The 55,091-nt window shown below is 50.5% G+C and carries 65 protein-coding genes and 2 pseudogenes (1 of these 67 running past the window's edge); 56 read left to right on the top strand and 11 right to left on the bottom strand.

The features are described from left to right. The 16 genes from UCI88_RS08590 to UCI88_RS08515 form a co-directional block, all read left to right on the top strand. Nucleotides 1–561 carry the 3' portion of a Rha family transcriptional regulator gene (locus tag UCI88_RS08590; RefSeq protein WP_039899501.1) on the top strand. Its footprint begins 102 nt before the window's first position, so the window shows 561 of its 663 coding nt (coding positions 103–663); the start codon falls outside the window, past its left edge; it ends in the stop codon at nucleotides 559–561. A gap of 3 nt (nucleotides 562–564) precedes the next feature. Further along, nucleotides 565–789, top strand: a complete 225-nt coding sequence (locus UCI88_RS08585; protein ID WP_009014568.1) for a hypothetical protein — start codon at nucleotides 565–567, stop codon at nucleotides 787–789. Then, on the top strand, nucleotides 767–1,162 hold the full coding sequence (locus tag UCI88_RS08580) for a DUF4406 domain-containing protein (protein WP_256179330.1): 396 nt from the start codon (nucleotides 767–769) through the stop codon (nucleotides 1,160–1,162). Before UCI88_RS08585 ends, UCI88_RS08580 begins: the two co-directional genes overlap by 23 nt. 5 nt (nucleotides 1,163–1,167) lie before the next feature. After that, the gene (locus UCI88_RS08575; protein ID WP_256179329.1) at nucleotides 1,168–3,411 is read left to right on the top strand and encodes a phage/plasmid primase, P4 family; all 2,244 of its coding nucleotides are present in this window, start codon (nucleotides 1,168–1,170) and stop codon (nucleotides 3,409–3,411) included. Nucleotides 3,412–3,549: 138 nt separating this feature from the next. Next, a complete protein-coding gene (locus UCI88_RS08570) occupies nucleotides 3,550–3,858 on the top strand; it encodes a VRR-NUC domain-containing protein (protein WP_256179328.1) in 309 nt (102 codons plus the stop codon). After that, nucleotides 3,855–5,225 (top strand): DEAD/DEAH box helicase, encoded by a 1,371-nt coding sequence (locus UCI88_RS08565; protein WP_237985561.1) that lies wholly within the window; start codon nucleotides 3,855–3,857, stop codon nucleotides 5,223–5,225. Before UCI88_RS08570 ends, UCI88_RS08565 begins: the two co-directional genes overlap by 4 nt. After that, entirely contained in the window at nucleotides 5,222–5,671 is a 450-nt protein-coding gene (locus UCI88_RS08560; protein WP_227202568.1) for an ArpU family phage packaging/lysis transcriptional regulator, read from the top strand. Before UCI88_RS08565 ends, UCI88_RS08560 begins: the two co-directional genes overlap by 4 nt. Beyond that, entirely contained in the window at nucleotides 5,672–6,154 is a 483-nt protein-coding gene (locus UCI88_RS08555) for an HNH endonuclease (protein ID WP_306662955.1), read from the top strand. Between the two features lie 140 nt (nucleotides 6,155–6,294). Further along, nucleotides 6,295–6,576 (top strand): hypothetical protein, encoded by a 282-nt coding sequence (locus tag UCI88_RS08550; protein ID WP_330024175.1) that lies wholly within the window; start codon nucleotides 6,295–6,297, stop codon nucleotides 6,574–6,576. Next, entirely contained in the window at nucleotides 6,527–7,750 is a 1,224-nt protein-coding gene (locus tag UCI88_RS08545; protein ID WP_256322784.1) for a site-specific DNA-methyltransferase, read from the top strand. The genes UCI88_RS08550 and UCI88_RS08545 overlap by 50 nt, the downstream gene beginning before the upstream one ends. Before the next feature lie 61 nt (nucleotides 7,751–7,811). Further along, nucleotides 7,812–8,669: a hypothetical protein gene (locus UCI88_RS08540; RefSeq protein ID WP_227202566.1), complete on the top strand. Its 858-nt coding sequence runs from the start codon at nucleotides 7,812–7,814 to the stop codon at nucleotides 8,667–8,669. Between the two features lie 107 nt (nucleotides 8,670–8,776). Further along, nucleotides 8,777–9,679 (top strand): amidoligase family protein, encoded by a 903-nt coding sequence (locus tag UCI88_RS08535; RefSeq protein ID WP_227202565.1) that lies wholly within the window; start codon nucleotides 8,777–8,779, stop codon nucleotides 9,677–9,679. Nucleotides 9,680–9,755: 76 nt separating this feature from the next. Further along, nucleotides 9,756–10,367: a DUF4314 domain-containing protein gene (locus UCI88_RS08530; protein ID WP_009014556.1), complete on the top strand. Its 612-nt coding sequence runs from the start codon at nucleotides 9,756–9,758 to the stop codon at nucleotides 10,365–10,367. A 113-nt stretch (nucleotides 10,368–10,480) separates the two neighbouring features. Beyond that, nucleotides 10,481–10,810 carry a hypothetical protein gene (locus UCI88_RS08525; protein WP_227202564.1) on the top strand — a complete coding sequence of 110 codons (330 nt, stop codon included), beginning with the start codon at nucleotides 10,481–10,483 and terminating at the stop codon, nucleotides 10,808–10,810. A 161-nt stretch (nucleotides 10,811–10,971) separates the two neighbouring features. Continuing rightward, nucleotides 10,972–11,442 carry a phage terminase small subunit P27 family gene (locus tag UCI88_RS08520; protein ID WP_009014554.1) on the top strand — a complete coding sequence of 157 codons (471 nt, stop codon included), beginning with the start codon at nucleotides 10,972–10,974 and terminating at the stop codon, nucleotides 11,440–11,442. Between the two features lie 5 nt (nucleotides 11,443–11,447). Further along, nucleotides 11,448–13,040 carry a terminase large subunit gene (locus UCI88_RS08515; RefSeq protein ID WP_009014553.1) on the top strand — a complete coding sequence of 531 codons (1,593 nt, stop codon included), beginning with the start codon at nucleotides 11,448–11,450 and terminating at the stop codon, nucleotides 13,038–13,040. A gap of 6 nt (nucleotides 13,041–13,046) precedes the next feature. On the opposite strand, the gene UCI88_RS08510 is transcribed toward UCI88_RS08515, so the two are convergent. Then, the gene (locus UCI88_RS08510) at nucleotides 13,047–13,877 is read right to left on the bottom strand and encodes a class I SAM-dependent methyltransferase (protein ID WP_009014551.1); all 831 of its coding nucleotides are present in this window, start codon (nucleotides 13,875–13,877) and stop codon (nucleotides 13,047–13,049) included. A 220-nt stretch (nucleotides 13,878–14,097) separates the two neighbouring features. On the opposite strand from UCI88_RS08510, the gene UCI88_RS08505 reads away from it, so the two are divergent. The 13 genes from UCI88_RS08505 to UCI88_RS08445 all read left to right on the top strand — a co-directional run bounded on the left by UCI88_RS08505 (nucleotide 14,098) and on the right by UCI88_RS08445 (nucleotide 23,215). Next, nucleotides 14,098–14,784, top strand: coding sequence for a phage portal protein (locus UCI88_RS08505; protein WP_330024174.1), 687 nt, complete (start codon nucleotides 14,098–14,100; stop codon nucleotides 14,782–14,784). A 531-nt stretch (nucleotides 14,785–15,315) separates the two neighbouring features. Then, the gene (ltrA, locus tag UCI88_RS08500) at nucleotides 15,316–17,112 is read left to right on the top strand and encodes a group II intron reverse transcriptase/maturase (protein WP_156705317.1); all 1,797 of its coding nucleotides are present in this window, start codon (nucleotides 15,316–15,318) and stop codon (nucleotides 17,110–17,112) included. 108 nt (nucleotides 17,113–17,220) lie between these two features. Continuing rightward, nucleotides 17,221–17,706, top strand: a complete 486-nt coding sequence (locus tag UCI88_RS08495; protein ID WP_009014549.1) for a phage portal protein — start codon at nucleotides 17,221–17,223, stop codon at nucleotides 17,704–17,706. After that, nucleotides 17,696–18,403 carry a head maturation protease, ClpP-related gene (locus UCI88_RS08490; protein WP_009014548.1) on the top strand — a complete coding sequence of 236 codons (708 nt, stop codon included), beginning with the start codon at nucleotides 17,696–17,698 and terminating at the stop codon, nucleotides 18,401–18,403. Before UCI88_RS08495 ends, UCI88_RS08490 begins: the two co-directional genes overlap by 11 nt. 11 nt (nucleotides 18,404–18,414) lie before the next feature. Then, nucleotides 18,415–19,605, top strand: a complete 1,191-nt coding sequence (locus UCI88_RS08485; RefSeq protein ID WP_156705319.1) for a phage major capsid protein — start codon at nucleotides 18,415–18,417, stop codon at nucleotides 19,603–19,605. 3 nt (nucleotides 19,606–19,608) lie between these two features. Continuing rightward, nucleotides 19,609–19,890: a head-tail connector protein gene (locus UCI88_RS08480; protein WP_009014546.1), complete on the top strand. Its 282-nt coding sequence runs from the start codon at nucleotides 19,609–19,611 to the stop codon at nucleotides 19,888–19,890. A gap of 16 nt (nucleotides 19,891–19,906) precedes the next feature. Beyond that, entirely contained in the window at nucleotides 19,907–20,254 is a 348-nt protein-coding gene (locus UCI88_RS08475; RefSeq protein WP_330024173.1) for a phage head closure protein, read from the top strand. Then, nucleotides 20,235–20,654 carry an HK97 gp10 family phage protein gene (locus tag UCI88_RS08470; protein ID WP_009014544.1) on the top strand — a complete coding sequence of 140 codons (420 nt, stop codon included), beginning with the start codon at nucleotides 20,235–20,237 and terminating at the stop codon, nucleotides 20,652–20,654. The genes UCI88_RS08475 and UCI88_RS08470 overlap by 20 nt, the downstream gene beginning before the upstream one ends. Then, the gene (locus tag UCI88_RS08465; protein ID WP_009014543.1) at nucleotides 20,651–21,115 is read left to right on the top strand and encodes a phage tail terminator family protein; all 465 of its coding nucleotides are present in this window, start codon (nucleotides 20,651–20,653) and stop codon (nucleotides 21,113–21,115) included. Before UCI88_RS08470 ends, UCI88_RS08465 begins: the two co-directional genes overlap by 4 nt. Further along, on the top strand, nucleotides 21,096–22,178 hold the full coding sequence (locus tag UCI88_RS08460; protein WP_009014542.1) for a phage tail sheath subtilisin-like domain-containing protein: 1,083 nt from the start codon (nucleotides 21,096–21,098) through the stop codon (nucleotides 22,176–22,178). Before UCI88_RS08465 ends, UCI88_RS08460 begins: the two co-directional genes overlap by 20 nt. Before the next feature lie 14 nt (nucleotides 22,179–22,192). Then, nucleotides 22,193–22,621 carry a phage tail tube protein gene (locus UCI88_RS08455; protein WP_009014541.1) on the top strand — a complete coding sequence of 143 codons (429 nt, stop codon included), beginning with the start codon at nucleotides 22,193–22,195 and terminating at the stop codon, nucleotides 22,619–22,621. A gap of 13 nt (nucleotides 22,622–22,634) precedes the next feature. Then, nucleotides 22,635–23,051 carry a phage tail assembly chaperone gene (locus tag UCI88_RS08450; protein ID WP_009014540.1) on the top strand — a complete coding sequence of 139 codons (417 nt, stop codon included), beginning with the start codon at nucleotides 22,635–22,637 and terminating at the stop codon, nucleotides 23,049–23,051. A gap of 26 nt (nucleotides 23,052–23,077) precedes the next feature. Beyond that, on the top strand, nucleotides 23,078–23,215 hold the full coding sequence (locus UCI88_RS08445) for a hypothetical protein (RefSeq protein WP_165477697.1): 138 nt from the start codon (nucleotides 23,078–23,080) through the stop codon (nucleotides 23,213–23,215). 18 nt (nucleotides 23,216–23,233) lie between these two features. On the opposite strand, the gene UCI88_RS08440 is transcribed toward UCI88_RS08445, so the two are convergent. Further along, on the bottom strand, nucleotides 23,234–24,298 hold the full coding sequence (locus UCI88_RS08440; protein WP_009014539.1) for a Fic family protein: 1,065 nt from the start codon (nucleotides 24,296–24,298) through the stop codon (nucleotides 23,234–23,236). Between the two features lie 98 nt (nucleotides 24,299–24,396). On the opposite strand from UCI88_RS08440, the gene UCI88_RS08435 reads away from it, so the two are divergent. Genes UCI88_RS08435 through UCI88_RS08360 form a run of 16 tightly spaced genes read left to right on the top strand, consistent with a single transcriptional unit; the run spans nucleotide 24,397 to nucleotide 35,488 of the window. Next, nucleotides 24,397–26,517 (top strand): phage tail tape measure protein, encoded by a 2,121-nt coding sequence (locus tag UCI88_RS08435; RefSeq protein ID WP_009014538.1) that lies wholly within the window; start codon nucleotides 24,397–24,399, stop codon nucleotides 26,515–26,517. Further along, nucleotides 26,517–27,251, top strand: coding sequence for a hypothetical protein (locus tag UCI88_RS08430; RefSeq protein WP_009014537.1), 735 nt, complete (start codon nucleotides 26,517–26,519; stop codon nucleotides 27,249–27,251). Before UCI88_RS08435 ends, UCI88_RS08430 begins: the two co-directional genes overlap by 1 nt. Continuing rightward, entirely contained in the window at nucleotides 27,226–28,746 is a 1,521-nt protein-coding gene (locus UCI88_RS08425) for an XkdQ/YqbQ family protein (protein ID WP_108911968.1), read from the top strand. The genes UCI88_RS08430 and UCI88_RS08425 overlap by 26 nt, the downstream gene beginning before the upstream one ends. A 4-nt stretch (nucleotides 28,747–28,750) precedes the next feature. Beyond that, complete coding sequence (locus UCI88_RS08420; RefSeq protein WP_009014535.1) at nucleotides 28,751–29,170, top strand: DUF2577 domain-containing protein; 420 nt, start codon at nucleotides 28,751–28,753, stop codon at nucleotides 29,168–29,170. After that, entirely contained in the window at nucleotides 29,163–29,612 is a 450-nt protein-coding gene (locus UCI88_RS08415) for a DUF2634 domain-containing protein (protein ID WP_009014534.1), read from the top strand. Before UCI88_RS08420 ends, UCI88_RS08415 begins: the two co-directional genes overlap by 8 nt. Continuing rightward, complete coding sequence (locus UCI88_RS08410; protein ID WP_009014533.1) at nucleotides 29,609–30,676, top strand: baseplate J/gp47 family protein; 1,068 nt, start codon at nucleotides 29,609–29,611, stop codon at nucleotides 30,674–30,676. The genes UCI88_RS08415 and UCI88_RS08410 overlap by 4 nt, the downstream gene beginning before the upstream one ends. Then, nucleotides 30,663–31,229 carry a putative phage tail protein gene (locus UCI88_RS08405; RefSeq protein WP_227163146.1) on the top strand — a complete coding sequence of 189 codons (567 nt, stop codon included), beginning with the start codon at nucleotides 30,663–30,665 and terminating at the stop codon, nucleotides 31,227–31,229. The genes UCI88_RS08410 and UCI88_RS08405 overlap by 14 nt, the downstream gene beginning before the upstream one ends. Beyond that, entirely contained in the window at nucleotides 31,222–32,205 is a 984-nt protein-coding gene (locus UCI88_RS08400) for a phage baseplate protein (RefSeq protein ID WP_009014531.1), read from the top strand. The genes UCI88_RS08405 and UCI88_RS08400 overlap by 8 nt, the downstream gene beginning before the upstream one ends. A 12-nt stretch (nucleotides 32,206–32,217) precedes the next feature. Continuing rightward, nucleotides 32,218–32,481 carry a hypothetical protein gene (locus UCI88_RS08395; RefSeq protein WP_227079535.1) on the top strand — a complete coding sequence of 88 codons (264 nt, stop codon included), beginning with the start codon at nucleotides 32,218–32,220 and terminating at the stop codon, nucleotides 32,479–32,481. A gap of 5 nt (nucleotides 32,482–32,486) precedes the next feature. Beyond that, nucleotides 32,487–32,855 (top strand): hypothetical protein, encoded by a 369-nt coding sequence (locus UCI88_RS08390; RefSeq protein WP_039899497.1) that lies wholly within the window; start codon nucleotides 32,487–32,489, stop codon nucleotides 32,853–32,855. Further along, on the top strand, nucleotides 32,842–33,093 hold the full coding sequence (locus UCI88_RS08385; RefSeq protein WP_009014528.1) for a hypothetical protein: 252 nt from the start codon (nucleotides 32,842–32,844) through the stop codon (nucleotides 33,091–33,093). The genes UCI88_RS08390 and UCI88_RS08385 overlap by 14 nt, the downstream gene beginning before the upstream one ends. Nucleotides 33,094–33,106: 13 nt before the next feature. Beyond that, a complete protein-coding gene (locus UCI88_RS08380) occupies nucleotides 33,107–33,613 on the top strand; it encodes a hypothetical protein (protein ID WP_009014527.1) in 507 nt (168 codons plus the stop codon). A 12-nt stretch (nucleotides 33,614–33,625) separates the two neighbouring features. Next, entirely contained in the window at nucleotides 33,626–34,483 is an 858-nt protein-coding gene (locus UCI88_RS08375) for a hypothetical protein (RefSeq protein WP_009014526.1), read from the top strand. Beyond that, nucleotides 34,480–34,665, top strand: a complete 186-nt coding sequence (locus UCI88_RS08370; RefSeq protein ID WP_009014525.1) for a hypothetical protein — start codon at nucleotides 34,480–34,482, stop codon at nucleotides 34,663–34,665. Before UCI88_RS08375 ends, UCI88_RS08370 begins: the two co-directional genes overlap by 4 nt. Then, nucleotides 34,662–35,219: an N-acetylmuramoyl-L-alanine amidase family protein gene (locus tag UCI88_RS08365; RefSeq protein ID WP_009014524.1), complete on the top strand. Its 558-nt coding sequence runs from the start codon at nucleotides 34,662–34,664 to the stop codon at nucleotides 35,217–35,219. The genes UCI88_RS08370 and UCI88_RS08365 overlap by 4 nt, the downstream gene beginning before the upstream one ends. A gap of 2 nt (nucleotides 35,220–35,221) precedes the next feature. Continuing rightward, complete coding sequence (locus tag UCI88_RS08360; protein ID WP_227079534.1) at nucleotides 35,222–35,488, top strand: hypothetical protein; 267 nt, start codon at nucleotides 35,222–35,224, stop codon at nucleotides 35,486–35,488. A gap of 49 nt (nucleotides 35,489–35,537) precedes the next feature. Here UCI88_RS08360 and UCI88_RS08355 read toward each other — a convergent pair whose 3' ends face one another. Together UCI88_RS08355 and relB are read right to left on the bottom strand one after the other, a co-directional pair. After that, a complete protein-coding gene (locus UCI88_RS08355) occupies nucleotides 35,538–35,801 on the bottom strand; it encodes a type II toxin-antitoxin system RelE family toxin (protein WP_009014522.1) in 264 nt (87 codons plus the stop codon). 6 nt (nucleotides 35,802–35,807) lie between these two features. Beyond that, nucleotides 35,808–35,987, bottom strand: a complete 180-nt coding sequence (gene relB, locus UCI88_RS08350; RefSeq protein ID WP_009014521.1) for a type II toxin-antitoxin system RelB family antitoxin — start codon at nucleotides 35,985–35,987, stop codon at nucleotides 35,808–35,810. A 413-nt stretch (nucleotides 35,988–36,400) separates the two neighbouring features. On the opposite strand from relB, the gene UCI88_RS08345 reads away from it, so the two are divergent. Genes UCI88_RS08345 through UCI88_RS08335 form a run of 3 tightly spaced genes read left to right on the top strand, consistent with a single transcriptional unit; the run spans nucleotide 36,401 to nucleotide 39,879 of the window. Further along, a complete protein-coding gene (locus UCI88_RS08345) occupies nucleotides 36,401–36,634 on the top strand; it encodes an SHOCT domain-containing protein (RefSeq protein WP_165477694.1) in 234 nt (77 codons plus the stop codon). A gap of 45 nt (nucleotides 36,635–36,679) precedes the next feature. After that, a complete protein-coding gene (locus tag UCI88_RS08340) occupies nucleotides 36,680–38,317 on the top strand; it encodes a recombinase family protein (RefSeq protein ID WP_009014518.1) in 1,638 nt (545 codons plus the stop codon). After that, nucleotides 38,314–39,879 carry a recombinase family protein gene (locus tag UCI88_RS08335; protein WP_009014517.1) on the top strand — a complete coding sequence of 522 codons (1,566 nt, stop codon included), beginning with the start codon at nucleotides 38,314–38,316 and terminating at the stop codon, nucleotides 39,877–39,879. The genes UCI88_RS08340 and UCI88_RS08335 overlap by 4 nt, the downstream gene beginning before the upstream one ends. Nucleotides 39,880–40,080: 201 nt before the next feature. Here the strand turns inward: UCI88_RS08335 and UCI88_RS08330 are convergent, their stop codons facing one another. From UCI88_RS08330 to UCI88_RS08310, 5 genes and pseudogenes are all read right to left on the bottom strand, one after another. After that, nucleotides 40,081–40,935 carry an extended-spectrum class A beta-lactamase ACI-1 gene (locus UCI88_RS08330; RefSeq protein WP_006555379.1) on the bottom strand — a complete coding sequence of 285 codons (855 nt, stop codon included), beginning with the start codon at nucleotides 40,933–40,935 and terminating at the stop codon, nucleotides 40,081–40,083. 275 nt (nucleotides 40,936–41,210) lie between these two features. Beyond that, nucleotides 41,211–42,074, bottom strand: a pseudogene (locus tag UCI88_RS08325) (IS3 family transposase); the annotation flags it as partial. A gap of 118 nt (nucleotides 42,075–42,192) precedes the next feature. Further along, nucleotides 42,193–43,161 (bottom strand): IS3 family transposase, encoded by a 969-nt coding sequence (locus UCI88_RS08320; RefSeq protein WP_009014515.1) that lies wholly within the window; start codon nucleotides 43,159–43,161, stop codon nucleotides 42,193–42,195. After that, a complete protein-coding gene (locus UCI88_RS08315) occupies nucleotides 43,137–43,550 on the bottom strand; it encodes an HTH domain-containing protein (RefSeq protein WP_039899495.1) in 414 nt (137 codons plus the stop codon). Before UCI88_RS08315 ends, UCI88_RS08320 begins: the two co-directional genes overlap by 25 nt. Nucleotides 43,551–43,815: 265 nt before the next feature. Further along, nucleotides 43,816–44,133, bottom strand: a complete 318-nt coding sequence (locus UCI88_RS08310) for a hypothetical protein (RefSeq protein WP_009014513.1) — start codon at nucleotides 44,131–44,133, stop codon at nucleotides 43,816–43,818. A gap of 160 nt (nucleotides 44,134–44,293) precedes the next feature. Here UCI88_RS08310 and UCI88_RS08305 point away from each other — a divergent pair, with 160 nt between their 5' ends. The 4 genes and pseudogenes from UCI88_RS08305 to UCI88_RS08290 all read left to right on the top strand — a co-directional run bounded on the left by UCI88_RS08305 (nucleotide 44,294) and on the right by UCI88_RS08290 (nucleotide 48,391). Next, nucleotides 44,294–45,655, top strand: a complete 1,362-nt coding sequence (locus UCI88_RS08305) for an IS701 family transposase (protein WP_006555382.1) — start codon at nucleotides 44,294–44,296, stop codon at nucleotides 45,653–45,655. After that, nucleotides 45,639–46,934: pseudogene (locus UCI88_RS08300) on the top strand (RtcB family protein). Before UCI88_RS08305 ends, UCI88_RS08300 begins: the two are co-directional and overlap by 17 nt. Nucleotides 46,935–46,977: 43 nt before the next feature. Then, entirely contained in the window at nucleotides 46,978–47,892 is a 915-nt protein-coding gene (locus tag UCI88_RS08295) for a DUF4268 domain-containing protein (RefSeq protein ID WP_226885084.1), read from the top strand. Between the two features lie 292 nt (nucleotides 47,893–48,184). Next, complete coding sequence (locus tag UCI88_RS08290) at nucleotides 48,185–48,391, top strand: terminase TerL endonuclease subunit (protein WP_256179324.1); 207 nt, start codon at nucleotides 48,185–48,187, stop codon at nucleotides 48,389–48,391. A 46-nt stretch (nucleotides 48,392–48,437) separates the two neighbouring features. On the opposite strand, the gene UCI88_RS08285 is transcribed toward UCI88_RS08290, so the two are convergent. Beyond that, nucleotides 48,438–49,130 (bottom strand): hypothetical protein, encoded by a 693-nt coding sequence (locus UCI88_RS08285; RefSeq protein WP_256179323.1) that lies wholly within the window; start codon nucleotides 49,128–49,130, stop codon nucleotides 48,438–48,440. A gap of 242 nt (nucleotides 49,131–49,372) precedes the next feature. Between UCI88_RS08285 and UCI88_RS08280 the strand changes: the two genes are divergently transcribed. Beyond that, entirely contained in the window at nucleotides 49,373–49,954 is a 582-nt protein-coding gene (locus UCI88_RS08280; protein ID WP_256179322.1) for a hypothetical protein, read from the top strand. 591 nt (nucleotides 49,955–50,545) lie between these two features. Here the strand turns inward: UCI88_RS08280 and UCI88_RS08275 are convergent. Continuing rightward, nucleotides 50,546–51,427 carry a LysR family transcriptional regulator gene (locus tag UCI88_RS08275; protein ID WP_256179321.1) on the bottom strand — a complete coding sequence of 294 codons (882 nt, stop codon included), beginning with the start codon at nucleotides 51,425–51,427 and terminating at the stop codon, nucleotides 50,546–50,548. Nucleotides 51,428–51,596: 169 nt separating this feature from the next. Between UCI88_RS08275 and UCI88_RS08270 the strand changes: the two genes are divergently transcribed. From UCI88_RS08270 to UCI88_RS08260, 3 genes are all read left to right on the top strand, one after another. Then, nucleotides 51,597–52,739 carry an MFS transporter gene (locus UCI88_RS08270; protein WP_302357275.1) on the top strand — a complete coding sequence of 381 codons (1,143 nt, stop codon included), beginning with the start codon at nucleotides 51,597–51,599 and terminating at the stop codon, nucleotides 52,737–52,739. A gap of 142 nt (nucleotides 52,740–52,881) precedes the next feature. After that, nucleotides 52,882–54,015: an alpha/beta hydrolase gene (locus tag UCI88_RS08265; RefSeq protein ID WP_256179320.1), complete on the top strand. Its 1,134-nt coding sequence runs from the start codon at nucleotides 52,882–52,884 to the stop codon at nucleotides 54,013–54,015. 356 nt (nucleotides 54,016–54,371) lie between these two features. Further along, the coding region (locus UCI88_RS08260; RefSeq protein ID WP_330024172.1) for a PD-(D/E)XK nuclease family transposase at nucleotides 54,372–55,091 on the top strand (720 nt) is incomplete at its 3' end.

Here is a 55,091-nt window from a genome sequence, read left to right as displayed (position 1 = left end):
CATTACAATGTGCTGCGTGATATCGAACGTATCACTGCACCTGCTTCCGGGTTGAGTCCAGAATTCATTGCCCTCAATTTTGAGTGCAATGCCTATCGGGATGCCAGGGGCCGCAAACTGCCGCGTTACCTGTTGACCCGAGATGGCTTTACCATACTGGTCATGGGGTACACCGGAGCAAAAGCAATGCGCTTCAAAGAACTCTATATCCATCGCTTCAATGAGATGGAGCAGTGCATCCGGTCGCTTCTGTCTGCCCGGCAGGAATTCCCAATGCTGACGGATATGATCTGCCGCCTGCATGAAAGCCCGAAGCCGTACCACTTCAGCAACGAATGTGACATGCTGAACCGTATCGTGCTGGGCATGTCTGCCAAGCAGTTCCGGCTGGCAAACGGCATCGAAAAAGGGCAGAGCATCCGGCCTTATCTGACCGCGCGGCAGATCCATGCCCTGGACCGGCTGCAGCACCTGGATTACGGTCTGCTGTATTCCTGTCCGGGTTTCCAGCAGCGCAAACAGATGCTCATGACCTATTACAAGACAGAACTGGAGGGATGAAGCATGTTTTACGTCAAGGAACCGATTCATGATGCCATGGAAGTCACAATCGAAATCAACGATGAGAATGTATTCTGCCGCTGCCCGGTTTGTGGCAGAGAAATCCTGGTGGATCTGGAGGAAGTTCTGGGCGATGGGAAGGGCGACCTGTTCGGGACAGCGGTCCTGTGTGAAGACTGTGCCCGGGAACTGATGGAGGTGCGCGATGGAGATGAACCCGAAGCGTAACGCCGAACATTATCCCGACCCCACAGCCTATCAGGCCATCCGGAATGCGGAACCGGCAAGGTTCCCGTTCCGGCCAGTGGTATACGTGTGTTCGCCCTATGCCGGGGATGTGGAGGCCAATACGGCCAGGGCGAGGAGGTACTGCCGCTATGTGACAAATCAGGGAGGCATCCCGCTGGCCCCGCATCTGTACCTGCCCCAGTTCCTGGATGAAAAGACGGAGCGGGACCTGGCCCTTTTCATGGATATCGCCCTTTTGTCCAAGTGCGCGGAACTATGGGTATTTGGCGATGCCATCTCGGACGGGATGCAGAAAGAAATCGAGTACGCCCGGCGCAAAAGGAAGCCTGTCCGGTATATCAAGGAGGTTTAAGGATCATGGAATTTACCCTTTATACGGCTGCTCTTACGGGGGCAGAGGCCAATTGCCGTTATCCGGAACAGCAGAAAATCAGCTGCGCCGAAGACCTTGGAGCAGCGGCTGCGTTTGACCATGTCTGTGTGGCATTCAAAAATGATTACCGGAAACGGGAGAATTTTCTCTCATCGGATGTCCTGGTCATGGACTGCGACAATTCGCATACGGAAAATCCTGCTGAATGGATGACCATGGAGAAATTCCTGGCCATAATGCCGGAAGTTTCCATGGCCATCGTCCCATCACGGAATCACATGAAGCCTAAAGACGGGAAGTGTGCCAGGCCGCGCTTCCACGTCTATTTCGGGATTCCCGAAATCACAGAGGAACCGTGCTATACGGAGCTGAAGCGGGCTGTTTATCACGCATATCCTTTTTTCGACGAAGCGGCTCTGGATGCGGCCCGTTTCATCTACGGCTGCCCGGCTGAGAAGGTGCTATGGCAGGATGGGAAAATGACGATTGACCAGGTGCTGAAGGACCGGGAAGCCGGGACACACAGCATTCCCCAGGGACAGCGCAATAATACCATGAGCCGCTTTGCCGGCCGGGTCATCAAACGGTACGGGGCAACCGAGCGGGCCTACTCCATTTTCCTTGAAGAAGCCGAAAAATGCGACCCGCCGCTTGCTGATGCGGAACTCAATAAAATCTGGCAGAGCGCTGTGCGTTTTGGTGAACGCATTGCCAGACAGGAAGGGTACGTCAGCCCGAACCAGTACAATAACGATTTTGCCTGTCAGGGCAGCCTGAAGCCGGAAGACTATTCGGATATCGGCCAGGCTAAAGTGCTGAAACGGGAATATGGCGATGAGCTGCGGTATACGGAAAGTACCGATTTTTTGCGGTACAACGGCATCTATTGGACTGAATCTCATCAGGAAGCCATCGGCGCAGCGGAAGAATTCCTGGAACTGCAGCTAGCAGATGCCAGGGACCAGATGGAAGCTGGCAGGAAGGAACTGCAGGAACTGGGCGTTGCGGCAGAACTCATCGACAAAGGCGGCCGGATGCTGGAGAAAGTCATCGAAGGCAGTCAGCAGAAAGCCTTCCAGTCCTACCAGGCGGCTTTGGCATATTATGCCTTTGTCATGAAGCGGCGGGACATGCGCTATATCATTTCGGCCCTGCAGGCCCTGAAGCCGATGCTGCTCATTCCCATCCAGGCCCTGGATGCGGATGAGTTCCTGCTCAACACGCCTTCGTTTACGTATGATCTGCGGCAGGGGATGGCGGGCAGGCGGAATCACCGTCCGGAAGATTATATTACCAAATGTACCGCTGTCGATCCCGGAGAGGAAGGGGAGACGGTCTGGCAGCAGGCCCTGGGCGAGTTTTTCACGGGCGACCAGGAGCTGATTGATTACGCCCAGGAAATCTGCGGACTCATGGCCATTGGCAAAGTGTATGTGGAAGCCCTGGTCATCGCCTATGGCGATGGACGGAACGGGAAGTCTACGTACTGGAACTCCATTGCCCGGGTGCTGGGAAGCTATTGCGGCGGCATCTCTGCCGATGCCCTGACGGCGAACTGCAAGCGGAACATCAAGCCGGAAATGGCGGAACTCAAGGGCAAGCGCATGGTCATCGCGGCCGAGATGGAAGAAGGTGTCCGGCTTTCCACTTCCGTCCTGAAGCAGCTCTGCTCGACAGATGAAGTCGGCGGCGAAAAGAAATACAAGACGCCGTTTACCTTTGTGCCGACCCATACGCTGGTCCTGTATACCAACCATCTGCCCCGCGTCGGAGCCAGTGATGAAGGGACCTGGCGCCGGCTTATCGTCATCCCCTTCAAGGCACAGTTTGAAGGCCATGGCGAAATCAAGAACTATGCGGATTATCTGGTGGAAACAGCTGGTCCTGCTATCCTGCGCTGGATCATCGAAGGGGCGGAGAAGGTCATTGCCAGCGAGTACCATCTGACCATGCCGAAATGTGTGCAGGATGCTATCCAGGAATACCGCGGACAGAATGACTGGCTCCGTCATTTTCTGGAAGACTGCTGCGATGTGGATCCATCATGCCAGGAAAAGTCCGGGGCGCTTTATACGGCCTACCGCTTGTACTGCCAGCAGATGAACGAATATACCCGCAGCACGACGGATTTTTATGGGGCACTGGAGAAAGCCGGGTTCGACAGGCGCAAGCGGAAAGCCGGATATTTCATTTACGGACTGAAACTGAAAGTCACAGATTTCCTGTGAGAGAAGGGAAGGGTGCAGGTCGGTGCAGGTCTATCCATAAACTCCCTTTAGGGCTGAAAAATAGAAAAAATGCCTTTAAGGAAAGTTTGCGGAACGACCTTCATCGACCTGCACCCCTGTAAAAAAGAGGTGATACCGATGCGGGAAAAAGAGATAGAACATCATCTGGTGATGGAAACCAGGAAGGCAGGCGGTATGGCAGTGAAGCTTGTTTCGCCATCGTTTTCCGGTATGCCGGACCGGTTGGTCCTATTGGGTGATGGGAAGATGGGCTTCGTGGAAGTGAAAGCGCCGGGGCAGAAGCCGAGGCCGCTGCAGCTGAAGCGGCATGCCATGTTGCGGAGACTGGGCTGCCAGGTCTTCGTTCTGGATGACATGGAGGACATCCCTGTTATCCTGAAGACCATCGCTCACACGCCCGATGGGAAAGGAGGCGGAGGTGCATGAAGTTCATGCCGCATGAATATCAGAAATACGCCATTGAATATATCAAGTCCCACCCCGTCACGGCCCTGTTCCTGGACATGGGCCTTGGCAAGACGGTGACAACGCTGACGGCCATCCGGGACCTGATGTATGACACCTTTGAAGTACAGCGGGTGCTGGTTGTCGCTCCGCTGCGGGTGGCGAGAGACACCTGGCCGGATGAAATCAAGAAGTGGGAACACCTGAAATGTCTTGCCTGTTCCGTCGTGGTCGGCAGCGTGCCAGAACGGAGAAGAGCCTTGCAGCAGGATGCGGATATCTATATTGTGAACCGCGAGAACCTGGTTTGGCTCTATGAGAACAGCCGCCTTGATTTCGATATGGTCGTCCTGGACGAGCTGTCGAGTTTCAAGAACCACCAGTCGAAGCGGTTCCGGGCCATGAAGGCCTTGCGCCCCAGAGTGAAACGCATCGTCGGCCTTACGGGAACGCCCAGCGGCAATGGGTTGATGGACCTTTGGGCCGAGTTCCGCATCCTGGATATGGGAAAGCGGCTGGGGAGATATATCAGCCAGTACCGGAACCTGTACTTCCAACCAGATAAGCGCAATGGCATGGTGGTGTATTCCTACAAACCCCTGCCGGGAGCGGAAGAAGCCATCTATCACCAGATTGCCGACATCACCGTGTCCATGAAGGCGACCGATTACTTGAAAATGCCGGAGCTGGTGAGCGTAGCGAAAGAAGTCTGGTTGAGCGGGAAGGAAAAGGAACGGTATGATGAACTGAAGAAATCCCTGGTGCTGGAACTTCCAGGCGGCGAGATCACAGCCGCCAATGTCGCGTCGCTTACCTTGAAACTTTCGCAGATGGCGAACGGCGCCATTTATACAGATGACAAGGCTGTGGTGGCCATCCATGACCGGAAGCTGGATGCCCTGGAAGACCTGGTGGAAAGCGCCAACGGGAAACCGGTCCTGGTAGCCTATTGGTTCAAGCACGATAAAGACCGCATCCGGCAGCGGATGGAAGCCCGGGAACTGAAGGAGCCGCAGGACTTCGCCGACTGGAACGCAGGAAAGATTCCCGTGGCGCTCATCCATCCGGCCTCTGCCGGACACGGCCTGAACCTGCAGCAGGGCGGTTCCATCCTGGTCTGGTTCGGCCTGACCTGGAGCCTGGAACTATACCAGCAGACCAATGCCCGGCTCTGGCGGCAGGGGCAGGCGGACAAGACGGTCATCATACAGCACATCATAGCCAGGGACACGATTGACGAGCGCATCCTGAAAGTCTTGGAACACAAAGACGGAACCCAGGACGCACTGATCGAGGCAGTGAAAGCTGACCTGGGCATGACGAAAACGGGAAATGGGGGCATACTATGAAGCAGGAACCGGAAGGAGAAGGAACACGTATGGAAGCCAAAGCGTACCTGGAACAGGCACGGAACATCAACATACAGATAGACAGCAAGCTGGAGCAGGTATCCGCTTTGCGGCAGCTGGCCATCAAGGCATCATCGACACTCAGCCCGGTGCCGCCGAGCGGGACGCCCAACCCGCACCGGCTGGAAGAAACCATTGCCCGCATGATGGATATGGAGCATGAAGTGGATGAAGCCATCGACGTCCTGGTCGAACTCAAGGCAGACATCATGAAGACCATCAGCCGGGTGCCGGATGCCCGGGAACGGGTCGTCCTGGAACTCCGCTACCTGGCCTTCAAGGACTGGGCGTCCATTGCCGATGCCCTGGGGCTTCATGTCCGCCAGGTGTACCGCCTGCATGACGAAGCCCTGAGACACATCGAGATTCCTGGAGAATGTCACTAAATGTCACTAAAGCAGCACTTGATGTCACTGGCTTCTGTAAGATATACTATAATCAGCAAGAAAAGAATGAAGGGCCGAGGCTTGAACGCCATCGGTCCTTTTTTGATGCCGGAGATGATACGAATGCCAAGAAGACCGCAGACACCGTGCAAGTATCCAGGATGCCCAAAGCTAGTGCCGTATGGAAGAAAGTATTGTGAGGAACATAAACGGCAGTGCCAGGGCGACCGGGTTAATGCAGAAACACGTGGCTACGGACGAGAGTGGCAGAAGGCCAGGAAGTTCTTTCTGAAACGTCATCCATGGTGTGTCCGATGCAAAGAGAAAGGACGGCTCGTCCCGGCAACGGTCGTGGATCATATCAAGCCGCATCGTGGCGACCCGGACTTGTTCTGGGACGAAACGAACTGGCAACCTTTGTGTAAGAGCTGCCATGACCATAAGACGATGACCGAAGACCGGGACATCGAGTACAAGTACTGAAAACAAGCGGGGTGGGGGGCTGTCAATCTCTGCAGCCCTTCCAGCCATGACCGCCGCCCCCTCAAATGGGAAAAACCGCGAAATTCATAAGGGGGGATATAAGGACGGAATTCAATCGAATATCAGGCAGCTCCAGGCTTATGGCCCGGGGCTTTTTTGTTGCCAGGAAGAAGGGAACCTTCATGAATGACTGCCAGCGCAGGCAGATTGAAACCATGCGGAAACAGGGGATGGGATACAAGGCCATCGCCCGGGAAACGAAGCTGTCACGGGACAGCGTACGGAATTATTGCCGCTGGCATCATCTAAATGGATACGGAGCCGCCATCGCCGCGGCATCCAGAAAGGAAACAGCGTATGAAGACATCGGATATGGAATGGAAAGTCCTGCCCATCGGCCAGCTGAAGCCTGCGGCATATAACCCCAGGAAGCAGCTGAAGCCCGGCGACAAGGAATACGAAAAAATCAAGCACTCCATCCAGGAGTTCGGCTATGTGGAACCCATCATCGTCAACTATGATATGACCGTCATCGGCGGGCATCAGCGCCTGACCGTATTGAAGGAAATGGGCTATGAAGAAGTGCAGTGTGTGGTCGTCCATATTGAAGACGAACACAAGGTCAAGGCCCTCAATATCGCGCTCAATAAAATCACCGGCGCCTGGAACGAACAGCTCCTGGCCGACCTCATCGTCGATTTGCAGAGCGTCGATTTCGATGTAAATCTGACAGGCTTTGAGGCGCCGGAAGTGGAGCAGCTCTTTTCTAAAGTCCACAACAAGAAGGTGAAAGAAGATGACTTCGATGTGGACGGAGAACTGGAACAGCCGGCTATGGCCAAGGCAGGGGATATCTGGCTCATGCGGGAACACCGTGTCATCTGCGGCGATGCCACGCTGCCGGAAACCTACACACGGCTGATGGACGGCAAGAAAGCCAATCTGGTGCTGACGGATCCTCCGTACAATGTGGATGTGGAAGAAACGGCCGGGAAAATCAAGAACGACAATATGCCGGACGATAAATTTTATCAGTTCCTGTTCAGCGCCTTCGTCAACATGGAGCAGAACATGGAACGGGATGCATCCATCTATGTGTTCCACGCCGATACGCAGGGGCTGAACTTCCGCAAGGCCTTCAAGGACGCAGGCTTCTACCTGTCCGGCTGCTGCATCTGGAAGAAGAACGCCCTGGTCCTGGGCCGCAGTCCGTACCAGTGGCAGCACGAGCCGTGCCTGTTCGGCTGGAAGCTGAACGGGAAACACCAGTGGTATTCCGACCGCAAGCAGACAACCATCTGGGAATATGACCGTCCGAAAGCCAGTAAGGAACATCCGACCATGAAGCCAGTGGCGCTCATGGCCTATCCCATACAGAACTCGTCCATGAGCCACTGCATCGTCCTGGACCCGTTCCTCGGATCCGGCTCCACGCTCATGGCCTGCCAGCAGACGGACCGCATCTGTTATGGCATCGAGCTGGACGAGAAGTTCGTCGATGTCATCGTGAAGCGGTATATCAGCGAGTGCGGGAGTGAAGGCGTGTTTGTACTGCGTGGGAATGAGAAAATTCCCTATGATAAAGTGCAAGAATGACTTGCTATTATCGGCGTTCAGAGTGATATATGTACTAGCAAAACAAGGAGGTACATAGACCATGACAATCCAGACGAACCTGAACGACCGCAAGGAACTGGCCAGACGGCTGATTCCTTTCAACCATAACGAAAAGCTTCATTACACCGGGACGCCGGCCTTTGCCTACGAAGGGCAGGGCTTCCGCATCCTTCGCAGCGGCGATATCGAATGCGATGATGAAAAGACAGAAGCCGCCATCACGGCTTTCCTGCAGGAAGCCGGAATCCTTCCGCAGCCGAAACCGGAAGAAGGAACGGAAACCGAAGTAACGCAAGAACCGACACAGCAGGATGAAACGCCAGAATCGGAAGCACTGCCGCAGACGGAGCCGGACAAGATGGAAATCAAGGTTCCCAATGATGGCATGGATGGGGCGCAGCTCCGCAACCTGGTCTTCATGCTCCATGCTCAGCAGTACCTGCTCAACCGGGCCGCAGGACATGAAAACATCCATGTGCCGGACAGGCTGGTGGAAGACCTGAAAGAAGAACCCGGTACAGACCGGACTTCCTTCTTTGCCATCTATCAGAACTACGGAAAGGAAGGGCGGGGGTTCCTGATTGCCGCAGACACGGTGACATTCTGCTTCTCCGCGACCGGCAATGCCGTAAAGAACCGCGCCCTGATTGAACTGGCGGCTTTCATGGTCAGTGCGGCGAAAAAGGCGAAACGGGTCCAGCCTGCCACACGGAAGCCGGAAAACGAGAAGTACTACCTGCGGATGTGGCTCCTGCGCATCGGCATGGGAACCAAAGCCAGCCACGAATCGCGCATGGTCCTGCTGAAAGGCCTGAACGGATGGAGTGCTTTCCGCACGGAAGAAGAGGCCATGACCCATGCCAGAAAGCAGAAGGAACGCCGGCATCCGAACCTATAAACCTTCGATTTAATTCATAATTATTCTCAAAATAGCTTGCTATTGTGTGCCTTTAGAGTGATATATAGTGTACCAAAAGAACACACGCACACATAGAAAGGACAGAGATGATTATGAAAACACTGCACTTTGGAATCGAAATGGAAATGACAGGGATTACGAGAAGCCGGGCCGCCAGCCTCATGGCCCGCTTCTTCGGGACGGAAAGCCGGCACGAAGGCGGAGCCTACGATACCTACACTGCAAGGGATGAACAGGGACGGAAATGGAAAGCCATGAACGACTCCAGCCTGGTTCCCCAGAAGAAGGTGAACGGAAACATTACAGATGCTTCCAGCTTCTACCGCACGGAAGTGGTCAGTCCCATCCTTTCCTACGAAGACATCCCGAAGCTGCAGGAACTGGTGCGGACGCTTCGCAAGGCCGGAGCTTTTGCCAACAAGTCCTGCGGCATCCACATCCATGTCGGGGCCGAACAGTTCACGGCAAAGACCCTGCGGAACCTGGTGAACATCATGGCGAGCAAGGAAGACATGATTTACCGCGCTCTCCAGATCAACCCCTCGCGGGAAAGCCGGTACTGCCGGAAGACGAACACCGCTTTCCTGAAGGATCTCAACCGGAAAAAGCCGGTCACCCTGGACGGCATCGCCAACCTCTGGTATCAGGAAGCGCCTTACGGACGGAATCATCATTACAACAGCACCCGCTACCACGGGCTGAACCTGCACGCCACCTTCACCAAGGGAACCGTCGAGTTCCGGCTTTTCAACGGGACGCTTCACGCCGGGGAAATCAAGGCATACATCCAGTTCTGCCTGGCTGTCGCCCATCAGGCTCTCACGCAGAAGAAGGCCTCGGCACGGAAGACCGAGACGGATAATGAGAAATACGCCTTCCGGTGCTGGATGCTCCGGCTCGGACTCATCGGCGACGAATTTAAGGCCTGCCGCCTCCACTTCCTCAAACACCTCACGGGCAATTCCGCATGGCGCAATGCCGCCGCTTGAAGGAGATAGCCTTCCGGGCAGCTTCGGCTGCCCTTGGGGTGGTAGAAGGGCATTCCCTTCAGAAAGGATGAGAGCGATGAAACAAAGAATCTACATTGCCTACGGCAGCAACATGAGTGAAGTACAGATGGCAAGACGGTGCCCTGATGCCGTTCTTGCAGGAACGGGCCGGATCCGGGGCTATGAACTTCTCTTCAAAGGGTCCCTGACAGGATGTTACGCCACTATCGAAAAGAAGGTGGATACCTTCGTGCCGGTTGTTTTCTGGCGCATTTCTTCGGCGGATGAACGGCGGCTCGATGCCTATGAAGGCTTCCCGCGGTTCTACTACAAAAAAGAAGTGGAAATGGAAACAGATGACGGCATCATCAGCGGTCTTGTGTACATCATGCACGAAGACCGGCGGTTCGGCATCCCGGAAGACTGGTACTACCAGAACATGGAGCAGGAGTACCGCAAATTCGGTTTCGACCTGTCCGTCCTGCGGGCCGGTCTGCGGCACAGCCGGGAACGGATGGAAGGGACGCGGGTGCGGCTTATCGCCATGGATGACAGGCAGGCACCGTCCAGGGGAACTGAAGGCACCGTCCAGTTCGTCGATGATGCCGGAACCATCCATGTACAGTGGGATACGGGCAGCAGTCTTGGGCTGGTACCCGGAGCCGATGAATGGGAAGTCATCGAATAAGATGCATAAATATCGGATGAATGACTTGCTATTATGTGCGTTCAGAGTGATATATATACATGACAAAGGGGATAAGCCCTAGAGGAAAAGCACACGAAAGCGAGGATTTTACCATGACAAACATCTATGCACTCCGCAACCATTTCGAACTCCGCGAATACCAAACAGCCATAACAAGGGCTGATTTTGAAGCCCATTTCAAGGCTACCAAGGAAAAAATGACCTTCACTTTTGGCGGATGGGATGGCGAAAGCTACGATGGCGAAAGCCGCACGGCAAGGGTTTACCGGACTGATATAAAAGGCTACGAAGATGCCCGGTTCATCAAAGTCGGCAAGGGGTTTCATTATATCGAGGAAGACCGCCAGGTGCTTGAAAAAGCAACCGGGGCAACCCATCCAAGCGCCGGATGGCTGGTCGATGTCCTGAAAAGCACGAAGTAAGGGAATCCTGAAGACGGGGCTGCAAGGCCCTGTTCTTTGCCATAAAATAAAATGCATAAATTTTCTTTAGAAATGGTAAAAGAAAATCTGGGAAGGCTGCAGCCGCGGCCTTCTCTGCCGTACAGCCCGCAAGGGCTTTTTTTATTGGGAGGTGAGCGCCATTGGCTGTACGAGGAAGAAAACCGAAGCCGACGGCGCTCAAGGTGCTGGAAGGCAATCCCGGCCATCGTCCCCTCAATAAGAAGGAACCCATGCCAAAGGGACGGCTCCCTCGCTGCCCGGACTGGCTGGAGGATGATGCCAAGAAAGAATGGAAGCGGCTGGGGAAAGTCCTCGCTGAGATGGGGATGCTGACCCATCTGGATATGATGGCCTTTGCCGGATACTGCCAGGCGTATGCCCGGTGGAAAGGGGCTGAAGAGTTCATCACCCAGCATGGGGATATGGTGCGGACGCCGAACGGCTACCTGCAGCAAGTGCCGCAGGTGTCCATCGCCCAGACGAACCTCAAGATCATGCTGAAATTCTGCGAGCAGTTCGGCCTGACTCCGTCTGCCCGGAGCCGCATGATCGGGGAAAAAAACGGGGCAGAAACAGAAACGGATGAAATGGAACTGCTGCTAAGGGGGTGACAAGTTTGGCGTTTGTATATAAGCCGTCAGCGTTCATGCTGCCGGATTCCCGTTATGATGAAGAAAAGGCTGACCGTGCCGTCGCTTTCATCGAGCATCTCTGTCATACCAAAGGAAAATGGGCCGGGAAGCCTTTCCTCTTATTGCCCTGGCAGGAACAGATTGTGCGTGACCTGTTCGGCATCGTCAAGAAAAACGGGAAGCGGCAGTTCCTGACGGCCTATATAGAGATTCCAAAGAAGAACGGGAAAAGCGAGCTGGCTGCAGCCATCGCCCTGTACCTTCTTTATGCCGATAATGAACCGAGTGCCGAAGTGTATGGTGCGGCTTGTGACCGCAATCAGGCATCCATCGTCTTTGATGTGGCACGGCAGATGGTCGAGATGAGTCCGGCCCTGATGCGCCGTTCCAAGATACGGTCGGCCGGGAAGCGGATCATCAACTACCGCAATGCCGGGTTCTATCAGGTATTGTCAGCGGAAACAGGAACCAAGCACGGACTCAATGTGTCCGGCCTGGTCTTTGATGAAATCCATGCCCAGCCGAACCGGAAACTCTACGATGTCCTGACCAAAGGCTCTGGTGATGCAAGGGAGCAGCCGCTCTTTTTCATCATCACTACGGCGGGCAATGACAAGAACAGCATCTGTTACGAACTGCATACCAAGGCCCTGGACCTGATGGCGGGCCGGAAGAAGGATGCCACCTTTTACCCGGTGGTCTATGGGCTGAAACCTGAGGAAGACTGGACGGACGAAGCGAACTGGTACAAGGCGAACCCGTCCCTGGGCCATACCATACAAATCGACCGCGTCCGGGAAGCGTATCGGACTGCCGTCGAAAATCCGGCGGAAGAGAATGTCTTCAAGCAGCTCCGGCTCAATATCTGGACTTCGGCCAGCATCCGCTGGATACCGGAACAGGTCTACGACAAGGGGAATCTTCCCATTGACCGGGATTCTCTGCGGGGACGGATGTGCTGCGGCGGGCTGGATTTGTCCAGCACGTCGGATATCACGGCCCTGGTCCTGGCTTTCCCGCCACGAAGCGAGGATGAGAAATACATCCTGCTTCCTTTCTTCTGGCTGCCGGAAGACACGCTGGAAGTGCGGTGCCGCCGGGATCATGTCCTTTACGATGTCTGGAAAAAACAGGGATTCATCCAGACGACAGAAGGGAACGTCATCCATTATGGTTTCATCGAGAAGTTCATCGAAAAGCTGGGTGAAACATACCATATACGGGAAATCGCTTACGACAGGTGGAACGCCACCCAGATGGTGCAGAACCTGGAAGACATGGGCTTTACCATGGTGCCTTTCGGCCAGGGATTCAAGGATATGTCACCGCCGTCGAAGGAGCTGTTCAAGCTCCTGATGGAAGGGAACATCGTCCATGGCGGCAATCCTGTTCTCAAATGGATGGCTGGCAACGTGGTCATGCGGCAGGACCCGGCGGGAAACATCAAGCCGGATAAAGAAAAATCCGTCGAAAAAATCGACGGAATCGTGGCGTCTATCATGGCACTGGACCGCTGCATCCGCAACGGGATAGGCAGCGGCAGTGTCTATGACGAACGGGGTGTTATTGCTTTTTGATTTTTATTACCAGGTAATTTGGCAGATGTTCATTCTGAACACCCAATCGAAAAGATACGCCATTCCCCTTAAAAGTGGAGAGATGCCTTCCTTTTTCAGGTCTACATAGCCTGTCAGGTATTTTCGTACAGATACCTTAATGTCGTCGTCCAATCTTAGGTCATGAAGTGGGTTATTGCAGTAGAACATTCCCTTTATGCCATGTATTCCCATTGTTTTCAATGTTCTCTTCATCAGTACTTTTATACCGAAGCTGCCGATAGTATCAAATACGAGGCAACCGTGGGAAAAGGCACCCTTTAGCCTCAGAATAAGTTGATGTACCTCTTTTTCTCTGAGATATATAAACACTCCGGCTGCAAACAGGAAAACTCCTTGAAATACATCAATGTATTGAGTCCAAGTATCATCATTTAAATCAGCCGCGATATTGATTTCTCGGCCAATAGGGGGAAGAAGCGAATTTCGTATGGAAATAATGTCTTTCCTGTCGATATTGTATAGATTCATTCTTCCGTTATCTCCTAAGCGAGGGGTCTGATCTAATCCGCATCCCATATTCACAACAGCCGCATCTGGATGGGAAGATAGATAGTCTTGCATCTCATAAAGAATAGCTTTGCTTCGAAGAATACCTTCTAAGGCACCAAACTTCCAAACAAAAGAACCTTTCTTTTTATCAAGCGTAGAAAAATCGTAATTCAGATGTCTGATTACGTCATCCGCATAAGGGTCTAGGAGAATGTGAGGGAAGAGCTCATTGCCAAGTTTCCTGGCATAGAGGGGAATGATTAATGTTTCTTGCACCGTATTTTTTTCAATAGTTATTCTGCTCATGAGTGCTCATTTCCTTTCTGAGATTTACTATTATAAAGATAGTTTACCACTAATAAAACGTGTTTGTAAACTATCAATTACTAGGTTAAGTATCCCTTTTCAGGAGGTTTTCATGCATATCCCATTTTTATCCAGCCTGTTCCGTACTCGGGACAAGCCTCAGAACTATTACATCGGCACGGATTTCCGTTATCTGTTCGGCCCTTCCACCAGCGGCAAGATGGTGAACGAGTTCACGGCCATGCAGACAACGGCGGTGTATGCCTGTGTCCGCATCCTGGCGGAAACCTTGGCAGCTCTGCCGCTACAGCTGTACCGTTACACGCCGGGCGGTAAGGAGCGGGTCTATGACCATCCGCTGTATCATCTGCTCCATGATGAGCCGAACCCGGAGATGACCTCGTTCATCTTCCGGGAAACGCTTATGAGCCATCTGCTCATCTGGGGCAATGCCTACGCCCAGATCATCCGGGACCGCCTGGGACGGGTGCAGGGACTCTATCCGCTGCGTCCAGACAAGATGACCGTCTGCCGGGATGACCGGGGACAGATTTTCTATCTGTATACCAAGACGGGTAATGAGAATCCGAATGTCAAACCATACGGGCAGGTGGTCCTGCAGAAGGAAGATGTACTGCATATCCCCGGCCTTGGTTTTGACGGCCTGGTCGGCTATTCGCCCATTGCCATGGCCCGCAATGCCGTGGGCATGACCATGGCCTGCGAGGAATACGGTGCGTCTTTCTTTGCCAACGGAGCCAGTCCCAGCGGGGTGCTGGAACATCCCGGCGTTCTGAAGGACCCGGCCAAAGTCCGGGATTCGTGGAATGCTGTCTACCGGGGGACGGGCAATGCCCACAAGGTAGCTGTGCTGGAAGAAGGCGTGCGCCCAGACGGGCGTCATTGATAGTAGTGTTTGGTACTACCACCCACAATCATGGGTGAGTTGACCTGCTTTACCGCAATGCGAAAGCTGATACGGGAACATAGCACGGCAGGAAAGCGGTAAGTTACCCAAAGGCTATAAGGTACGACTGAACCGCAACAACAATCGGATATGAGGTTTAAGTTATCTACTGAACGTGAGACCTGAGTGTCCATTTCCGAGGGGAATTGGGAAATTAGCCTATTACCCATTCCGTGACCGGCTGTCTTTACATCCTTCAAAGACAGCATGATTGCAAATGTCACGGCACGAGCAGGAGAACCTGTGTTAAAGGGTCTAAAGCGGAACCGACAATCCGAGCATACCAAGCAATGACGCTAACTGGGGATACCCTAAAGACGGATGCCGAAAGGCTATAGTCTATAGGACTTGAATACCGCCTATGGGTACGGAGCGTTCGTAGTAGTCTGAGAGAGTTAATGGCTCTTACATGGCGAAGGAACGCAGTTTATGCAACTCTAAAAGGAAAGATGAAAGGGAGGAGAAACCTCGATGAAGCCAACATCTGAAATTTTAAAGCGAATGTACGGAAATTCTGAAGAGCATTCAGACGGTATCTACACGCGGCTCTATAGGTATCTTTTGCGAGAGGATATCTACATGACCGCATACAAGAACCTTTACGGAAACAAGGGCGCAGGAACTGAGGGTGTGGATAATGATACGGCTGATGGTTTTGGAAAGGAATATGTGAATCAGATTATTGATGAACTGAAAAACCTGACCTATGAGCCAAAAACAGTAAAACGTGTCTACATTCCTAAGCGCAACGGGAAAATGCGTCCATTGGGCATTCCGTCATTCAGAGATAAACTGGTACAGGATGCGATACGGCAGATACTTGAAGCAATCTATGAGCCTGTTTTCAGTGCCCATTCGCACGGATTCAGACCAAATAGAAGCTGTCATACGGCGCTGAAAGAAATCAGTCGTTCGTTCCGCAGTACGAAGTGGTTTATCGAGGGTGATATTAAAGGGTGCTTTGACAACATTGACCATGCGGTTCTGCTGAATCTGCTTTCCGAGAAGATCAAGGATAGCAAGTTCATAAATCTGATAGGAAAGTTTCTGAAAGCAGGCTACATGGAAAATTGGGAATACCACAAGACATACAGCGGAACACCGCAGGGCGGCATACTTTCCCCGATTCTTGCGAATATATATCTGCATGAGTTGGATAAGAAAGTAGAAGCCATGCAACAGGAATTCAATGCGTCTGCTGAATATGCCTATACACCTGCATACGGTAAAAAGGTAAGAGAGATTGTCAAGCTGAGAAAGCGTTACGGTGATTGCGATGATGAAGCAGAAAAGAAAGAACTGCTAAAACAGATTCATAAGCTTGAAGTGGAAAAGCGCAGATTGCCATACAAGGACGCTTCCGACAAGAAAATTGCCTATGTACGCTATGCCGATGACTTTATTATTGGTGTCAGCGGAAGCCGTGAAGATGCGGAGAGCATAAAGCAGGAGCTTACGTTGTTTGTCGCAACAAAATTAAAACTGGAACTGTCTGACGAGAAAACAAAAATCACGCACAGTTCCGACAACGCTCATTTTCTCGGATATGACATCAACGTGCGCAGATGTCAGGAATCCAAAAGGAAAACCAACGGGGTTGTACAAAGGACGCTTAATAACTCTGTAGAATTGCTTATTCCTATGGAGCGGATTGAGAAGTTTATGTATGACCGTGAGATTGTCATCCAAGGTAAAGACGGCAGTCTCATTCCATGGCAAAGAAACTCGATGGCAGGTCTTACAGACCTTGAAATTGTAGATACCTATAACTCGCAGACTCGTGGAATCTGTAATTATTACAGCATTGCCAGTAATTTCTCAAAGCTGACGTATTTCGTTTATCTAATGGAATACAGTTGCCTGAAAACACTTGCTAAGAAGCATAAAACCAGAATATCAGGCATAAAGAGAATGTTCAAGTGCGGTAAATCATGGGGCGTTCCCTATGAAACGATGAAAGAGAAAAAGCGCATGATGATTGTGAAATTCTCTAACTTCAAACGGGGAAAAGTCTTTGAAGAACCAAACATTGATACGGTAAAGAACCATATTCATTTAAACACAAGAAATTCTCTTGAAGCCAGGTTGAAGGCTTGTAAATGCGAATTATGCGGTGCGGAAGGTGACGGAATTTCCTTTGAAATCCATCACATCAACAGAATGAAAAATCTTAAAGGGAAAGAGCAATGGGAAATGGCGATGATTGCAAGAAAAAGGAAAACACTTGTCGTTTGTAGAGAATGCCATAAGAAAATCCATCATTCGTAAGAGCGTAAATGGAAAGCCGTGTACATCGAGAGGTGTAAGCACGGTTTGGGGAGAGGCATGTGCAAACCGACATTGGAAACAATGCACGGCGGCACTTGCCTACTCTACATGAAGTACCAGCAGATCGGCATCCCGCCGGAAGAAGCACAGTTCCTGGAGACGCGGAAGTTCCAGCTCGATGAGATTGCCCGGCTTTACCGCATCCCGCCGCACATGATCGGCGACCTGGAGAAAAGTTCCTTCAATAACATCGAGCAGCAGTCCATGGAATTTGTGAAATACACCCTTGACCCGTGGGTCATCCGCTGGGAGCAGGCCATGCAGAAAGCCCTGTTCCTGCCGGAAGAGAAGAAGCAGTATTTCCTGAAGTTCAACGTGAACGGCCTCATGCGCGGCGATTACGAGAGCCGCATGACCGGGTACAGCATCGGCCGGCAGAACGGCTGGCTGTCCGCCAATGATATCCGGGAGATGGAAGACATGAATCCCGTGCCGGATGAAGAAGGCGGTAATCTATACCTTGTCAATGGCAGCATGACGAAGCTCAAGGACGCCGGGGCCTTTGCCCAGAAGGGAGAAACGAATGAAACATAAATTTTGGAAGTGGGTGACCAACGAAGCACCGGATTCTTTCGGCAGTAATCGCACGCTCTACCTGGACGGCCAGATTTCCGACGAAACCTGGTGGGGTGATGAAGTGACGCCGAAGGCGTTCAAAGATGAACTGAACGCAGGCAGCGGTGACATCACGCTCTGGATCAACAGCCCGGGTGGGGACTGCTTTGCCGCCGCACAAATCTATAACCTGCTCATGGATTATCCGGGGAACGTCACCGTCAAGATTGACGGCCTAGCTGCTTCGGCAGCTTCCGTCATCGCTATGGCCGGGACCAAGGTCTGTATGTCGCCAGTGGCCATGCTGATGATCCATAATCCGGCGACCCTGGCCTATGGCGACCAGGCAGAGATGGAAAAGACCATCGGCATGCTGAGCGAAGTCAAAGAGAGCATCATCAATGCCTACGAAATCAAGAGCGGCCTGGCCCGCACGAAGATTTCCCACATGATGGATGACGAGACCTGGCTCAACGCGAAGAAGGCTGTGGAACTGGGCTTTGCCGATGAAATCCTGTTCGACCAGAAGAAGGGAAATGAAGAACAGCCGGAAGCCATGCTCTACAGCCCGGTCACGGTGACGAATTCCTTTGTACAGAAACTGAAACCAAAGAAACCCTTGCAGAAAGTGCCAGCCGCTTTCCTGGAGAACCGGCTGGCATTGCTCATTCATTAAGGAGGACAATAATGGATACGATTTTAGCACTGCGTGAGAAACGCAAGAATCTGTGGGATGCGGCGAAAGCCTTCCTGGATACGGCCCGTGATGAGAACGGCATGGTGTCTGCGGAAGACGCGGCCCGGTACGACAAGATGGAAGCGGATGTAGTAAATCTCGGCAAGGAAATCGACCGCCTGGAACGCCAGCAGCAGCTTGATGCCCAGCTGTCCCAGCCGACAACGATGCCGATTACTGAACTCCCTGGCGCAGGCCAGAATGGAGCAGAAAAGAAAGGCTGTGCGTCCGATGCCTATCGTAAGGCTTTCTGGGACAGCATCCGCCATAAGAACTTCATTGATGTACAGAACGCCCTGAGCGTTGGCACGGATGCCGATGGCGGCTATCTGGTGCCGGATGAATTCGAGCATCAGCTCATCGACAAGCTCCAGGAAGAGAACTTCTTCCGCGGCCTGGCCACCGTCATTCATACCAGCGGCGACCGCAAGATTCCCGTCGTGACGGGACATGGCGAAGCGTCCTGGATGGAAGAGAATGGGCTCTATCCGGACAGCCAGGATACCTTCGGCCAGCAGTCCATCGGGGCATACAAGCTGGGGACGGCTATCCGTGTGTCGGAAGAACTGCTGAATGACAGCGCTTTCGACCTGGAAAGCTATATCGCTGGCGAATTTGCCCGCCGTATCGGTACGAAGGAAGAAGAAGCCTTCCTCATCGGTGACGGGAAGAACAAGCCGACTGGCGTGTTCCCGTCCGCGGAGCTGGGCGTGACAGCCAATGGCGCATCCATCACCTTTGATGATGTCATCGACCTGTATCACTCCCTGCGCATCCCGTACCGCCGCAAGGCTGTCTGGCTCTTGAACGATGCGACCATCAAGGCCCTGCGCAAAATCAAAGACAACAACGGCAACTACATCTGGCAGCCGTCTGTCACGGCCGGGACACCGGATACCATCCTGAACCGTCCCTGCTACAGCACATCCTTTGCCCCGGAACTGGCGGCCGGCAGCCGTCCCATGCTCTTCGGCGATTTCAGCTACTACTGGATTGCCGACCGGGAATACCGCTCCTTCAAGCGGCTCAACGAACTGTATGCCGCCAACGGCCAGATCGGCTTCCTCGCCAGCCAGCGCGTCGATGGCATGCTGATGCTGAAGGAAGCGGTCCAGGCCCTGGAGATGAAAGCGAAGGGATAAGCCATGATTGTGACGCTGGAAGAAGCCAGGGAATACCTGCGGATTGATGAAGATGACACGAGTAATGATGACGTCATCCAGTCTTCCCTGGAAACGGCCCAGGCCCTGTGCCTGGATCTGGCCCGCTGCGAGGAAGCGGATGCCGAAGAGAATCCCGTCGTGTTCCATGAAGCCATCCTCTATGCCGCTGCCTTTTTGTACGAGCATCGGGAAGAAGCCGATTATTCCGGCCTTCTGAAGCGGCTGCGCTGGCTTCTTTTCGGGGTCCGGAGGAGCTGTTTTTGAAAAGGGGGGGATGCCCATGAAGACGGGGCTTTTGAATAAACGGATTGAGATTCTGGGAAAGCAGGCCGTGACGGATGAATATGGTTTCGATACCCAGGCTGACGTCGTAGTGTACCGCTGTTGGGCATCCATCGAGTCTGCCAGGGGAAAAGTGTTCTATGAGATGGAACGCAAGGCGGACACGGAGTACAGCAAGATCACCATCCGCTGGCGTCCGGGCGTCACCCACGACATGAAAGTGAAATACCAAAATCACCTCTACGATATCGACACCATCGTCGACCCGTATATGCGCCATGAAGCCCTGGAGCTGTACTGTACGGAAGAAGTGAGGGGGACGGACTATGAGCAAAGCGGACTTTGACATGACCGGCCTGGAAGAATTGTCTTCCAAGTTGATGGCTGCCGTTGAAGATTTCCCAGGGACTGCCGAGAAAGGCCTGATCACTATCGGCAACAAGCTCAAAAAGGAGTGCGTAAAAAACACACCGGAAGGCAGCACGGGCAAGCTGAAGAAAGGCTGGAAGCATAAGGTGGAAGGGTATAACGGCTCGGAGCTGACCTATGAACTGGTCAACAGGCATCCGGTCCATCACCTGCTCAATAACGGCCATGTCAAGAAAACGCCGGGCGGCAGGACCATTGGCTATTATGAAGGCCAGCACTATACGGAGAAATCCGTCAAGGCATTCGAAGCCCGGGAACTGCAGCCGGGCCTGGAGAAACTGGCGAAGAAGCTCCTGAAGAAAGCAGGCAGCGCATGATCCATGACATCGACATCCTGCAGGCCGTACAGCAGAAGCTGAAGGAACGGTTCCCGTATCCCGTGTACTTGCAGGAAGTGAAGGAAGGGTTCCGTCCGCCAGCGTTTTTCCTGAAGACGATGACGGTGGCTTCGCCTCAGGGCCGCAAGGAAGTGTACCGGGATACAGATATGTACATCACCTATATACCGCAGAAGCAGACGGCCAGCGCATCCATCTATGAAGTGCTGGCTGCTGCAGAAGACCTGTTCCGTGACGGGATTGCCGTCCAGGACAGGTTTTTTGCTGTCCGCTCGATGAACGAGGAACTCATCGGTGCCGACAACGATGGCGGCCGGCTGACGCTGACCGTCCAGTACTACGATTCCGCAGATGAAACGGAAGCAGTCGAACGGATGAAAGTGTTGCATCAGCGGTATCGGGGAAAGGAGACAACGAAATATGAAAATGCCATCCATTAATGTCGTGTTCAAGGAAAAAGGCATCAGTGCTATCGAACGCAGTGAACGCGGCATTGTTCTGATGATTCTGAAGGAAGAGACCCTGCCTTCAGAGACGGAAGTGAACCTGTACACAGCAGATGACATTCCCAAGGAACTGTCCGACAGCAACCGGGAACAGCTGGAACTGGCGCTCCGGGGCTATGTGAACAGTCCGAAGAAAGTCATTGCTGAGATCATCAGCAGTGAAGCCGAGGACTATACGGATATCCTGAAGGTCATCGAGAACAAGCGCTTCGATTACCTGGTCATCCCGGATATCGGAACGTCGCACATCGATACCATCGCCACCTGGGTCAAGGGGATGCGTACCAATAAAGATAAGATGATCAAGGCTGTGCTGCCGGACTGTACGGCAGATACGGAAGGTGTCATCAACTTCGTCAACAAGACCATCCGCACGAAGAGCAGGACCTATACGACGGCCCAGTACTGTGGGCGCATCGCCGGCATCATCGCCGGGACGCCCATGACGATTTCCTGTACCTACGCGCCGCTGCCGGAAGTCATTGGCTGCGATGTCTGGACGAAAGAGGAAATGGATACCATGGCCGGAGCGGGGAAGTTGTTCTTCTTCTTTGATGGTGAGAAGGTGAAATTGGCCCGGGGCATCAATTCCCTGGTGACCACCGTCCAGGATAAGGGGACGAGCTTCCAGAAAATCAAGCTCGTGGACCTGATGGATATGATGCACGACGACATCCGCACGACGGCCCAGGACCATTACCTCGGGAAATATGCTAACAGCTATGCGAACCGCTGCCTCCTGGTGACGGCCATCCAGGGGTATCTTGACCAGCTGGCCCAGGAAGGGCTGCTGGAACAGGACCAGAACACAGCGTATATCGATGTGGAATCCACGAAGATATGGCTGGAATCCAACGGCAAATACACCAAGGCGGAACTGGCAGACATGTCCGATATGGACATCAAGCTGGCCAATATCGGCAGCAATGTATTCATCGCCGTCAAGGCGTCGCTGCTGGATGCTATGGAAGATGTCACGATTACCATCAATATCTGAGGAGGTGAAGCCGGATGAACAGTATGGAAGCCAAACGGGTCATGAACGGAAAATATGCCGACCTCTATATCGACGGCGACCTCATGGCAGAAGCAACGGCGTTCAAGGCCGAGGTCACGCTGACCAAGGAAGAAGTAAAGATGCTCCGCCATGTAGGCAAGGGCTATAAGGTCACGGGATATGACTGCAAAGGGCAGCTGAAGCTCCATAAAGTCTCGAGCTACATGATCAAGAAGATGAACGACAACATCAAGGCGGGCAAGCAGACCGTCGTGACCATCGTCTCCGTCCTTGACGATAAGGACGCCATTGGCAGCGAACGCATCGTCATCAAGGATGCGACCTTTGACAGCCTGATCCTGGCCGACTGGGAAGTGGACAAGATGGGCGAAGAAAGTTACAGCTTCACCTTCTCGGATTGGGACCTCTTGGATTTAGCATAAGGAGAACAAGCACATGAATATGGTAGACCGACTGCTGAAAGCAGATGTAGTGAACAAGCTGGCCGAACGGCCTCAGAAGAAAGTGAAGATGGAACGGCTCTCGAAGCTGTTCGGATTCGATTTTGTCATCACGCTCCGGGCCATCGACCCGGAACGCTATGCGGATATTCAGAAGATGGCCGTGGACTTCACCAACGGTAGCGCCGACAACATCGACATTTATCAGATGCAGACCCAGACGCTCCTGGCGGGGATTGCCGACCCGGACCTCAAGAACAAGGAGCTGCTGGAAAAATTCGGGGCCGTACTCCCGGGTGACATCATCCGCAAGCTCTTCCTGGCAGGCGAGATTGCCGACCTTACGGCACAGATCACAGAACTTAACGGCTATACGACCCAGGAAAAGGCGGACAAAGCCGTAAAAAACTGATCCGGACCGATGGCGAAGTGCAGGCGATGTATCTCCTGTTCCGGGAGCATCACCTGCTGCCGTCAGCGGTCATGAAACTGGGATACGGTGAACGGCAGGTGCTGTATGCCTTCATCCGCTATGAAATGGAAGAAAGGGAAAAGAAAAAGCAGGCCACAAAATAGTGTAGGCTGCTTGTCTTTTTATCGCTTGCGGATATATGCTGTGGCCGGACCAGAGCCAACTTTGATGATATAGCCCTCTTTTACCAGACTGGACAAAGTGCGTTCTATAGTTCCCTGGCTGATATCCGGGCAGCGTTCCATAAGATCCTTTTTGCTGATTTTCCCTAGTGTTTGGGAGATGATGGTTTTGATACGGTCTGGCTTGGAAATCTTTTTGGTTACCAAGTATTGAATCCGGTCTTCGAATTCATCATATGCTTTTATGATGATGCCCAAATAATATTTCACAAAAGGAGCATAGGTGTTTTGATTTTCGTGCCAGCCGAAAGAACTGGCCTGAAGAGCTTCATAGTAAGTGGTTTTCGTTTTTTCAATCAGCATTTCCAGGCTGATGTATTTCCCGACGATGTAGCCGGCACGATATAAAAGAAGGAGTGTCAGAAGCCGGCTCATCCGTCCATTTCCGTCATTGAATGGATGAATGCAGAGAAAATCCAGGATGAACATGGGAGTCAGCAGCAATTTATCCATTACGTTTTCCTGCCAGGCATTCTGGAACGATTGACATAAAGAATCCATAGCGTCAGCTGTCTGAAAAGCAGGAACGGGGATGAATCTTGCCTTTTGATGCCCTTGTGCGTCCGTTTCTGCAATGACGTTATCTGCGTTTTTGTAATCTCCGCCTATGGCTCCTGTTGAGTAAGAGTACAGGTCTCGGTGGAGCTGCCTGATGACATTAGGGGCAGGGGAAATATAGTCGTGATTTTCATGAATCAAGGCGAGTACTTCACGATATCCGGCAATTTCCTGTTCAGACCGATTGTGCGGTTCAGCTTTTTTGCTGACCAGCGCTTCTAATCGTTTGTCACTGGTGAAGATTCCCTCGATACGGTTGGAAGCCCCTGTACTCTGGATCATGGCAACGTCTACCAGTGTTTTCAGTTCGTCTGTATTCGCCTCCAGAAATAAATCCTGTCGTCCCTTGTGTTCATGGATACAGGTGAGAAGCTGGACGATTTCAGGTGTCAGTAAATTTTGTATTTCCTGCGAGTAGTTAAATATCCGCATAAAAATCTCCCTCATCTTTCTATTATCTGCAACATTTTAGCATGAAATGTGGCAGATAGCAAGAGAATGAGGCAGATAAATAAGGCAGATGATGGAAAGAGAGGTGAAACCGCATGGCCAATAATGTCATCGATGCCGCCATCCGGCTGCGGGATTTGTTCACGCCGACGGTGCGTAGCGTCAATGCCAGCCTGGGGACCATGAAGACCCAGATGGGGGCGGCGAAACAATCGGTCAGTGGTCTGTCGGACAAGCTGACGGAGCATGAGCGCATCCAAAAACGGACAGCAAAGAGCATCGAGCAGACGGGAAGCAGGATTTCCGGCCTGTCAGACAAGATGGCCCTGCTGTCGGCACCCATCCTGGCGGCTGCGACAGCAGGCTTCAAGTTGCACAGCGACTTTGCGGGCGGCATCGCCAAGATTTCGACCCTGGTGGATACGACAGTCGTTTCCATGCAGAAGGTCAGTGATGAGATCCGTGCTGTCAGCGATGAGACCGGGGCAGGCGTCGCCGACCTTTCGGAATCGGTCTACCAGGCCATCTCGGCAGGTGTCGATGCCGGCCATGCCGTAGGCTTTGTCAAGGATATGACCATCGCCGCCAAGGCCGGGTTCACGGATACGACGACTGCCGTAAACGGCGTCACGACCGTCCTCAATGCCTATGGGAAATCGGCAGAGGAAGCCACGGCGGTGACGGACCAGATGCTCCTGGCACAGAACTTCGGCAAGACATCCTTTGGCGAGATGGCCCAGTCCATGGGCAACGTCATCCCCATTGCGGCACAGCTTAATGTCAGCACGCAGGAACTGTTTGGTTCCATTGCCGTCCTGACCAAGAACGGTATCCGGACCAGTGAAGCCATCACAGGACTCAAGGCGGCCTACAGCAACATTCTGAAGCCGTCTTCTGAAGCGGCGAAACTGGCTCAGTCCCTTGGTCTTGAATTCAATGCGGCCCATCTGCAGAGCGTAGGCTGGGTGAAGTTCCTGGGCGAAGTGAAGCGGGCCACGGGCGGTGATGCCCAGCAGATGGCCCAGCTCTTTGGCTCCGTCGAAGGATTGAACAGCATCCTGGTCCTGACAGGCAAGGGAGCCGGGGATTTCGACAAGGTCATGAATCAGATGGCCCAGTCTGCCGGCATGACCCGGGAAGCTTATGAGAAGATGCTGACCCCGTCGGAGCAGATGCAGATTGCCATGAACCAGCTGAAGAATGCCGGCATGGATTTAGCGGTGTCGTTTACGCCGTACTTCAAGGCCATGTCGATGCGCGTCAAGGAACTGGCGGCCTGGTTCCGTGCGCTTACACCGGAACAGAAAACGCTGATTGGCCAGGTGGCTTTCGGCATCGTGACCTTCCAGCTCTTCGGCTCGACTTTGGGCCGTATCCTGACGGTCGGCGGCAGGGCCTTTGGTACTTTTAACTCTATCGCTACCGGCATCAGCAAAGCCGGCAGTGTCTCGAAATACCTCTCGACCCAGTTCAAAGGACTCATTCCGGTCTGCCGGGGCATTGCCATCGTGGCCAGGGGCATGGGCAGTACCTTTCTGACTGCCGGACGCATGATGATCACCATTATCCGTGCCGTAGGCGCCGCAGCCATGGCCAATCCCATCATTATCGTCATTGCTGCGATTATTGCTGCCTTGTACCTTCTGTGGAGGAACTGGGATACCGTGTCGCATTATATCGAACAGGCTATACAGGCTGTATCGGACGCCGTCGGTGCGGGGATGAACTGGATCAGTTCTGCCTGGGACGGGGCCATGAACGGTATCAGCGAGACGGCTTCCAGTATCTGGGAGAGCATCAAGGATACCTTCCGGAGCGGTGTGAACTGGGTCATCGACCAGGTGAACGGACTCATTGCCAGCGTCAACGGCCTGTCCATCGACATTCCGTCCCTGACGGGCGGGGCGCCGACCCATGTGGGATTTGATATCCCAAGCATCAGCCACTTTGAAAGCGGCGTCGAGAACTTTCGTGGCGGCTTTGCCGTCATCAATGAAGATCGCCGGGGCGAACTGGTACACCTGCCCAACGGCAGTACGGTCGTACCCCATGATGAAAGTCTCCGCCAGGCCATGAACGCAGGCAGCGGCGGCATCACCATCCGCATCGATACCATGAACGTCCGCAGCGAGCAGGACATCGACGCCGTCGCTGAAAGGCTCGTCGAAAAAATCCGGCTGTACGGCATGAACCGCATGAAAGGAGCGACCCTCTGATGAGTTCTTTCTTAGCATCCCTGTTGAACGCCATCGGTCAGGCTCCATCTTCCCTCACGATTTCTCTCTCTTCTGAATCGGCAGCGGTGGTCTTTCCCGTCCTGCCTTCGGAGCTGATGGTATCTGTCAATACGAATCATGGTACGGTGAACATCAATAACTTCGGCGACTACCTTATGATGGGAAAGACGGGACTCAAGACACTGACCCTTTCCGGCTTTTTCCCGGCCCAGGATTATCCCTTTGCCATGATGGGCCTTGCGCCTTATACATACATCGCCCAACTGGAAACGATACGTACCGGTGACAGCGTCTGTCAGCTGACCGTGTCAGATACGCCGCTTTCCATGCCCTGCCTGATTTCGTCCTTCAAGTTTGGTGAAAAGGACGGCAGCGGCGATGTCTATTACGAGCTGGGCCTGACAGAGTACCGCTACGTCACAGCACCGGAGACGGGAAAGACCGATGCTGCGACAGGGCTGAAGAAGCGGCCGGAGTCGTTCTGGTCGAAGATGAAGAAGAACATCACCTATTATCCCGGGGACAGCATCGGCAACGTCATCGGCCGGGCCGTGGGGAAATCGGTGACGCTCAACAATGAGCAGTTCTCGAAGTTCCAGATCTATCGCAGTATCGTCCGTAACGGCGGTCTTTCGCCCGGGGATATCATCCGCCTGACGACGATGAACCTCAAGAGGAATGATGAAAATGTTCCAGTTGCAAAGAATCAATAAGAAAACCAATACCGAGGATGCTCAGACGGAAGGCCAGAAAAAGCCCGAGAACGCAGACCTTACGGGCTGGCTGATTTGTGCAACTTGGTCCGGGGACGTCGAGCAGGCCGGACGCAGGCTGGAATTCGACCTGTCCTATACGACGCGGGATAAATCTTGGCAGAATCCGGAACTGGAACTGGGGGACGAGGTGCTGTTTATCCACATTGACGATAAGACGCAGCAGACTGTCCACCTGTTCCAGGGACGTATTTTTGGCCGCAGCCGGGAGAGCGGCTCTTCCGTGATGCGTTTTACAGCCTTTGACAATATCGTCTATCTGGCCAAGTCCCGCATAACCAAGAAGTACACGAACGTCACAGTGGCCGACGCCATCCGCCAGACCATCAATGACTTTTCTATTCCGGCCGGGACTATTCCCGACCTGTCCGTCACCTGCAATTTCATTGCCGATGATATCTCGGCTACGGAGGCTATCAAGCAGGCATTATCCTATCAATCCGCACAAGATGGCAAGGGATACCATATCTACATGACCGAAGGGAAGCTCAACGTGGTCTGCATGAACGACCAGGTGGCGGAAGATTTCCTGATCAGCGATGTGACAAATCTGACCGGCGCTTCCGTGTCGGAGTCGGTCGAAGACATGGTTTCTAAGGTCATCGTCGTCGACAGTGCCGGGCAGACGAAAGGCGAACTGCCCAATCAGACGGATATCGACCGATTCGGTCTCATCCAGGCCATTTGCAAGGCCGACCCCAAGCAGGACGATGCCTCGCAGGCAAGGGCCATGCTGAAGACCGTCGCCCATGACATGTCCATCCGGGCCATCGGTCATATCCAGTGTATCGCCGGGTTTTCTGTCTCAGTCCAGGAAGAACAGCTCAAGGGCCAGTTCTTCATCAAGTCAGACAGCCATAAAATTGAAGGGAACAAGCACCTGATGGAGCTGCATCTGGTATTCCACAAACTGCTGGATGAGCAGAAACAGGAACTGGACAGCGCATCGTACAATGCTAACCCGGATTATGTGCCGCCAGCGGAAACGGAATCGACATCTTCTGTTCCTGCAGGTGGCGCTATGGCTGGCAGCAGTGTGGTCGATGCGTGCATGGCCAACTTCGACGGTACTGTGTCTCCCTATGGCTCAGAAGGCTGTGTCGACCGGGCGACCATCGCCGCGGCGGGCTATTCCCCTTTTGCAGCGCAGGAATATAACAATGGCGTGAAAGGCTGCGACCAGCTCCGGGCCGATGCCGAAGCCCAGGGACTGGCGATCCCCTACGACCCGGCACAGCTGGAGAAAGGCGACATCATCATGTACAACCGCTACAGCAAGCCGGATCCGAACTGGCATGTCGTGGTCTATGACGGAAACGGCGGCTGCTGGGGCAACAGTTCCCATGTCTATGGCTGTTTTCATCACTACGAAGGCAGCATCGATATGGGAAGCGACTATTATCCGGCAACGATTATCAAGACCTCAAGGGGGTGAGCGTGTGCAGAAAAATCCGTATATCAGCCTGCTGAATCTGATGGAGCAGGTCAGCCGTAGCAGCAACAGCCCGGACATTCAAATCGGGCAGATCCTTGCTTCGCCGCCAGATATCAAGGTCCGCTACAATGGCATCATTTTGACCAAAGAGGAGCTGTGGATTTCCCATTATCTCCTGGCAGGTTATGGCCGCACAGCTAAAGGGCATCTGGTATCGGCGACACAGAATCGTGCCGGCGGCAGCGGTGATGCGGCTTACCAGTCCCATAATCATGATATCGATAATGACTACACCGATTCCGTCATCTATACGGATACACTAAAGCCCGGCATGTACGTGGCCATCATGCCCATGCTCATCAATGGCCGGATCCAGCAGTACATCATTTTGGACGAGATTGTGAGGATTGATGGCCATGGCTGATCCTTTTGTAGCAATGAACAGCATCCAGGCAGCGAACCGGAATGAGTCGCTGCCTCTTTTTGTAGAATACGGCTATGACTTTGATAAGCAGTGCTTCCGCTACGATGAAAAAGGCCAGAACCTGATGGTGACGGAAAATGAAGCCCTCAAGGTCTGGATTTATAAGGCAATCCTCACCGAGCGGTATCGCTACTTGGCCTATGATGACAGCTATGGCATTACCATCGAGCCGTATCAGGGGAGAACGTCAAACAGCCGGTATACGGCAGACCAGATCTGCCGGAATATCCGCGAGGGATTGATGGTGAATCCGTACATTGCCCGCATTAACCATGTCGAGGTGGAGAAGCGGGAACGGGATGATTTGGTCATTACGGTTGACGTCACTTCTATTTACAGTGACGAATCATTGACCGTGACGACAGGAAGGAGCAAGGCATGAGCAATTTATTTGATGCACAGACTAAAGATGTGATTGAAAGCCGCATGACCCAGACCCTGCACACCATCACGGAAAAAGAGCAAAGTACCATGGAAGGTACCTTTGCCCGCGACCTGATCGACGCCAATGCTGTGGAATTTGAGAGCAGCTATGCCGAGATGGCCATGCTGCGCGACGCGGCCTTTGCCAAAACGTCCTGGGGAGATTACCTGACGCTGCGGGCAGCGGAATTTGGCGTCGATCGCAAGAAAGCCGTCAAGGCCAAAGGAGAAGTCACGGTGACGGGGATGGCAGGAGCCTACATCATTCGCAGCAGTCTCTTCCAGACAAAAGACGGCCGACGCTTTTACACCCTGGAGTCGGCCACCATTCCTGCCGATGCCGCTGAGGTTACGATTCCTGTGGAAGCCGCCGATGCCGGAGCGACTGGCAATGTGGCCGAAGGAACGATTACGGAAATCCCCTATTCCATCCCGAATATCTCGGCGGTCGTTAACCATAAGAAATGCACCGATGGGGCGGATGAAGAAACGGATGCCGCACTCCTTGCCCGGTTACTTTTCCGGGTTCGCCAGCCCATTACTTCGGGCAATGCCAATCATTATCGTGACTGGGCCATGTCCGTCGATGGCGTCGGGAATTGCAAAGTCATCCCGCTCTGGCAGGGCAATGGTACAGTGAAGGTCATTATCGTCACGGCAGAGAACGAATCGGCATCGGCGGAACTGATACAGGAAGTCTACGACTACATCGAAAGCCAGCGGCCCATTGGAGCGACCGTGACCGTCGTTTCACCAGCTCCTTTGACCATTGACCTGACGGCAGATATCTACGGAACCGCGAGTCCCGATGCCGTAAAGGCAGCCATGACAGCCTATCTCAAGCAGACGGGTTTTACGCTTTCCTATGTCAGCCTGGCCCAGATGGGGAAACTCCTCCTTTCCATCAGCGGCATTACGGATTATAAGAATTTGAAGCTTAATGGAAACGCGGCCAATGTGGAACTGACGAACGAGCAGATTCCGGTAGCCGGAAAGGTGGTGCTGAACCTTGTCAGCCAATAACTGGATGCGGCAGAGGCGGATGGATATCCTGAAGTATTTGCCGCATTTTTTATCGAAGGCCCCGATGTTCCGCCGGGCGGCAGAAACCTGCAATGAGGAGCATGACCGCCTGCGCCTGGCTCTGCAGGACCTGGCGGACAACTTCTTCGTGAACACAGCCACCTGGGCGCTGTCTCTTTATGAATCGTTCCTTGGCATCAAGCCCGGCGACGGGGATACCGACGAATTCCGCAGGCAGCGGATCCTCTTTAAGCTGCAGCATGTGGATGTGTCTACGGTGGATTTCATGAACTCCATCGTGAACCTGTACAGTGTTGGCCACATCGAGGAAGTGAATGAAGAATATTATTTCAAGGTGTACTGCATTATGAACGACAAGGATACCGGAACGCTTTCGAAGCTGATTGCCCAGCTCGACATCTACAAGCCGGCCCATCTGGGCTATGCCATCTACTTGGGTTATTCCTGGAATGGCAAGATTCACTGGAACGGAGAAGCCACCTTCTCGACGGCGACCATCGTATCCAAGAAAGGAGTGATGACAAATGGATGATTACAGCAAAGAGAAATGGTCGGCGGATTTTCCGGACCGGGCCGGGCAGGAAGTCCGGCCCACAGAAGCTGTGGAGAATACGCTGGATTATGATGTGCTTTTCCCTCAGTATCTTTCGGAAGACCCGGTCGTCTTCAATCAGCAGAACAGGACCGTGTCCCAGCTGGTCAGTAATGATGCCCGGCTCTATGAGCGGATTTCTGCTACGGCCGCTGACATTAATGCCCACCTGACCGATGCCAAGGCCCATGCCAGCGGCATCAGCGGCAATGCGGCCAGTGCGTCGAAGCTGCAGACGGGACGGAAGATTCACCGGGTGCTGTTTGACGGCACGAGGGATATCACCCTGCCGGATTTCAGCGGCTGCGGCGAAAAGACAGCAGGCCAGAGCGGCATGGTCCCGTCACCTTCTGCAGGGAAGCTGAATACCGTCCTGCACAGCAATGGCAGCTGGGGCAAGGTCACCTATGCCGATATGGACGAGGAAGCCGTGGCCAAGATCCAGGCATGCCCGTTCCCTGTCAATGCCATCTACATTTCTGCGGACGGGAAGAATCCGGCAACGTACTGGCCGGGGACGACCTGGGTGGCCTTTGCCATGGGCCGTTGCCTGATTGGGGCCGGGGCGGCAGACAGCGGAACCATGTACAAGGCCGGGGACAAACTGGGCGAAGAAAAGCACAACCTTACGATTCCAGAAACTCCGGCTCATGGCCATACGGTTGGAGACAGCGGAAATCATCGTCATTGGTCCTGCGGGGCATTGCCGCGCAACTTCCAGTGGGATGCCTGTGAAGGCAATGATGCACCTGTGGCCGTAGGCTATGGCGACGGCTGCTGGCATGGCAATCAGGTAGACGGGCATACGTCCTGGGATGGAAATCATTCCCACAGCCTTTCCCGGACGGGCGGCGGCCAGCCGCACAACAATATGCAGCCGTCCATTGTCGTGTATATGTTCCAGCGGACAGGATAGGGGGTGAGGAATATGGCTGAATGGTTACAGATGGCCGCGTCTCTGGTATCGGTCCTGATGCTCTGCGGCGTCATCTTCAACTTCAGCGTCATTAAGCCGCTGAATGAATCGGTGCGGAGCCTTCGGGACTGTGTCGTCGAACTGCGCCGGCAGCTGACGGATACGGAAGCCAAACGGCAGCAGATGGCCGAGCGGCTGTCCCGGGTGGAAGAATCGACAGAGCATGCCCATCACCGCCTGGATGTGATGGAACAGCGCCAGCATGAACAGGGGTGAGGGAGATGAGCTTTTTTGTAGTGAAGAACCGGATCCATCTGACGCGGGGCGATTCAGCAGAATTCGACCTGACCATCCGCGACCGGGTAACGGGCAGTGTCTTTATCCCGGGGGACGGCGACCGCCTGACCTTTACACTGAAACGCTTCATTACGGATAAGGACCCTGTCCTCACGAAAACGCTGGGCCAGGGCATCCGTCAGGAGCAGGACAGCTGTGTTCTGGTATTCCTGCCGGAAGATACACGGCATTTATCCTGTGGCCGGTATATCTATGAAGTGAAGCTCGTGCGGGGAACTGGCTATACCGATACCATCATCCCGGCCAGGGATTTTTTCCTGGAAAGGAGCGTGACGGAGCGTGGCACAGAATGAAAGTACTTTAGCAGGCTTTGTTTCCCTACCTCTTAAAAGAAATTCTCTGGTCGGCATTCTTTCCATGCCACAGGCGCCGTCTGAAGCGTACCAGGAAAAGCGAGTCACTCCAACGGCTCAGGAGCAGGTCATCACCGCAGACGGCGGGTATACTGCTCTTTCCAAAGTGACGGTGGCTGCCATTCCGTCGAATTATGGCAGGATCAGTTTCAATGGCTATGAATTAAAAGTCGAGTAAAGGAGCAATCAACATGGCGAAGAACGTAAAAATCAATTCCGTTATCTATGCAGAAGTGCCGCAGGTATCGATTCCCCTGGCAGAAGGGGAGGGCAGCGCGGTCTTTTATGATACCTCTGGCGCTACGGCCTCTTCCGGCGATATCCTGAACGGCAAGTCAGTTTTCCTGGGCAGCGGGTCTGTTATCGGGACGATGACTGACAACGGCGCGGTCAGCGGCAGCATTGCCAAAGCTGATGGCGCCTATACCATCCCGGCCGGCTTCCATAATGGCAGCGGCTCTGTGCGTATCAGCAAAGAAGAACAGGCCAAGCTCGTCAGCGGCAACATCAAGTCCGGGGTGACGGTCCTCGGCATCAGCGGCAAGTCCAGCGTAGTCGATACCAGTGATGCCACCGCCGCCGCGGGGACGATTGTCAGCGGTAAGACGGCCTACATCAATGGTACCAAGGTGACGGGCAGTCTGACGACCGTTTCCGTTTCCCAGGACAGCCTGACGAAAATCCTGACTGTCGAGTAAGGAGGGAAGGCCATGAAGGTAAATGTGACGATAGCCGGAGCCAGTTACAGCGAAGTGCCATCCATCCTGATTCCCCTAAAAAACGGCGGCAGGGCACGGTTCTGCGAAGTGTCTGACACAACGGCGAAAGCTGCCGATGTGGCTAAGGGGAAAAAGTTTTATACCTCAGAGGGTGAACTGGTGACGGGGACGGCTGACCTGTCACAGGCAGATGCACGAAAGACGATAACCCTGATTCAAAAAGAGCATCAGACCATTACGCTTACCTGCAACCATCCGGAGTTATCCTCACAAACAGACTCAGATGGAAATACCGTATATGCTACAACGTATCAGGATACCTTGAGCATCAACTTGAAAGCAGATACCGATTATTATGCGGGGAAAATCACTATCAACGGGGAAGAGCAGGAAAACAGCAGTACCAATCCTCAACTTGCTTATATATCGGCACCCATCAGTAATGGCATGATTGTCAGTGCAACCGACGCCGCCCCGATTCCCACTGTTCCTTTTACAGATGTAAGCCTTACGATGACGGGACAGGGCACGCAGTGGCTGACTGGCCATATGCTTATGACGACGAAGCAATCCCCGGAAAGCCCTAAGATAGTCGGCGTGGGGGCTCTGGAAAATGGAAGCCGTAAAGGGCTGCTGTTCCTGTTGGATGAAGAAAAACGATATGCAGGTTGCAAAGTTGAACTTACGACAGGGACAGGAATATCGGATACCACAGAATTGTTCTATGAGAAAGATGATGATCTGGGGGTCATAATGATTGGGGAAATATCGGATGCTTTGTATTCCTATCTGGCAGAAGCCTCAGCAACAAAGGCAGAAGTGGTATTAACCATTAAGGTGGTGGGATGAGTTTGTTTGAAAAAGTGAATATCCCCGATTGTTTGGTCATCATTGGGCTGGTCACAGCCCTGATCATGGCCATTTTTTATAATCTTAACGAGCTGGCCATGTCCATCGCATCCGGCCTGCTTGGCTATATCGGCGGTACCGTAAAGTCCGCCGCCAACCAGAAAGGAGAAGATAAATCATGAAAGTATTCCTGAATCCCGGCCATGCGCCGAACGGCAATCCTGACCCCGGTGCCGTGAACGGAGAAACGGGGCTGCGCGAATGTGATGTGGCACTGGCTGTAGGTGAATCTGCGGAAAGCTATCTGAATGCCGCTGGTGTTGAAACCGAACTGCTCCAGTCCGACAGCCTGTACGATATCTGCGAAGCGGCGAACAGCAGTGACGCCGACATCTTCGTATCCATCCACTGCAATGCCGCTGAAGCCGAAGAAGCCAACGGCACAGAAACCTGGGCCTGTGCCGGCAGTTACCGTGGCAGCGTGCTGGCCAGCTGCATCCAGAGCCAGTTGGTAGATGCCCTTGATATCACCGACCGTGGCGTGAAAATCGCTACGCCCGGCGTCAACGGCCTGTATGTTCTCACAAACACGGATATGCCCGCCGTCCTGGTCGAGCTGGCCTTTATCACCAATCCTGGCGATGAAGAAATCCTTGCAAACGCCCAGGATGCCATGGCCAGAGCAGTTGCCAGGGGAGTGACAGATTATGAACAACTGATTCTAGGAGGTAAATGACTATGAACCGTGAAGAAATCAAGAAAGCCGTCGCCAATGTCGTCGTAGACTTTGCCAGAAGCGAAGCCGAAGCGGCCATCAAGTCCATTGACCTGGATGATGTCCAAAAACTAGTGGAAGCGCAGATGAAGAACCTCACAGATCCGTTGGAAGCAGAAATCCAGACCACCACCAGCTGGTGGGTGAAGATTCGGAACAGGCTGTATATTACTTTGCTGCAGCAAGCGGTCAAAGCTATTGTGGCTGATGCAAAGCAGAAGATTGCATGAGAAAAGCCGATACGGAACATCGGGAAGGATGTTCCGTATCGGCTTATTTCTATTTATCCAGATAAATATTCTTTCTATGCCCAATTTCAAGAACCAAAACAATCACCTTGGTGTCTTCTATTTCTACAATGATTCGGTAATCACCTACTCGATATCTCCACTGCCCGCTTCTGTTTGCGGTTAATCCTTTGTCATGTTGTCTAGGATCTGAACACCCATTTATGTTTTTCCTCAACCAACTTGTAATCAGGAATGCTGTATATTTATCTAATTTTTTTAATTGTTTTAACGCTCTTTTGGAAAAAAACAACACTGTAATTCATTTCAGATCCAACTCTTTTTCCACTTCATCAAGAGAATAGACTACGGGGTCGGCTTCAAATTCTGCCAAGGCTTCTTTGTAAGCTTTTACATCATGCTCGTCTTCAATTCGTTCTATAACAGAACGTCTCACTAATTCTGATACAGTGATCCCATTGAGTTCAGCATACTTTTCCAATCAAGTTGGGAAAAACTGAAAATTGTTTTCTAGGGTACTTGAAATCATTTCTTTTGTCCTATTACTCCTGAGAGCCAATTTTCAGGAGGTGTTCATTATGACGGATGAACAGAAACAACAGATTACTACTATGCGCCGAGACGGAGCAGGGTATGGGAAGATAGCAGTGATACTCGGTATTTCTATCAATACAGTGAAATCTTTCTGCAGACGGCACAACCTGGTTACCAAGAAGACAACATCAGTCTGTGAGCAATGTGGAAAGCCCATTGAACAGAATCCGGGACGCAAGCGGAAACGATTCTGCTGCGATGCCTGTCGTAACAAATGGTGGAACGCTCATCCCGAGCTGGTGAAGCGGAAGGCGGTCTATACATTCACTTGCCTAAATTGCGGCAAAAAGTTCAGTGTCTATGGCAACAGCCATCGGAAGTTCTGTTCCCATGCCTGCTATGTCGAGTATCGCTTCAGAGATGGTCGCCATGGATAAAAGGTTATTTCGTAATGAAGCAACCTTCCAGGTGACGATGTATCTGGCGAGAGTGATGCTGGCGGAAAAGCTTATCACCGAGAAGGAGTACCAGACTTTCGAGCAGGAGATGCTCCATAAATATCAGCCCTTTTCTGGCGATTTATATACTTGCTAATTGGTTAAAAAAGAGGGATATATAGTGTTGAAAGGAGCTGATTCTATGCGGACTATCCGTAAAATCGAACAAAAAATATCCGGACTGAAACAACGAAAGAAAGTTGCAGCCTATGCCCGTGTCTCCATGGAATCGGAGCGGATGCACCATTCCCTTTCGGCACAGGTCAGTTATTATAGCAAGCTGATACAGAAAAATCCGAATTGGGAATACGCCGGGGTCTATGCGGACTACGGCATCTCTGGGACGGGGATAAAGAAGAGGCAGGAATTCCGGCGGATGCTGGAAGATGCCGAGGCCGGGAAAATAGACATCATCCTGACCAAATCCATCCAGCGGTTTGCCCGAAACACGGTTGACCTTCTGCAGACGGTACGTCACCTGAAAGAACTGGGTATTGAAGTCTGGTTTGAGAAAGAAAATATCCATACCATGAGCGGAGATGGAGAGTTGATGCTGACCATCCTTGCCTCTTTTGCCCAGGAAGAAAGCCGATCCATCAGTGATAATATCAAGTGGCGGTTTCGTAAAAAGTTTGAACAGGGGATTCCTCATGCAAAGTTCTTCGTTTACGGCTATTGCTGGGAGAAAGATAATCTGGTCATCCAACCAGAAGAAGCCGCGATTGTCAGAGAAATTTTTGATGCCTATCTGCAGGGCAGAACCAGAAAAGATATATTACGGGAACTAAAGCGGCGGGAGATCCGCACCATGTATGGGAACTATTTCAAAGATGCCAGTATCAGGCAGATTCTTACGAATCGGATTTATACGGGCGTTCTTGAGATGCAGAAAACCTTTGTGACGGACCCTATTACCAAACGCCAGGCCGTTAATCATGGAGAAAGGAATAGGTATGTAGTGGAATGGCATCATGAAGCCATAATTTCTTCTGATATGTTTGAATGGGTTCAGCAGGAATTAAAAAATCGCAAGGAAATGGGAATGCAGCGGGGCGGATATGCCAGGGATTTTTTGAACACCTCTTGCTTTACGGGGATCATCAAATGTGGCATCTGCGGGAAAAGCTATGTCCATGTTGTTCGGAAATACAAGGGAAGGATACGGGAATACTGGACCTGTGATTCGCATAAGGGCAAGGGGACAAACTGCGGAGCCTATGGCTCCATCCCGCAGCCCGCTTTGAAAAAAGCATGCGCAGCCGTTCTGGGTACAGATGAATTTGATGAAGAACTGTTTGTTCAGCGGGTAAAGAAGATTGTTGTTCCTTCTTATCACACGCTGGTATTTCATTTCAAAGATGGAAACGTTATCACACAGGAATGGAAATCGACAGCCTTAAAGGATATGTGGACGGATGAGCAGAAGAAAAAGCAGAGGCAATGGATGGAAACGTATCATCAGCGTGATACGTCCGGCCGTTATACCGCTTTTTCGGAATGCATTGTATGTCCTGCGTGCCAGACGAAATTCATACGTTGTCTAGAGAAACGTATGAATGGAAAAGTGGCTTATTGGCGGTGCCGGGGAGAACATAGATGCATCCATGTAAGAAGCATCAAAGAAGAATGGCTGCAGCGTATGGCAGCAGAAACAATGGGAAAATTGGAATTTGATGATACAGCATTTAGAGCACAAGTGCAGCGTATTGAAGTACAGGATAACGAAACATTGCTGTTTCAATTTAACGATGGTCATACGAAGGAGGTGAAGTTGCCATGAAAAAAGTGCAGGTAATTCCAGCTACACTGCGGAGTTATACGAAAAAGCTGATGGACAGTCAAAAAAAGAGAAGGGTGGCAGGCTATGCACGGGTTTCAACGGATCACGATGAGCAACTTACCAGCTATGAAGCACAGGTGGATTATTATACGCGTTATATCCAGAGCAGAAATGATTGGGAATTTGTCGGGATGTATACGGATGAAGGCATTTCAGCTACGAATACCAAACACCGGAAAGGATTTAAACGGATGATTGATGATGCCATGGACGGCAAAATTGACCTTATCATCACAAAATCTGTCAGCCGGTTTGCCAGGAATACGGTCGACAGCCTGACCACCGTGCGAAAGCTGAAAGATAAAGGAATCGAAATCTATTTTGAAAAAGAAAATATTTGGACACTGGACGCCAAAGGAGAACTCCTGATTACCATTATGAGTTCCCTGGCACAGGAAGAGAGCCGCAGCATCTCTGAGAATGTAACCTGGGGACACCGGAAACGGTTTGCTGATGGGAAGGTCAGTCTGGCATTTAGTCATTTTCTTGGCTATGATAGGGGAATGGACGGAAACCTGATAGTGAATAAAAAGCAGGCAGAAATCGTAAAGTTGATTTACCGTTTGTATCTTAGCGGATACACGTTTCATTCTATTGCAAAAGAACTGACGGAACGTAAGATTCCCACTCCAGCTGGCTGCAAAATCTGGAGAGCTAACACGATCCGAAGTATTCTCATGAATGAAAAGTATAAAGGGGATGCCCTGCTTCAGAAAAAAATCACGGTTGATTTTCTGACAAAAGAGACAAAGAAAAATGAAGGGGAAGTGCCACAGTATTATGTGGAACATAACCATGAAGCTATCATCAGCCCGCAGGTATTCGATTGGGTACAGGAGGAAATCAAGAGGCGGCGTAAAGGGAAAAAACGTTACAGCGGCGTATCCATCTTCTCCAGTAAAATCAAGTGCGGCCAGTGCGGCGGCTGGTATGGGGCCAAGGTCTGGCATTCGACTGACAAGTACCGGAGAACTATATACCGCTGCAACGATAAATTTAAGAGACACTGCCAGACGCCGCACCTGACAGAAGATGATATCAAGGAAGCCTTCGTCCGGGCTGCCAATCGACTCATTGAAAACAAAGCGGAAATCATAGATAACGTTACCTTGCTGAAAGAACGGCTTACCGATACAGAAGCCCTGGAAGAGGAACGGGATAAGCTCAGTACAGACTTGAACCTGCTGGCCGACAAGATACAGCAGCTCATAGCCGAGAACGCCAGGGTCGCGCAGAACCAGGATGATTATGACCGGAACTACAACGAACTGGTCAGTCGGTATGAAGCAGCGAAGACGCAGTACGACAAGACCTGTGAAGCCATCCAGTATCGCAAGGCCCGGAGCCGTCAGATGGACAGCTTCATCAAGGAGCTTAGGAATCAGGATCTCATTAAGGAGTTCGATGCCCGGCTGTGGGGCAGCCTGGTGGATTTCATCACAGTGTACAGCAAAGACGATATCCGGGTGACCTTCAAGGACGGGACGGAAATCAGAGCATAAGCAGGAAAAAAGGATTACGGCAGAGAATCCAAGAGGAAACGCAGGATTCTCTGCCGTATTTTTGATGAAGAAAATCGGAATATGATATAATAGTAAGGGTTTCAGGTGTGCGAAGTTTGAGTGAGATATAAATGTTTGGCGAAATATTTTTGCGTGATGGCCCTCTCTGCCCATCGGCAATACCGATGCTATCAAGCCCCTTTAAAATACTAAATTATCAAAAATTCGTTTTGCCGCCTCCGCAATCATAGCGTCGTCAGATTTTGCATTTTTTTCCGTGCGGCGCGACATTATCGCCATGACAATGGGTTTGCGATTGGGCGGATAAATCACGGCAATATCATTCCGCGCCCCATAATCGCCTGAACCGCTCTTGTCGATAACTTTCCAACCTTGCGGAGTTTCTGCCTTGATAAGCGTGTCGGTTATGGAATTGTCGCTCATCCAATCAATCAGCAGTTTTTTCTTGTCGTCGCTCAAAATATCGCCGAATATATAGACTTGCAAATTTTTTACCATCTGTCTCGGCGTGCTAGTATCACGATTATCTTTTGGATTGAAAAGATTAAGTTCAGGTTCATTTCGCGCAGGTTTGGTAGTTTTGTCGCCAATATTTTTAAGTGCCACCTTGAAATTTTCCACGCCGCCGATCTCCTGCAAAATTAAATTTGCCGCCGTGTTGTCACTCCACCTGAGCGATGCCGAACAAATTTCCGCCAGCGTCATGCCATCAGCAACATGGTCTTTGGTGATTGGCGCGTAGGACAAAATATCTTCCGCCGAAAACTTACGAATTTCATTCAAATCGGAGGTATTTTTTTGTCTTAGCAATTCTGCAGCCGTAAAAACTTTGTGTGTCGAGCAGTAGGAAAAACGCGTATCAGGTTTGTAGCAAATTTTTTTTCCATTCTCCATGTCAACGGCGTAAACACCAATCACGGCGTTATATTTATTTTCCAGATCAGCAAGATTTAATTTCTGCCGCGCTTGACAATCCTGAAGGCAGAAAACCATCAAGCCACAGATTATCAAAAACAAAAAACAAAATTTCTTCATAATAACCTCCTACTATCTGTTGAACGACCCGCCAAATTCAACGGGTCGTATTGGCTCAATAGAGCGTGATCATCAGCAATTAGCACTCTTATTGCCATTACTAATACATCACTTCATACAATCAAAGATGCAGTCACTTGCACTTGTCAACAAAAATTGGACACAAAACTAAAAAAATCAGGCATAAAAAACGAATCGATGTACAAGATTCATCAACTTTTCTGACATCCTTCAAGCTTGTTAGACAAACCATGCCATCGATAATGCAGACGAGATCAGCAGATGGGCGTGTGACGTTCCCGATACTGCTTCGGCGTCAGGTAGCCTAAGGAATAGGCTGGCCTCTGTTCATTGAAGAAAAGAATGTAGTCATCCACCTCCTCCTTGACCGGTTTCTCGCCGGTCACATGCAAGTCCATGAACAGCTCCGCCTTGATCCATCCATTGATGGACTCCATAGCGGCATTGTCTGTGGGGGTCCCGGCACGTGACATGGATCGGGTGATGCCGTACATGGGCAATAGCTCGTTGTAGGCTTTGGAGGCGTAGACCGATCCCTGGTCAGAATGGAGAACCATTTGGTGCTCCGGATGCCGTTTTTGCCACTCAATCAGATTTTCCAGTCCGCTGATGTAAGTCATGCGATCACCGCGTTTTGCAGAGAGGGAATGACTGACAATCTCATTGTTCCATAGATCCATATAAAGAGTCAGTTCATGGTAGATGCCTTTCACATAAAAAGCGGTCATATCACTCACGATGCACTGCATTGGCCCATCGATCTGCATTTCAGACATGAGCAGGTTGGGAAATATCCGCGCTGGATCGCCAGCCTTCTTGTACCTGTAGTGCTTGGATTTGCTCTTGATTCCCGCAATCCTACAGCATTTGTGGGCATAGGGATCGGACAGGACAATCTCTTTGTCCAACCGTATCTTGGCGTTCAGCCAGCGATAGCCGTGCGATGGATACTTCCAATGGTACTCCTGGAACAGCAGGACGTTGCTCAAAAGGCGCTTTTCTTTGCCCGACGGCTGAGAAAGATGTTTTTTCCAAGCGTAGAAACTGCTCCTCTGGATGCCCATTGTCTTGCAAAGAAGCTTCACCGGAATTTCTCCGGATAGTTCCATGATTACTTGATAATCTTGTTGCCGTACAGAATTACAGTACCATTAAACCGTACCCTTTGTCAAGGACATTTTCAAAAGAAAGAGAGAAGCAGCGACCCCTTTTGGAATCGCTGCTTCTTATTTTTTATTAAATTATCTTCAATGGGTAAATACCCGTTTTTATATACTCATAATACTCGTTTGGGGATAGCTTTGCTAACTTCCATTGGTATCTGTAGTTGTTGTAATAATCCATCCACCTATCTATTTCTAAACGCAGAGACTCAAAATCTTTGCACTCAGATATATGGATTTCATCCTTCATGTGCCCGTAAAAGCTCTCCTGAGGTGCATTATCCCAACAATTACCTCTTCTCGACATAGATTGCCTTAAATTAGCATCGTTAACAAACTGTATAAATTTATAACTCGTATAGTGTGAACTCTGGTCCGAATGAATAATAGTCTCACTAGAAAGTTCGCTTCCATGCCTAGCAAGCACCATATTAACACTTTCCAACACGAAATCTATTGCCAATGAATCACTAAGACAATATCCAAGTACTTGCATCGTATAGGAGTCTAGAATTGTAGATAAATAACAGTATTTATCATTCAATGGTATGTAAGTTATATCTGTTAACAATACTTTTCTAGGTCCATGTGCTTTAAATTCCCGGTTCAAAAGATTAGGTGCTACCTTGTTGGTCCTCAAAGCTCTTGCTATTTGCCGATAGGGATTAGGCTTTCTAATAGGGCATCTCAGATTATATTTCACCATTAATCGTCTTATCTTTTTTAGGTTCATAAGTACCGGCTTCTCTAAATGCAATAGCCTCATATGTATGCCCCGGATGCACTTATCATACCCCTTAAATTTATATGCCTCTAGAATAATACTAAAGTCTTCCCTATCTTTTTGCTCCTTGGCATTACGAAATTCCATGTTGCTTAACCAATTATAGTATCCAGATCTAGTAACATGAGCAAGTTTACATAAATGGACTATTTTCAATCGATTATCTGGCCTAGATACCAAATTATGAATTAATTGAAACTTTCTATTTGCTAGCCCCAAAGCTATTTCACGCGCTAATCTGATTTGTCCAAGCAACACATTTTTTTTAAGAATTCAACCTCCTGTCTAAGATAAGACAATTCATACTGCATGGATGCTATTGTTGCCTCTATTGGTAACTCGCTGTAATCTTTATTCTTCGGCGGAGTTTTTATCTCTCCACCAACACCTTGAGTAAGAGACTTTCCGGATTCTATCGCTTTTTTTAGCTTAAAAGCAAAATTATTAATTCTGTATTGTCCCAAAAGATCAGGATCATACCCTAACTCCCTAAAAATAGACACTGGTGAAAAGCCCTGAATATATAGTTTCCAAAATGTCTCCTTAAACTCTACCGTCAACAATATCATATTATCAGTGACCCTGTATGTATAGGGGTTTTTACGCAACAATAGTTTCTCCTGTTCCGTAAAGCGCTTAACAGTCATTTTGAGCACCTCCGCTTGGTATTCATAGTATAACATTCAGTTTGGAAAAAAGTTGCTCAAAAACGATTTTAGACAATCAAAAAGAAAAAAATGTCCATTTTTTAGGATTTACCAAGAGAAAGCTGTCCAATACTTGTTTTTTTCTTGCTAAATGTCCCAAAATAGTAATTTTACAAATATAAAATCTATTCATATAGAATATACTCTTTTCATGTCCATATCACTTTCTATACTCTCTCTCAAACTGTCTATGACTATGGGTACATTATACATCCCCCTTCACCTCGTAGCCTTTTTTTAGCCGTGCCTCGGTTATCTTGGCCTTGATTAGTTCCTGGATAAGTTCTTCCTTTGTCATCGCCTTCAGTTCATCCAGCTCTGCCGGAGCTTTCTTGAACGAGGGCGCACAGATGCTTCTTCGTCCCTGCTTGGGCGGCAACTGGTTGGCATCCCGGTACATTCTCATGTAATTCCGTGCCGTCTGCTCATTGATAACGTATTCCTCTGCAGCTTCATACCGGCTGATTTCGCCGTCGTAAATGCGGCGGCCAATGTCCAATCTCTGTTCTTTTGTGTACTTCACGGCAAACCTCCTGTCCTGTGAGGGAGAATTTCTGTCCGATAATTAATTTCGTACTATCCGTACAGTATACACCGTATGTCCAAAAATTACCCCCTCCGTGTCCAATTTTAGTTTACCACTTCAAGATTCACCACAAACCAAACACGAGAGGTGCTACGTGATGTCTCAATTATACACCAGTCAGCCGACAGTTAACAGACTCCTGACGACTTTTTCTTCCTTGTTCCCATCTGCGACGAGACGGACGCGCCATCTGCTGGCGTGGTTACTCATTGCTCAACTGGCTCTGGAGTCGGCGCCGTCGGTGCGCTGCCTGTTCCGGCAGTTCCTATCGAAGCAGACGGACGCATCGCTCAACAGCTATTACCGCGCCCTTGGCAACGGCCTCGTCACGGATGCATCCATTCGCCAGGCCTTGGCGCTGCAGGCGCTTGCCATAGTGCCAGAGGCACTGCGGCAGGAGCCTATCCTGCTCAGCGTGGACGACACGTCCATTGCCAAGTGGGGCAAGCACTTCGACGGTGTAGGCATCCTGTACGACCACGCCAAACACGATGGCAAGTCCTATTTCAATGGGCATGCCTTCGTCAGCCTGACGATGAGCGTGCCGGTCCTCCATGAGACCGCAGGCAAGCAGCAGATCCGTTATATCGCGGTGCCGATTGGCTACGTCATGAGCAACGGCGAAGCCTCGAAGCTGACACTTGCCTGCCAGCTTCTCGATGAAGTCATGCCAATCCTTGAAAAACGCCAGGTCATCCTGCTCTTCGATAGCTGGTACGCCAAGCGCGAGTTGCTCGCACATGCTCTCAGCTATCCGAATCTCAATGTGACCTGCAATGCACGCCACGATACGGCCATGTTCGAGTTGCCGGATTCGACGGCAGGCCGTCGCGGCCGTCCACCAAAGTACGGTAAACGCTTGATGCTGGACGAGATTGCCAATGATCTCACGAATTACCTTTGCCGGATGGACAACTATTTTGTTGCTCACCGTCTGGTGAAAACGCGCATCTTTGGCGACCATACCGTCCATGCCTATGTGACGCTGAGCAAGAGTGGCTCGTACCGTCTCTTTTTCAGCACCATAGATCCGATGGCGCTGCACATGAGCATTGCTTGGCAGGAGAACAAAGGGCTCCGCAACACCAGCTCCAAGCATATGGCGATTTACCCGCTCAAGCTCTACAAGCTCCGCTGGGGCATTGAGACGAACTACTACGAGCAGAAGATGTTCTGGGAGCTCGGCAGCTACAAAGTTCGCACAAAGACTGCGATTGAGCATCTGCTGAACCTAACGAATTCCGGGCACGCTCTCATGAAGATCCTGCCGTATGAGGACGAGCGGCTGAACACCTACCGGGACAAGAGCCCGCAAGAGCTGCGGCACGCGCTAAGCCAGCAGATCCACAAGGAAGTATTTTTCGCCACTTTGGTGTCCAAAGCCCAAAGTAGCATAAATTCAAGCACATTGCTCAAGGCTTTGCAAGCATTGGCTTGGGGCGATGAGCAAGCGGCTTAAAAGCTGTAAACTGTTGTATAATAGTAGAAAATTATGGAACTCAGGGACGGCAGGTGAAGCGACAATGGAACGGATTGAAGGAACAGTTACAACGGCAATATCGTATGCCAAGAGTATCGATGAGAAAGCGAGGGAACAAATCCGCCGCATGTGCAGCTATGAGCTGACGAAGGGGAGCCGGGTGCGGATTATGCCGGACGTCCATGCCGGGAAAGGCTGTACGATTGGTACGACGATGACAATCACAGACAAGGCAGTACCGAACATCGTCGGCGTGGACATCGGCTGTGGCATGTATACGATTGCTCTTGACAAGCAGCCGATTGATTTTGCCAGACTCGATGAAGCGGCTTACATCGTGCCTTCCGGGATGAATGTCTGGCTCGAGAAGCAGGCTGACTTTGATTTGCAGCAACTCTACTGCTATGACAAGCTGAAGAATCTGTCCTGGATTGCCTGCAGTATCGGCACTCTGGGCGGCGGGAATCATTTCATCGAGGTCGATAAAACCCATGATGGCCGACATTATCTCGTCATCCATACAGGAAGCCGGAACCTGGGAAAACAGGTGGCGGAGATTTATCAGCGCATGGCCGTTGAGCTGAATGCCCATGATGAAACACTGGAAGAACGGCTCTAGCATATCATAGCAGAATACAAGGCGGCAGGACGGCAAAAAGAGATCCAGGAGGCCATCCAGCAGGCGAAGTCAGAACAACGCAGGGAAAAGCTGCCGGAAGATCTTTGCTTTGTCTCCGGAAAATACCTGAGGCAGTATCTGCATGATGTGGCTCTTTGCCAGCAGTTTGCTAGACTGAACCGGGAGCAGATTGCCAAAAAACTGCTGGAAAGAGCTGGCCTTCAGCCCGGCGAAGCCTTCCATACCATCCACAACTACATCGATGTCGATGAGATGATCCTCAGAAAAGGAGCCATCGCCGCACATAAGGGTGAAAAGGTCCTTATTCCCATCAACATGCGTGACGGAAGCATCCTGGCCATTGGCAAAGGCAATGCTGAATGGAATTACTCTGCCCCGCACGGCGCAGGCCGCATCATGTCCCGTACACAGGCAATCAAAGAGCTTTCCCTCAAGGAATACCAGCAGGAGATGGCAGGCATATATACGACATCGGTAAACGAAGGCACCATCGACGAAGCTCCTATGGCCTATAAATCCCTTGATGATATCTTGGATGTCATCGGTGACACCGTGGACGTTATCGACGTGATGAAACCAGTCTATAATTTCAAGGCGGCAGAGGAGAAGCATTTCTAAAGCATCGGGAAGCAAAGTGACATATATGGAAAAACTAGGGTGCATGAAACGGATTGATGACTTGCGGTCTATCTGGCCGCATGAGGAACAGGATTTTTCAAAATGGCTTGCCCAAAAAGAAAATCTGGAACAGCTGAGTGATGCCATTGAAATTGACCTGGAGCTTGAGAAAACGGAATCTCCAGTAGGAAGTTTCAGTGTAGACATCTACGCCCGCGAAAGCGGGAGTTCCCGTGGGATTATCATCGAGAATCAGCTGGAAGATACCGACCATGATCATTTGGGAAAAATCATTATGTATGCGGCAGGGAAAGACGCTGAAATTATAGTCTGGATTGTCAAAAGGGCTCGTGATGAGCATGAACAGGCTATCGGATGGCTGAATCAGCATACGGATGAAAATATTGGTTTTTTCCTGATTGAAATTGAACTCTGGCGCATTGGGGATTCATTGCCGGCACCACGGTTTAATGTTGTAGAACGTCCCAACGAATGGGCAAAAACGGTAAAAGCTGCAGAAACCTTGACGCCACTGCGGAAATTCCAATTGAACTTTTGGCAGCAGTTCTGTGATTATGCCTTCGATAAAGACAGTAAGTTCAGCAAGAGCTTCTCATGCAGAAAGGCTTTCGCGACCAATTGGTACAACCTAAGTACCGGCGTATCATCTGTGGTGGTAGAATTTACAATCAACACATCCCGCCATCGGGCGACAGCGGGCTTGTATGTTGCCAAGGGGAAGGATTGGTATAGGCAGCTGAAAGATAATCAAGATACGATAGAAAAGGAATTAGGCGCTTCCATTGAGTGGTCAGAAGGTGAAAAAGATGGACGTATGCTTTTGACCAAGGAGCTTGATGCGGCGTTTGATAGAAAAGAATATAAAACTTACTTTGACTGGTTCATGGAAAAAGCACTTCTGCTCAAGAAGATAGCCAATCAGTACAACAACGATTGAAGTGAACACGGGGGTGTTCAAAATCCCTGCTATCGTTCGATTGTATCAAATACAGACACCTTTGAGACGACATCTTCACCACCGGTGCGACCCTTGAAGCCTGCGCCAAAGCCTTGAAGCGAAACGGGGCAGCAGAGGTGATCGGTTTGGTCATGGCCAGCGGGGCGCCGTAATATGGAATTATAATAATATAAGCTAGATATCTGCATGGATTTTCGTAATAAATTGACCTCCTAATCGTTTGCTTTTGAGCTGACGTTAGGAGGTCCTTTTCGTATGGAGGTTACAGGGCTTGAAGGATATGTCTCCTCCGGCAAAGGAAATGTTTAAGTTACTGATGGAGGGAAACATCATTCATGGTGGAAATCCTGTACTTCGATGGATGGCAGGGAACGTTGTCATGCGTCAGGATCCATCAGGAAACATCAAGCCGGACAAAGAAAAATCCGTCGAAAAAATCGACGGATTTGTGGCGTCTATTATGGCTCTGGATCGCTGAATCCGTAATGGAGCGATTGGCGGGAGCGTCTATGATGAACGGGGCGTTATTTCGTTTTAAAGACAAGGTTTTTTACCGTGTTATACCATAGTTCGTTTTCGGAATTTGCAACGATAGGTGTGCGGGAAACGACCCTCGTACTTAAGTCCGACAGAGATTTGTCTGTAAAGAAGAAGCGGTATTTATGTGTTCGTATTCCCTGCATTGGCCATTTAATAACTTGTTTCACCCATATATCGCAGCTGTTTTCTTCTTTGTTGTAATTTAAAAAATCGGGAAGAATATAAGTATCGCCATATTTTGCAGTGTTAATTTTTACCCAGTTATAGGGGCTTGCAGTGTAAAGAGGGGGCCTTCCAAGATGAATCGCGATGATGTTCGCTGTGTTGTCCATCCAGCCTTCAGGCGGAATCGGGGATTTTCTAGGCGGTGCTGGGGAGTTTTTAAATGATGGACTGATCTCTCCCGTTTTCGAATCTTTCATGGTGAGCAATAACATGGTTTTATCTTTGTAATTTACCTCGTATTGCATAAGGGTCTCGTCGCCAGTTGGAAAACTGCTTTTAGTCCAGAAACGCGCGGTATCTGTTCCCTGTTCGTAGATAATTTGTTGTGTATTCACGAATACATTTACAGAGGGGCTAGAGCTGAGCAAATGCCATTGTGAATCATTAGCGGAGACTTGAGAAATAAAGCTAAACAATATCAGCACAAAAAAGTGAAAAAACTTTTTATTCATGACAAATCACCTTTTTTCATCGAGATTTTTCATATAGGCACTTTTCGCTTTTTTTCATTATACCGTTTTTTATGTTTTTCTAATAGAGAGAATTCGGAAGTTTCAATGAATATCCCCATTGCATAATATGTATGTGCCTTATATAATATATGGAGCTAATTACTTTTGTTATAGGAGAAAAACTCTATTCTTCATACGGGATGAAATTGGGGTACCATCGTGATTTTTTGGGGTGACTGCTGATGATAAAAAAAGTGCTTATTACAACTATGATGATGACAATACTTTCAATGCCTATTTTGGCTTTTCAGACGTCTTATGAACCAGAAAGTGAGGACGCTGTTTCGTATACCACTTTTGATGACTTAAAGAGTTGGCAAACTGGATTTATAAATTATGCTAAATCCGATGGATCCAATGAATATTGGATAAGGGTATCGGTAAAGATAAAAAAGGAAAAGGTTCTTCATTATTGCACCCTTAATATTGACGGACAAAAATATACCTTATATGCGTTAAATCCACAATATAAACATTTGCGTGCGGGTTCTGCTCCTTTTTATGATATTCATACAGACAGCTTTGCTGATGATTTTCGTGTTTTCGCCAGTGATAGTGTATATTTCCCCTTAAGTTCGGAGTTAGTAAATAAATTGCTGACGGCTAAGGATGTGCGCTTTGAATTTAATCGCATAAGACGATTACATAATCACGCTAAAGTACCTGATGATATGCTAGCGGCATTGCAGAAAAACTATCAGTTAAAATATTCGGATTTTAATAAATACTGGGATCCGAAAAACCAAGATGGAAGTCAAGATTGATTAGCTAATGCTATTCGCCTCTTGAGAAAATGCCGCCAAGCATTCCTTCGAAGATATTTGTATGGGTATCGATTCGGTGGGCGAAATAAATTTTTATTGAAATTCAAAAGCATCTGCGAGAAATTGTAGGTGCTTTTTTGCACCCTTTTTTAGGAGGTAATTTATGAAAATCCCATCCTTTTCCAGATTGTTCCGAACGCGGGATAAACCGCAGGACTATTACATCGGTACGTAAGGAAATAAGACATTTGACTATGCACTCGGGAGCAAAATTTCTTCTATCATTTCACTGTATTAAAGTTAGCGTAGATTGAGACGACATCTTCACCACCGGTGCGACCCTCGAGGCTTGCGCCAAAGTCTTGAAGCGAAACGGGGCAGAAGAGGTAATCGCTCTGGTCATGGCCAGCGGGGCACCGTAATATGGAATTATAATAATATTGGCCGCGAGAGGCGTATATTCGCATAAATTAACCGACCTCCTGAGGTTAGATCTTTGGTCTGACTTTAGGAGGTCGGTTTTGTTTTGCTGCAATGATGATATTGTAGTTGGGGGCTTAGATCTTGATGGAAGTGGCCTTTTAGGGCAGACTATGTTTTGGACAATTCCATCACTTTTTCTTTTAATAATCGGGCGGCCTCTGAAAAGAGTTGATTCTTTTTCCAGATAAAGAAGATGCGGCAGCTGTTTTGGGGTTCTAACGGCCGGAATACGAGCTTTCCGTCTTTCGGGAGGTGGACGAGTCGATCAAGGCAGAGTACGTAGCCGACACCTTCCTCGGCCAAGAGAGAGGCGTTGTAAATCAAGGTGTACGTGGCAATGATATTGAGTTCGCTTTCATCCTTGTCAAACCATACGCCAAGTTCTTTGGCGGTAAGGGCCTGTCGGGAAGCGATTAAGGGGAGCCCCTCAAGGTCAGCGGCCCGAATGGTCGTGTGTGCGGCTAGCGGGCTGTCTTTTCGCATCAGGACGCCCCAGATGTCTTCGTGGGCCAGCTCGATATGGGGATAATCCTGTGGGGGTTCAGGCTGTATCAATACGCCAAAATCCAAGGTGCCTCTCTTTAGCTGCTCTTTTACGACCATACCGTCCATGCTTTGAAACTGATAGTGGATGTTGGGATACTCTTTTCGCAAATCTTGGATTGCGCGGGCTACGACCCTCATGCCGGCCGTTTCGCCGCAGCCGATGCGAACGCTGCCGCTTACGCCTTCCTGGGCGTGGGACAGTTCATCTACGGTTTTATCGACGAGTTGGGCAATTTCTTCAGCTCGTTTTTTGAGCAGGAAACCGGCCTCTGTCAGCGTAGTATTCCGATTGCCTCGGATTAGGAGCTTCACGCCGAGCTCTTCTTCTAAATCCATGAGCTGCCGGGACAATGCCGGTTGGGACACATGCATGGCTTCTGCGGCGTGGGAGATATTTTCCGTTCTGGCGACTGCCAAAAAGTATTTCAGGACACGAAATTCCATTTCCATCACCTCTATCACCATTATAACAGAATCAGGTATGTAATCCAATTATAACCAGATAAATATTATAGGTATTAGTTATTTGTGATGGTCTGTGATATCCTTAATCCATCAACAAGAAAGGAGTGATGCTTTGCAGGTGAACAAGCGTCTTTTGATCTTTATTCTAATGACAGGGGTGTTCGGCATCCTCAATACGGAGATGGGCTTTATCGGGATTTTGCCCTATATTGCCCAGCGTTACGATGTGACCATCGTCCACGCCGGGTTGCTTATCAGTCTCTTTGCCTTGGGTGTTGCTCTTTCCGGTCCCGTTATGCCCCTTGTTTTCTCCCGGTTCAACCGTAAGTATGTCATGCTGTTGGTGCTGGGACTCTTTACGATATGCAATACCATTTCTGTTTTTGCTTCGAATTTCAATCTGCTTTTGGTCGTGCGGATCATTCCGGCCTTTTTCCATCCGGTCTACTGCTCCCTGGCGTTTACGATGGCAGCGGAGGTAGCCGGTGTGAAAGCGGCGCCGAAGGCGGTGGCAAAAATAAACATCGGAGTGTCGGCGGGCATGGTCGTCGGGGTTCCGATCAGTAATTTTCTGGCGGAACATATTTCTCTATCCGTTTCCATGTCTTTCTTTGCCCTTACGACGTTTTTCGTCATGATGGCGACGGCCTTCTTTGTGCCTTCTATGCCGGCAGTCGGGCGTTTGTCTTATGGCGAACAATTGGCTGTGTTGAAAAAGCCCATGGTTTGGGCCTCTATCTTTGCCATTCTGTTCTTGAACGGCTCTGTCTTTGGTGTTTTCAATTATTGGGCCGCCTATCTGGCAAGTGTAGTCGGGCTGGCGCCGAACCTTGTCAGTCTGCTCTTGTTTGGCTACGGCCTTTGCAATATCTTTGGCAGCATGGCGGCCGGACACCTGCTTTCCAGCCGGGCCGAACAGACGGTGAAAGTATTTCCCTTCTTGCTGGGAGCTGTGTATCTCCTGTTTCTTACGGGAGGGGACAGCGGCGTGATGGTGGCCGCCCTTACGATTTTTTGGGGAGTCCTGGCCGGTATCAATGCCAACATCAACCAATTCTGGCTCTCCCACGCGGCGCCGGAGGCTCCTGATTTTGCTAACGGCCTCTTCCTCACAGCCGTCAATATCGGAACCATGGCTGCTACGACCGTAAGCGGCATGTTTATTGATTCTTTTGGTGAAAAATTCGTCGTTTACGGTGGATTATTGTTCCTGGTGGCAGCGGCCGTTCTTTTTTGGGGGCAATGTCGGAAACGCAACATGAATCCGGTCCTAGGAATCGATGTATCATAAGTAATAGATATAATTATAAAACATATCAAAATATAAGATAGAGGTATTTGTTATACTTTGAGGCTTCCGTTTATAATGGAGTCAAGATATCTTATTTGAATAATACATGAAGCTAATTTTTGATGATAAAGGAGACAATACTATGTTGAAAAAAGTAATTCAAACGACTTCGATGGCAGCTCTGTTGGCTGCTGCTATTACGGCTACTTCTTTGGCAGCCTTACCTGAAAATGCAACGACCGTATCTGTACCGGGGCAAACGATCCAGTTGGAACAGAAATGGGATAAGATATTCCCTCAGTCGGATAAGGTGGATCACCGTAAAGTAACCTTTCAAAACCGTTATGGATTTACCCTGGTAGGGGATCTGTATGTGCCGAAAAACGCCCAGGGAAAATTAGCCGCCATTGCCGTAAGCGGTCCTTTCGGTGCCGTAAAAGAACAGGTCAGCGGTCTCTATGCACAGACCTTGGCCGAACGTGGTTTTGTGACCTTGGCTTTTGACCCTTCCTTCACCGGTGAAAGCTCCGGCAATCCGCGCAATACGGCGTCTTCCGATATTAACACGGAAGATTTCAGCGCCGCTGTCGACTACCTGGGATCCTTGGATATGGTAGACCGCGACAAGATCGGTATCTTGGGCGTTTGCGGCTGGGGCGGTTTTGCTTTGAATGATGCCATCCAGGATACCCGCGTCAAAGCCGTGGCTACCAGCACGATGTATAATATGACCCAGGTCATGGCCAATGGCTATGAAATTACCATGGATCCCCAGGGGCAATACGATCGTGTAGCCCCGCAGAGTGCAGACGCACGGTACCAGATGAAGGAACAGTTGAATAATGCTCGCTGGGAAAGCTCGAAACACGGCTATACCGACTTAGCTCCGGCCAATAATCTGGATCCGGAAAAAGATATTACATCGGAAACGCCGAAGTTTGTCGCCGAATATGCTAATTTCTATCGGACCAGCCGCGGCTATCATCCGCGTTCGGTAAACTCCAATCCCAATGGTTCCTGGGCGACGATCATGCCCCTTGGCCTTATCAATATGCCCATCATGGAATACGCCAAGGAAATGCGTACACCGACGCTGATTGTGGCCGGTGAAAAAGCCCATTCCCGTTATTTCAGCGAAGATGCTTATAACGCCATCGGTTCCAAGGATAAGGAACTCTATATCGTTCCCGGTGCCAACCATACGGACCTCTACGATAATACCCAGAAAATCCCCTTTGATAAATTTGAACAGTTCTTTAAAGACCATTTAAAATAATGTTGCTGTAAGTGAAAGGCCTGATTCCCTAAAATCAGACCTTTTTTGCGCAAGGGAAATCTTACTGAGATGGCGTATCCGTAATGGAATGCATTTTCTTGCCGGAGATAGGCTATTAAAGAAAATTTTCCATACGATCGAAGTGTCTGGGGATTATGAGTCGTCGGCAGGAATGGGCGTCAGGGATAGGTTTTTTTTCGCTGCCATACGTCTGGTTCAGGCGTGATATAGTCGACATTTGTCTGTGACGGTCTATTCCTTCTGAAAAGGGAAGGTTATGGTCATACCGGAACGGTATCTGTTGTCGAAAGGCGGGAAACTTTGTATAATGGACATAAAAGAAAGGTGATGCTTAGATGCCTACGAATGAAACGATTACCGCGGCGCAAAACGCCAAACGCCATCAGCGGGCATTGAACATTATCAAACGATGGCGCCTTATGGATGACGATTTCATGAAGCGTTGTTTTAAGGACAACATTCCGGCTGTCGAATGTATCTTGCGAATTATTATGGAAAAGCCGGATTTACAGGTACAAACGGTGCAGATTGAGGATACGATTCCCAACCTTTCCGGTCATGGGATACGGATGGATGTGCATGCCACCGATTCGACGGGAACGGAATACGATATCGAAGTACAGCGTGCCGATAAAGGCGCGGGAACGAAGCGGGCCCGTTTCAACAGCAGCCTGCTCGATCTCAACAGCTTGAGAAAAGGCAGCGACTATGAACAACTGCCGGAAAGCTACGTCATCTTTATTACCGAAAACGATGTTTGGCAGCATGGCTTGGCCCGTTACCATGTCAACCGGATCATCGAAGAATTGAACCGTCCCTTTGAGGACGGCAGTCACATCATCTACGTCAATGGCAATTATAAGGGAAATGATGACATGGGCAAGTTGATGAACGATTTTCGCAGTGAAAACGTAGAAGACATGGTGTTGGAACCGTTGAAAGAAACGGTCCATCGTTACAAAAACAACCCGGAGGAGGTGGCTGTTATGTGCGCAGAACTTGAAAAATGGAGCCTTGAAGAACGTCAGGAAGGGCGCCTGGAAGGTCGCCAGGAG

Source organism: Megasphaera massiliensis, assembly GCF_036305205.1.
In the GTDB taxonomy this organism is placed as follows: domain Bacteria; phylum Bacillota; class Negativicutes; order Veillonellales; family Megasphaeraceae; genus Megasphaera; species Megasphaera massiliensis.
This window is presented reverse-complemented; position numbering and strand designations above follow the sequence as displayed.

What these genes read in the sequence shown, in the direction of transcription:
- UCI88_RS08510 (WP_009014551.1), bottom strand. Translation starts at nt 13,877, where the DNA reads ATGAGCAGAATAACTATTGAAAAAAATACGGTGCAAGAAACATTAATC.
- UCI88_RS08470 (WP_009014544.1), top strand. Translation starts at nt 20,235, where the DNA reads ATGAGCAAAGCGGACTTTGACATGACCGGCCTGGAAGAATTGTCTTCC.
- UCI88_RS08445 (WP_165477697.1), top strand. Translation starts at nt 23,078, where the DNA reads ATGTATCTCCTGTTCCGGGAGCATCACCTGCTGCCGTCAGCGGTCATG.
- UCI88_RS08295 (WP_226885084.1), top strand. Translation starts at nt 46,978, where the DNA reads ATGAAACGGATTGATGACTTGCGGTCTATCTGGCCGCATGAGGAACAG.
- UCI88_RS08410 (WP_009014533.1), top strand. Translation starts at nt 29,609, where the DNA reads ATGAGCAATTTATTTGATGCACAGACTAAAGATGTGATTGAAAGCCGC.
- ltrA (WP_156705317.1), top strand. Translation starts at nt 15,316, where the DNA reads ATGAAGCCAACATCTGAAATTTTAAAGCGAATGTACGGAAATTCTGAA.
- UCI88_RS08485 (WP_156705319.1), top strand. Translation starts at nt 18,415, where the DNA reads ATGGATACGATTTTAGCACTGCGTGAGAAACGCAAGAATCTGTGGGAT.
- UCI88_RS08280 (WP_256179322.1), top strand. Translation starts at nt 49,373, where the DNA reads ATGATAAAAAAAGTGCTTATTACAACTATGATGATGACAATACTTTCA.
- UCI88_RS08570 (WP_256179328.1), top strand. Translation starts at nt 3,550, where the DNA reads ATGCGGGAAAAAGAGATAGAACATCATCTGGTGATGGAAACCAGGAAG.
- UCI88_RS08580 (WP_256179330.1), top strand. Translation starts at nt 767, where the DNA reads ATGGAGATGAACCCGAAGCGTAACGCCGAACATTATCCCGACCCCACA.
- UCI88_RS08345 (WP_165477694.1), top strand. Translation starts at nt 36,401, where the DNA reads ATGGCAACAGCCATCGGAAGTTCTGTTCCCATGCCTGCTATGTCGAGT.
- UCI88_RS08565 (WP_237985561.1), top strand. Translation starts at nt 3,855, where the DNA reads ATGAAGTTCATGCCGCATGAATATCAGAAATACGCCATTGAATATATC.
- UCI88_RS08440 (WP_009014539.1), bottom strand. Translation starts at nt 24,298, where the DNA reads ATGAGGGAGATTTTTATGCGGATATTTAACTACTCGCAGGAAATACAA.
- UCI88_RS08335 (WP_009014517.1), top strand. Translation starts at nt 38,314, where the DNA reads ATGAAAAAAGTGCAGGTAATTCCAGCTACACTGCGGAGTTATACGAAA.
- UCI88_RS08525 (WP_227202564.1), top strand. Translation starts at nt 10,481, where the DNA reads ATGACAAACATCTATGCACTCCGCAACCATTTCGAACTCCGCGAATAC.
- UCI88_RS08475 (WP_330024173.1), top strand. Translation starts at nt 19,907, where the DNA reads ATGAAGACGGGGCTTTTGAATAAACGGATTGAGATTCTGGGAAAGCAG.
- UCI88_RS08265 (WP_256179320.1), top strand. Translation starts at nt 52,882, where the DNA reads ATGTTGAAAAAAGTAATTCAAACGACTTCGATGGCAGCTCTGTTGGCT.
- UCI88_RS08505 (WP_330024174.1), top strand. Translation starts at nt 14,098, where the DNA reads ATGGTGAACGAGTTCACGGCCATGCAGACAACGGCGGTGTATGCCTGT.
- UCI88_RS08560 (WP_227202568.1), top strand. Translation starts at nt 5,222, where the DNA reads ATGAAGCAGGAACCGGAAGGAGAAGGAACACGTATGGAAGCCAAAGCG.
- UCI88_RS08585 (WP_009014568.1), top strand. Translation starts at nt 565, where the DNA reads ATGTTTTACGTCAAGGAACCGATTCATGATGCCATGGAAGTCACAATC.
- UCI88_RS08365 (WP_009014524.1), top strand. Translation starts at nt 34,662, where the DNA reads ATGAAAGTATTCCTGAATCCCGGCCATGCGCCGAACGGCAATCCTGAC.
- UCI88_RS08550 (WP_330024175.1), top strand. Translation starts at nt 6,295, where the DNA reads ATGGCCCGGGGCTTTTTTGTTGCCAGGAAGAAGGGAACCTTCATGAAT.
- UCI88_RS08495 (WP_009014549.1), top strand. Translation starts at nt 17,221, where the DNA reads ATGAAGTACCAGCAGATCGGCATCCCGCCGGAAGAAGCACAGTTCCTG.
- UCI88_RS08360 (WP_227079534.1), top strand. Translation starts at nt 35,222, where the DNA reads ATGAACCGTGAAGAAATCAAGAAAGCCGTCGCCAATGTCGTCGTAGAC.
- UCI88_RS08330 (WP_006555379.1), bottom strand. Translation starts at nt 40,935, where the DNA reads ATGAAGAAATTTTGTTTTTTGTTTTTGATAATCTGTGGCTTGATGGTT.
- UCI88_RS08395 (WP_227079535.1), top strand. Translation starts at nt 32,218, where the DNA reads ATGGCTGAATGGTTACAGATGGCCGCGTCTCTGGTATCGGTCCTGATG.
- UCI88_RS08390 (WP_039899497.1), top strand. Translation starts at nt 32,487, where the DNA reads ATGAGCTTTTTTGTAGTGAAGAACCGGATCCATCTGACGCGGGGCGAT.
- UCI88_RS08430 (WP_009014537.1), top strand. Translation starts at nt 26,517, where the DNA reads ATGAGTTCTTTCTTAGCATCCCTGTTGAACGCCATCGGTCAGGCTCCA.
- UCI88_RS08555 (WP_306662955.1), top strand. Translation starts at nt 5,672, where the DNA reads ATGTCACTAAAGCAGCACTTGATGTCACTGGCTTCTGTAAGATATACT.
- UCI88_RS08490 (WP_009014548.1), top strand. Translation starts at nt 17,696, where the DNA reads ATGAAACATAAATTTTGGAAGTGGGTGACCAACGAAGCACCGGATTCT.
- UCI88_RS08480 (WP_009014546.1), top strand. Translation starts at nt 19,609, where the DNA reads ATGATTGTGACGCTGGAAGAAGCCAGGGAATACCTGCGGATTGATGAA.
- UCI88_RS08455 (WP_009014541.1), top strand. Translation starts at nt 22,193, where the DNA reads ATGAACAGTATGGAAGCCAAACGGGTCATGAACGGAAAATATGCCGAC.
- UCI88_RS08370 (WP_009014525.1), top strand. Translation starts at nt 34,480, where the DNA reads ATGAGTTTGTTTGAAAAAGTGAATATCCCCGATTGTTTGGTCATCATT.
- UCI88_RS08575 (WP_256179329.1), top strand. Translation starts at nt 1,168, where the DNA reads ATGGAATTTACCCTTTATACGGCTGCTCTTACGGGGGCAGAGGCCAAT.
- UCI88_RS08415 (WP_009014534.1), top strand. Translation starts at nt 29,163, where the DNA reads ATGGCTGATCCTTTTGTAGCAATGAACAGCATCCAGGCAGCGAACCGG.
- UCI88_RS08435 (WP_009014538.1), top strand. Translation starts at nt 24,397, where the DNA reads ATGGCCAATAATGTCATCGATGCCGCCATCCGGCTGCGGGATTTGTTC.
- UCI88_RS08380 (WP_009014527.1), top strand. Translation starts at nt 33,107, where the DNA reads ATGGCGAAGAACGTAAAAATCAATTCCGTTATCTATGCAGAAGTGCCG.
- UCI88_RS08285 (WP_256179323.1), bottom strand. Translation starts at nt 49,130, where the DNA reads ATGAATAAAAAGTTTTTTCACTTTTTTGTGCTGATATTGTTTAGCTTT.
- UCI88_RS08530 (WP_009014556.1), top strand. Translation starts at nt 9,756, where the DNA reads ATGAAACAAAGAATCTACATTGCCTACGGCAGCAACATGAGTGAAGTA.
- UCI88_RS08540 (WP_227202566.1), top strand. Translation starts at nt 7,812, where the DNA reads ATGACAATCCAGACGAACCTGAACGACCGCAAGGAACTGGCCAGACGG.
- UCI88_RS08465 (WP_009014543.1), top strand. Translation starts at nt 20,651, where the DNA reads ATGATCCATGACATCGACATCCTGCAGGCCGTACAGCAGAAGCTGAAG.
- UCI88_RS08305 (WP_006555382.1), top strand. Translation starts at nt 44,294, where the DNA reads ATGTCTCAATTATACACCAGTCAGCCGACAGTTAACAGACTCCTGACG.
- UCI88_RS08275 (WP_256179321.1), bottom strand. Translation starts at nt 51,427, where the DNA reads ATGGAATTTCGTGTCCTGAAATACTTTTTGGCAGTCGCCAGAACGGAA.
- UCI88_RS08545 (WP_256322784.1), top strand. Translation starts at nt 6,527, where the DNA reads ATGGAATGGAAAGTCCTGCCCATCGGCCAGCTGAAGCCTGCGGCATAT.
- UCI88_RS08450 (WP_009014540.1), top strand. Translation starts at nt 22,635, where the DNA reads ATGAATATGGTAGACCGACTGCTGAAAGCAGATGTAGTGAACAAGCTG.
- UCI88_RS08535 (WP_227202565.1), top strand. Translation starts at nt 8,777, where the DNA reads ATGATTATGAAAACACTGCACTTTGGAATCGAAATGGAAATGACAGGG.
- UCI88_RS08270 (WP_302357275.1), top strand. Translation starts at nt 51,597, where the DNA reads ATGACAGGGGTGTTCGGCATCCTCAATACGGAGATGGGCTTTATCGGG.
- UCI88_RS08375 (WP_009014526.1), top strand. Translation starts at nt 33,626, where the DNA reads ATGAAGGTAAATGTGACGATAGCCGGAGCCAGTTACAGCGAAGTGCCA.
- UCI88_RS08460 (WP_009014542.1), top strand. Translation starts at nt 21,096, where the DNA reads ATGAAAATGCCATCCATTAATGTCGTGTTCAAGGAAAAAGGCATCAGT.
- UCI88_RS08425 (WP_108911968.1), top strand. Translation starts at nt 27,226, where the DNA reads ATGTTCCAGTTGCAAAGAATCAATAAGAAAACCAATACCGAGGATGCT.
- UCI88_RS08315 (WP_039899495.1), bottom strand. Translation starts at nt 43,550, where the DNA reads ATGACTGTTAAGCGCTTTACGGAACAGGAGAAACTATTGTTGCGTAAA.
- UCI88_RS08340 (WP_009014518.1), top strand. Translation starts at nt 36,680, where the DNA reads ATGCGGACTATCCGTAAAATCGAACAAAAAATATCCGGACTGAAACAA.
- UCI88_RS08400 (WP_009014531.1), top strand. Translation starts at nt 31,222, where the DNA reads ATGGATGATTACAGCAAAGAGAAATGGTCGGCGGATTTTCCGGACCGG.